Raw genomic sequence first — 51962 nt, forward strand, 5'->3', positions numbered from 1 at the left:
TGAAAAAATGCGCGGCGTACTTCGCCAAGGATCATCGGTGAGCGACACGTTCGAGTTCATCGATGCGGAGTACGCCGGCCGTACCACCACCACTGCGAACACCACCGGCGCGACACCGTCCATCATCCAGATGTGCGCATGGTTGGGCGTGTCCCGCTCGGGCTTCTACGAATGGCGCGACCGCTCCGTCTCCGCGACCGCGACCCGCCGTGGCGAGCTCGCCACCCTCGTCCACCAGTCGTTCACCGCCTCCGACGGCACCTACGGCTACCGGCGCGCGCACGCCGACCTGTGCGCCTGGGGACGCCCCTGCAGCCTCGAGCTCGTCCGCGCACTCATGCGGGAGCAGGGCCTGGAGCCGTGCCAGCCACGCCCCTGGCGGCACACCCTGACCGAGCGGGGCCAGGACCCCGCCTCGATCCCCGACCTGCTGCACCGCGACTTCACCGCCGACGCCCCGGGCACGAAGATGGTCGGTGACATTACCTATGTTCCGACCTGGGAAGGCTGGCTCTTCCTCACGACCGTCATCGACTGCCACACCAAAGCCGTCATCGGCTGGGCCATGGACGACAACTACAGGACCGGGCTCATCGACACCGCCATCAGCATGGCCGCCCGTAACCACCAGCTCGCCGACGGAGCGATTTTTCATTCGGACCGCGGAAGTAACTACACATCAGCCCGCTTCGCTGCTACCTTGACAAGGCTCGGGATCCGTCAGTCCGTCGGCCGGACCGGGATCTGTTACGACAATTCGATGGCCGAATCGTTCTTCGCGACTCTGAAGAACGAACGTGTTCACCGTACCGTCTACCCCACCCGCGAACACGCCCGGCGCGACATTGCCCGATACATCGAAATCCGTTACAATACGACACGCCGCCACTCGGCACTCGACTACCGAACCCCACAGCAAGTCCACGATGATTACTTGAAAAGACAGTCCGCTGCGTAGATCAGCTTAATAACGCCTGTCCGGAATCAACGGGGCACACCAACCCAGGGCTTGACGGTCAGGCCTAGCTGGCCGGTTGGTCGTCGCGTAGCTGCTGGTTGATCTTGTTGGCTTCGGCGAGTTGGTCTTCGAGGATGACGATGCGGCAGGCGGCGTCGATGGCGGTGCCGTTGTCGACGAGTTCCCGCACGCGGCCGGCGATGCGTAGCTGGTAGCGGGAGTAGCGGCGGTGGCCGCCCTCCGAACGCAGGGGGGTGATCACACGGGCTTCGCCGAGGGCCCGCAGGAAGGCCGGGGTGGTGCCGAGCAGGTCGGCCGCGCGGCCCACGGTGTAGGCGGGGTAGTCGTCGTCGTCAAGGCTGTCGGACAATCTGCGGGTCGTTCCAGGAGACATTGCACCTCTCGGGACACGTTGAAAGGGGGCCCTGGTGCCATCTGGCACCAGGGCCCCGAGGGTTCAACACCATCTACCGGCGAGAAGCGCCGGATTCGGGGTTCCGCGCCGCCACCACAGGGGGCGGGTGCGCGGAGATCGCATAGGCGTGACCGGGGACCACCTTCCAAACCTGGGTCTGCGGTAACCGGGCGAGAAAACCCATCGCCCGGGCGATCCTGATGGCGTCTACTCCTCTCTGTCTGCCTACTCGCTGCCGAACCTGCACGGTGCTGCTCGGCGGCCCGACTGGCCGCCGCCCCGCTCGCGGCAGTTCGTGTCTGCCGCGACCATGGACTCCGTTGGCTACGAGAGCAAAGCTACCCCACGTCGAGCCCGATGTCTACTGTGACGGGAACAGATTTTTCGGCTCCTCGCGGCCAGGTTAGCTGCTGTGGCCGAGTGCGGCCGGCGTCGACGCCGCCGCACCGCCAATGTCTGCCGTGCCGGCAGGGTGCCTGGCAGGTGACCTGATCCCTACCGCGGCCAGGCTCAGCGGCGCCGGGCGAACCAGACCTCCTCGGCCGGCCAACGCTGGACCCACTCGGGCGGAAACTCCGCGAATTCGCTGTTGGTCGCATCCGGCGGCACCTCGACCTCGACCAGGTCCTCCACGACAAGGCCGCAGCCCGTCATGAGCCGGATCCATTCCCCGTGCGGCAGCGTGAACTGCCGGTACGCCAGGCCCGACCCGCCGCGCCTGGCCAGCCGGTGCAGCCCGAACAGGTCCTGGACCAGTCGATTGGTGACCGGCCCCTGCTCGGGCATGCACAGGCGCGCCAGGACCGAGTAGGTCAGGAACACCAGCCGGCCGCCGGGCCGCAGCAGGCGGGCCGCCTGCGGAATCCAGCGGTACGGGTCGCACCAGACCGCGGCACCGAACTCGTTGATCACCAGGTCGGCGCATGCGTCGGCCAGTGGCACCCGCTCGGCGTCCCCGTGGACCAGCGGGAAGCGCACGCCGAACTCCTCCTGCATGCGGCGTGCGAAAGCCAGCTGCCGGGCCGAGACATCGACGCCGACCGGCCGCGCGCCGCGGCGGGCCAGCCACGCCGAGACATAGGCGCTGCCGCAGCCCAGCTCAACCGCCACCCCACCAGCCAGGTCCGCAGGCGCGACCGGTAGCCGGGACTGGGGGACGCCCCACATGCCCCAGTACGGTTCGTCCGCGGCCCACCGAGGACGCGCATACCGCTCAAACCAGGCGGCGGGGTACTCGTCCCACTGCCGCCGAGTCACCGGTACATGAGCGCCCGCCTTCTCCGCCATAGCGAAAGCGTAGGACAGCCGAACATCGGTTGATCTTTGGCGATCTGGTTCTGGCTCTCAGGCACGATCCGCGCAATGCGGCCGCTGGCCGCGGACCCGGAGCCACTGTGGCTGTGGCTGTGGCTGTGGCTGGCGACGGTGAGCCTGCACGGACGACTGTTGCCGGGGTGCCCGCGGGTCGGCGGCTGTCTGGCGCCATAGTGTCGGCTGTGCTCGACTGGTCTCACAACGCCTTCTACCAACGGCTGCTCTTGCGCGCCCTGCCGCGGCCCTGCCGGCGGGTGCTCGATGTCGGCTGTGGCGCCGGAGGGTTCGCGGCCCGCCTCGCCGAGCGCGTCGAGCACGTCGACGCCGTCGACCGCAGTGCGCGGATGATCGAGGACGCGCGGCGCCACACCCCCGGCAACGTCACCTGCGTTCTCGCCGACGTGCTGGTCGACCCGCTGCCGGGCAAGGACTACGACGCGATCGTCTCGATCACCGCGCTGCACCACATGCCGCTGGCGGACGCGCTCGAGGTGCTTGCGGCCGCGCTGCGACCCGGCGGGGTCCTCGCCGCCGTCGTCCTACCCCGCGTGGACCTGCGCCGGGAGTGGCCCGTCGAGATCGTCGCGATGGTCGGACATCGCCTGCTTGGCGTCGCCTTCCTCGTGAACAGGTTGCTGCGCGGCGCCCCTACGTTCGCGAAGGAGCACCACACCCGCACGAGCATGCCCGTGGTCCTGGACCCGCCGCTGACCACACGCGAGGCCGCCCGCGTGGCCGCCGCGGTGCTGCCCGGCGCGCGCGTGCGACGGCTGCTGTTCTGGCGTTACCTCCTGATCTGGGAGAAACCGCTCCCCCGCGACGGCAACCCCGCCGCGGCGGGGCCCTCACCGAGGAGCACCTAGGGGTGGAGCCCGCGCGCAGGTGCACGCCGCGAACCCGCGTGGCCGACGATGTCGTCGCCGCGGTCTTCTCGCGGTCCAGCTCGGCGCCCCACCTGTTCGGCGAGGATCGCGGCGCGTTCGAGACGCGACTGCGGGAGCTCCTGCGCGACGCGAGTCCCGAGGGCACGTTCAGCGAGCAGACACGCGACATCGCCGTCGACCTCTGGCAGCCCCGTGATCGGGCGGACGCCCCGTGCGCCCTGTCGGTGACCCCACCGTCGGCCCACCGCCTGGGGAGGTCTTCACGTCGCGCTGAGGGTGGTGTGGGCAGGCGAGCGCGACCGTACGTCACCCACGGGCCGGCGGCCGGTGACCAACCGCCGCCGCAGCCCGGTCGAGGCGGTGCGGCTCCCGGGTGCGAGTGGACCGTGGGTGCGGCGGGCCTTCGCTCAGGCCGACGGCGAGGCCCAGGGCGACGACGGTGATGCCGACCCAGACGAGCGGGGCGGGCGCCGTCCCCGTGACCGGAACACTGATCGCCGCGGCGGCCGCGGGGGCGACGCCGGTGAGCAGTCCGGCGCGAGCGGCGCCGATCGTGCGTACGCAGCTGTACCAGAGGACGAACGCGACGGCGGTCACGGCGGTCGCGAGGTAGCCGATCGCGAGCAGGTCGGCGGCGTCGAGACGGCCCAGCGCCGGCCAGCTTCCGGTGGCGATGCCCAGGACCGTGAAGATCAGCGCCGCGAGCCAGGTGACATGGACAGACACGCCGTGGGCTCCGAGGCGGGGCAGCACGGGGACGGCGAGCAGGGTGAACGCGGCCTCGCACGCGAAGGTGACCAGCGCCCAGAGCAGGCCGGCGGTGTCGCTGCGTCCAACGCCCTCGACGAGCGCGGAGCCGGCGGTGACGACGAGTGCCGCGCAGAGCACCCGGGCCTGGGGCCGGCGGTGCTCGAGCAGCGGACCGCACGCGGCCATCACGACCGGGACGCAGGCCACGGCGACGCCGAGCACCGCGGGTTCGGCGTGGCGCGAGCCGCGCACGAGCGCGACGTTGAAGACGACCAGGCCGGTGACGGACACCCCGAGCAGCCACAGCCATTCGGTGCCGCGCGGGCGGTGCGGCACCCGTCCGCCGCAGCGGGCTAAGAGGAGCAGCAGGGCGCAGCCCAGGGTGTAGCGCAGCGCCTGGGCCGGGTAGAGCGCGGCGTCGGCGAGCACTCCGGAGACCGCGACGCCGGCACCGACGAACATCATCCCGGTCGCGCCGGCGAGCGAGGCACGGCGGGTCGCGCCGGCGAGCGGGGTACGGGGAGTGGACATCCGCCGATGCTCGCCGCCAGCATGGTTCGTGAACCAGTGCCAACGATGGGCAGGTTTCATGGACCAAACCGGGTGGGGAACCGACTTCCTGCAACTCGACCCGGCGGCGGCGCCGACCCGCGGGCTTCCCGGCTGGCTGGTCGACGTGCTGCGTGCCGCGATAGGCGACGGCCGGCTCCCGACGGGCAGCCGGCTGCCGGCGACCCGCACGTTCGCCGCGGAACTCGGCTGCTCCCGTGGTGTCGTCGTCGAGGCCTACCGGCGCCTCGCCGACGAGGGTCTCCTGCGCGCCCACCGCGGCGGCGGAACGACGGTGCTGGCCCCGCCGACGCCGTCGCCGCGGGCGGGCGAGCGCGCGGGGGCGTACCCGGACGGACCCGGCTGGCAGGGGCCGCTACCCCAGCCACGGCCGGCGGGCGGCGCGGTGATCGACCTGTCTCCGGGAGTCCCGGACCTCTCCGCGTTTCCCCGCGGCGCCTGGCTGCGCGCCGAACGCGCCGTGCTCACCGAGACCCATCCCGACGACCTGGGCTACGGCGACCCGCGCGGGCATCCCCGGCTGCGCGCCGCGCTCGCCCCGTGGCTGGCCCGCACCCGCGGGCTGCGCGTCACCGGCGAGGACATCCTGATCGTCGCCGGTGTCGCGCAGGCGATGGCGCTGCTCGCCCAGGCGCTGCGCCGTGAGGGCATCGACCGGATCGCCGTGGAGGACCCGGGTTCACGCGGCGCCCTGGACGAGTTCGACTACTGGGGGCTGCGCCCCGTCCCCGTCCCCGTCGACGACGAGGGCCAGCGCGTCGACGCGCTGGCCGCCAGCGCAACCCGCGTCGCGTTCCTCACCCCCGCGCACCAGTTCCCCACCGGGGTCGTCCTGGGCGCCGCGCGGCGCCGCGCGCTGCTGGCCTGGGCCGCCACCGACGCCGAACTGATCATCGAGGACGATTACGACGCCGAGTTCCGCTACGACCGCGCGCCGGTCCCCGCACTGCACCGCGGCGCCCCGGCCCGGATCGCCTACACCGGCAGCACGTCGAAGACCCTGGCGCCGGCGATGCGCCTGGGCTGGCTCGTCCCACCGCCGGCGCGTTACTCCGCCCTGGTCGCGGCGAAGCACGCCAGCGACCTCGGCAGCCCGACCGTCCCCCAGCTCGTCCTGGCCCGCCTGCTCGAAAGCGGCGCCTACGACCGGCACATCCGCCTCGTGCGGACCCGCCACCGCGCCCGTCGCGACGCGCTGCTCGATGCCCTGCGCGCCGGGCTGCCGGCCGTGACCGTGCGGGGCGTCGCCGCCGGCCTGCACCTGCTCGTCACCCTGCCCGACGAGCGGATGGACGACGCCGCGCTCGCCGAGCGGCTACACGCCGACGGCGTCCTCGTTCATCCCCTGTCCCGCCACCGCCGCCGCCCCGGACCACCCGGCCTCGTCCTCGGCTACGCCGCCCACCCACCCGACCGCCTGCGCGAGGCCGCCGCGACGATCGTCCGGGCCGTGCGCCCACAGAGCAGGTGATACCGAGGCCGGCGCACTGGTGCTCGCCACGACGAAGGGGCCCTCCACGATGCCGTGGAGGGCCCCTTGGCGCACAGGCGTGGATCTACTCGTCGAGCGCCTTGCCGATGCTGGCGCCCGCCACCGCACCCGCGGCGGCGCCACCGCCGGCGATGGCCATCGCGCCGTGCGGTCCGACCACCGGCAGCGCGGCCGCGCCCGCGTAGGCGCCGGCCGCGAATCCCGCGATGGTTCCGAGGACCGCCCCGACCTGACCCGCGGTGCTGTTCCCCGCGATCTCGTCCGCCTTCTCCATCCCGGCCTTTGCCGCGTGCACACCTGCTGACATATCCGCCTCCCCCGACGAAAAGAATTCCAGCCATCCGGCCTGGAAATCTATTTCCGCACAGGGCGCGGCGGACGTCAACGTATTTTCCCCCGCCTGGGAACGCGGCGTCGCGGATGTCGGACCGAGATCTCCGATGCCCCCTCGAAAGAATGGGGAAGCATGGGAGTCGGGTCTCTTCCGCGCACGCCACTGGACGCCGGAGCGGAGGGATCGAACCCGCTGGTTCTGAACCCGCCCGCTACCAGCGAACCGCACCGTGGCTCCAACCGCTTCGACGGCCGCCATCATGATCATGGAAGGGGTGCTGCCGCGACCCTCGATAAACAAGGGGTCCAGATTCCCGGGTCCGGACACCGAGGACCGCGAAGGTGGCGAGGCGCATGTGAGCGCCGCGGACACGGCCCGGCGGGAAGGTGCCGCGGTTGCCACGAGAATCGCCAGAAAACGTCTGGCCCGACGATTCGTGCCATGGCCACCTGGCCGGAAACCCTCGCACCCAATGCCGCCGCCACGGCGTTTCGACGGCGGGGGGGTGGTGGTGGACGTGTGCCCGGGCGACAGCGTCGGCCGCGTCCACGCCGGACAGGATGGCCCGCGATCCCGCTCCCGCGCCACGGCGACCACCTTGCCTGACGGCCCACCGCGCCGCGGACAGGGGCTGCCCGCGCCCGGCGATGGCGGCGGCGCGGCGCGGCGCGTGCTCAGGACTCCAGGAAGACGGTCTGCTCGGGTGGGACGGTCAGGGTAACCGTCTGGCCGGCGCCGGAGGGGTTGTCGGTGACGGTGACGAGGGTGTCCAGGGCGGTGGCCTGGCCGGTGGGGACGGTGAACAGTCGGTCGTCGAGGGTGGTGAGGAAGGCGGGGAAACCGGTGAGGTCGACGCCGCCGGTCTCGTCGAGGGAGAGGTACTCGGCGAGGCGGCGGAACAGTTTCGGCAGGATCACCAGGTCCTCGGTGAGGGCGTCGCGGGAGACGACGGTGAACCCGGCGGTGGTGGCGTCGAGTTTCCAGATGCCGGTCCCGGCGCGGCGCGCGGCGGCGGCGGTGGCGGCGAGGTCGGCGCGCAGGTCGACGTAGAGCTTGGAGTAGAAGGTCGGGTAGACCCAGCCGGCGGCGAGCAGCCGGTGGTTGACCGAGTGGTGCAGCCCGTCGACGTCGAGGAACAGCGGTCCGCCGTCGCGGGTGCCGGCGGGCGGGTCGGCGGCGAAGACCATGGCGACGGCGCGGCCGTAGGTGTCGGCGAAACGGGTCAGGATGTAGCCGTCGACAGTGGTGGGGGTGGCGGCGGTGACGGTTCCGGCGGTGTTGCGGGTGACGTCGGTGAAGCCGAGTTCGCGCAGCAGGGCGCCCGCGGCGCCGGCGCCGAACTCGGGGCGCTGGTGCCAGGAGTGCGATGTGTGCGGCGGGGTGTAGTGGGTTTCCAGGGCGTCGATGGCGTCGAGGCGTAGCTGCACGCCGCCGGAGGCGTTGGCCTTCACCGCGATGCGCGCGTGGGCGAACGCCTGGCGGTCGTGCGGGTAGAAGCGGACGGAGTCGCCGTCGGGGGAGGCACCGACGATCCGGAAGGTTCCTGCGATCAGTGTCAGGGGCACGCAGCGAATCTGCCCGGTCACCAAGGCCGCAGTCGGGCGGGTCGGTGAACGTCGGGTGAAACCGTGATCATGACCCGGTGGACGGGTGCGGGCGGGTCTGTGCCGCCGGGGCGGGCCGTGGGGTGACCCCACTGTCGGCGGGTCTGCCCGCACGGTCACATCGGGCCGCGTCGGTGCCCGCGGGTGCGGGTATCACCGCAGTTCAGGGCACTGCGGCGGGGTCGGGTGGGGGTCGCCGCGGACCAGATGATGATCGTTCGCGCGGACGCCGGGGGTGTGCGGCGCCTACCATGGAGATCATCGACGGACGAAGGGTGAACATCACCGTGACCACCTTCGAGGACGCCGCCGCTCTCGGCCGCGCCGAGAGCGGGCTTGCCGTGATCTCCACGGCGCGTGCTGACGGCGGGATCCAGGCGTCGGTCGTCAACGTCGCCTTCATGGACCATCCGCTCAGCGGGGTGCCCGCCGTGGGGTTCGTGACCTATGGCGGGGTGAAACTGGCGCATCTGCGGGCCCGGCCGGGCGCGGCCGCGACCGTGCGGTCGGGTTGGCGGTGGGCGACGGTCGAGGGCGCGGCGCAGCTGCTCGGCCCGGACGATCCGCATCCCGACCTCGACGCCGAACGGCTCCGGCTGCTGCTGCGGGAGGTCTTCACCGCGGCCGGTGGCACCCATGACGACTGGCCCACCTATGACCGGGTGATGCGCAAGCAGCGCCGCACGGTGGTGTTTGTGACCCCCAGCCGCGTCTACGGTCCCTGATCCGCCGCGCCGCGCCGCGGCGTGCCTGTCGCGGCGCGGCGGGTTGTCGGTCCTCCACAACTGCCGGTGCCTGTTTCCGGTGGTGCCGGTGCTGGGCGAACGCGGCGCCGGGCTGCGATGGTGAACCCGAGGTAACGCGCGTGGGGTGTCCCGGCATCGGTCCGCCCCGCCGGGCGCGTGCGAGGCAACGGTGGAGGGACAGGAGACCGGATGGTACGGGACAGGATCGTGGTCACCGGAATCGGCGCGATGACCCCGCTCGGCGGTGACCTCGCGACCAGCTGGGAGGGGTTGCTGGCCGGCGCGTCGGGCGTCGTGATCGTCGAGGACGAGTGGGCGCGGGAGCTGCCCGTGCGTCTCGCCGGGCGGCTGCCCGTCGACCCCGGCGTGTCACTGCCCCGCAAGGACGCCCGCAAGCTGGACCGCTGCGAGCAGATGGCGATGGTCACCGCCCGCGAGGCGTGGGCGGACGCGGGGCGTCCCGAGGTCGACCCGCAGCGCCTGGCCGTGGTCATCGGCACCGGGTACGGCGGGGTCCAGTCGACGCTGGGCCAGCATCGGATCGTGGAGGCGGGCAACGCCCGGCGGATGTCCCCGCACGCGATCATCATGCTGATGGCGAACGGCCCGGCGGCGTGGGTCAGCATCGACCTGGGCGCGCGGGCGGGGGCGCGCACGCCGATCAGCGCGTGCGCGTCGGGCGCGGAGGCGATCTCCATCGCGATGGAGATGATCCAGCTCGACCTCGCCGACGTCGTGGTCGCCGGCGGGGTGGAGGCGCCGGTGGACAACCTGCCGCTGGCCGCGTTCGCGCAGATGCGGGCGCTGTCGACCCGTCACGACGATCCGGCGGCGGCGTCGCGGCCGTTCGACGTCGACCGGGACGGGTTCGTCCTCGGTGAGGGCGCGGCGGTCGTGGTGCTGGAGCGGGAGGGTTTCGCCGCGGCCCGCGGGGCGCGGGTGCACGCGGTCGCCGCGGGCGCGTCGGTGAACTCCGACGCCGCCGACATCACCACCGCCGATCCCGTGAACCAGGCACGGGCGATCAGCACGGCGCTGCGGCGCGCCGGGGTCCTGCCGACCGACATCGGGCTGGTCCACGCCCATGCCACCTCCACGCCGGTCGGTGACCCGTTGGAGGCCGAGGCGATCGCGGCGGCGATCGGCACCCATCCGGCGGTGACCGCGACGAAGTCGATGACCGGGCACACCCTGGGCGCGGCCGGGGCGATCGGCGCGGTGGCGACGATCTGCGCGTTGCGCGACGGGCTGATCCCGCCGGTGCGTAACCTCGACCGGCTCGACCCGGAGATCAAACTCGACGTGGTGACCGGGGTGGCGCGCCGGGAGCGGGTGCATGCCGCGGTCGCGAACGCCTTCGGTTTCGGCGGCCACAACGCCACCCTGGTCTTCACCGCCGTCTGAGCTGTCCCCGTCACGCGGCACCCGCGGGCAGGGGGCGCGGCGGCGGGGCCGTGTGGCCGCGGGTGGGCCGATTCCCCGCGGTGGCAGTGCGGCGTCGGCCCGACAAGCCTCACCGACGCGATGCGGATCATCAAGGAGGACTTCGGGCACCCGGCGTTCCTGCCCCGCGCCGGTGACCCCGCCGAGATCGGCCCGGTCATCGCCTTCGTCGGGTCCCGCGTCACCAGCTACCTGACCGGCGCGAACATCAACGTCGACGGCGGCAGCGACTTCCAGGACGTCTCCTGGCGCGTGACGTCGGTCGGTCGCCTCGAGGCGACCGGCTCTGTCGGCGCAGGTGGGCACCTCAGCGACGTCCAGGCCGCCCCGCCGGCCGCGCGGCGCGCAGGATGACGACGCCCAGGGCAGGGGCACGCAGCGCGATCAGCGTGCCGCCGGCCGCGCGGTCGACGAGGACCGTCAGGCGGTGCTGGGCGCAACGGGCACGCAGCAGTTCGACCCGGGTGTCCTCGGACAGGATGTCGCGGTGGGCACGGCCGAAGGCCAGGCCGTCGGCCCGGGCTCCGGCGGGAGGCCGGCCGGCGGCCCAGGACAGGAACCGGGCGGCGAAACCGGGCTCGGCCGCGAGTGCCGGCCAGTGGCGCGCGACGCTGTCGCGGCGTTTGGCGAGCAGCACCTGGCGGGTCGCGTCCAAGGCCGTCGGGTCGAATCCCGGCGGGTCGGCCACGCCGGCGACCAACGCCGTGAGCAGCGCGGACTGCCCGACCGCCAGCCGTGCCCGCACAACATCAAGATCATATTGTTCGGTGACGCCACACCCGGTGCCGGCCCGCTCAGCCGCCGCATCCACCGCCACATCCACCACCCCCATCGCCGCCACCGCATCCCCCACCACCGTGGTCACCGCCATGACCACCGTGGTGACCACCGCCGTCGCGGCCATCGGACCCGCCGAACAGGCCGTACCCGCCGAGGAACTCCCCGCCGCTGCCGTCGGCGCGCCCGCCGTGCGCGGCGCGTCGGGAGCTGCGGCGGTCGGGCTCACGCCACCGGCCGACGTAGGCACGGTCACGTATCCACACGACCAGGCGATACGCCGCCACCAGGAGCAGCCCCAGGATGATCAGCAGCACGACGTCCTTCACCATGACCTCCACCGCGTTCGTGAGGACAGCGGACGGTGCACGCCGGCCGCGGCGGTGCGGACCAGGTCGCACTCGGCGTAGAACGTCGCGGGCGGGGGATAGCGGCCGTCCCGTTCGAGCAGGTAGGCGGCACGCCCGGGCGGGAACCGCCCGACGGCGTCGGCGAGCAGCGTCAGCTGCGGCGCCCCGACCGGGTGCAGATGGGTGTCGTGATAGCGACCCTGGCGCATCACGCCCCCCGCGACATGCAGGTAGGCAACCCGTTCCCAGGGCAGCCGGTCGAACGCCTCGACCGGGTCATGACCATGGTTGATCATGTCGCCGTGGAGGTTCGCGACGTCGACGAGCAGCAGCGCGCCGCTGCGTTCGGCCAGCTCGGTCAGGAAGTCGGCGGGTGCCAGCTCGTCATCGGGCCAGTGCAGCAACGCGGCCGTGTTCTCCAGCGCCAGCGGCGCCGGCAGCTCCGCGCAGGCGATCCGGACGTTCGCGACCAGCACGTCGAGCGCGTCGCGGGTGTAGGGAACCGGCAGCAGATGGCCCGCGTCGTAGCCGCCCGCCCGCACGAACGCGACATGCTCGCTGACCAGCGGGGCGCCGAACGCCTCGGCGACGGCGGCGAGGCGGCGAAGCCTCGCCGGGTCGGGTCGCTCGGCCCCGCCGAGAGACAGGCCGATGCCGTGCACCACGACCGGCACGCCCAGCTCCCCCGGCGACGGCCCCGCGGGCGCCGACGCGTGGCCGCCACCGAGCGCGACGTTCTCCGCGATCACCTCGACGAACCGCAGCCCGGCACACCCGCCGAGCATCCCGGCCAGCTCCGGCCGCCAGCCGACTCCGAACCCCGCCACCGCCGACACTCCACGATCGTCGCAGAACACCGGCCGGTCGGTCCTCCCCTGTCCCCCTCCTGACTGCCGGCCTGATCACCGTGCTGGTTCGCCGTTCCCGCGCGGGTCGCCGCGGCCCGTCGCACCGCACCCGCACCGGGACGTCCCGGTGGATGTCCCGCCGATGTCCGGTCCTCGCACCAGTTCTCGGGACGTTCCTCCCTGATCGGTACGAACGTGAGACGGTGCGGGACCCCGGCGTGCGCGGCGGCGGGTTCCCCGCTGGTGCAGGACTTCGGGCCGGTGCAGGACTTCGGGTCGCCGGTCGCCCTCACCAGGAACGCCGCCTGGTGGGCCTTGAGCGAGGCCAGGTCGACCCCGGTGAAGTACGGCGCGAGCAGCGGATCGGCGAGGACACGGTCGTAGAAGTCGGCCGCCACCGCGACGATGGAGCTTTCCCGACCCAGGGGCTCGTCCAGCGTTGTCATCGGCTCCGCCCGTCACAAGGATGAGGACCGTCGCATGGGATCAGCGCGGCGCGGTGCGGCGGCACCGCGCAGGCGTCGGCGCACGCCGCGGGACCCTGGGATGACCCCGCCGGGTGGCGAGGCCGCAGCCGGCGGGGACGGCACGCGGCGGCGCCTGGCCCGGGCCCGCGCCGCCACCATGATCGTCCTTTTCGTGCTCGCCGTGGTGCTGGGAAGCTGGGCGCCGCGCGTGGCGCAGGTCAAAGGCGAACTGGGCCTGGGTGACGGGCGCCTCGGCCTGGCGCTGCTCGGCGCGCCCAGCGGTGCCGTCGCGTCGCTGTGGCTGGCCGGAATCGCGGTGACCCGCTTCGGCAGCGTCGCCGTGGTCCGCGCCGCACTGCCCGCCTACTGCGGGGTCGGCGCGCTGCTGGTGCTGGTGCACGGCCAGTGGTCGCTGTTCGCGCTGCTCGCGTTGTGGGGCGCGACCAGCAGCGGCCTGGACATCGCCGCGAACGCCCAGGCCGTCGGGGTGCAGGCCGGCTACGGCCGGCCGATCATGGCGTCCGCGCATGCGGCGTGGACCGCCGGTGCGCTCAGCGGCGCGGGGATCGGCACCGCCGCCGCGGCCCTCGCGGTGCCGATGGGCGCCCAGTTCGCCGTCCTCGGCGCGATCTGCCTGCTCGTCGCCCTGCCGGTGACCCGCTGGATGCTGGCGGACCCGGTGCGGGTCGCGCGCGAGGACCCGCGGCCGTGCGACACCGGCGGCGCCGGGCCGGTGGCGGCAGGGGTCCACCCGGGCCGTGCCCGTCGCCTCCGCCGCCGTGCGGTGGGGCCGTTCGCCGCGCTGTGCGCCGTGTCGTTCGGGAGTTTCCTGTGCGAGGGGGTGGCCGCCGACTGGAGCGGGGTGTACCTCACGGAGGTCACCGGGGCGGCCGCCTCAGGCGCGGGGGCGGGGTTCGTGGCGTTCACGGTGTGCATGCTCGCGGTGCGCCTCGTCGGGGACCGGGCACTGGGCCGGTTCGGCCCGACGCGGACGGTGCGCGCCCTGGCCGGCGCCGCGATCGTCGGTTTCGCCACGGCGCTCGCCCTCGCCGCCTCACCGGGCGGCGCCATCGCCGGCGTGCTCGGTTTCGGGACCATCGGCGCCGGCACCGCCTGCGTTGCCCCGGCGGTGTTCTCCCGCGCCGCCCAGCTCGGCGCGTCCGCGGGGCGGTCCATCGCCCTGGTCAGCACCGTCGGCTACGCCGGCTGGCTGGCCGGCCCACCGCTGGTCGGCGGCCTGGCCGAACTCGCCGGCCTGCACCGGGCGCTGACCGTCGTCCTGCTCCTGCTCGCCACGATCGCCGCGTTCGCCCCCGCCCTGAGCAGCCCCGGCATCGACCCCCGGCGCGCCGGATCACCGAAAAGAGTTGGCGGTGACGTCCGTCGTTCTGCCAGGGTTGACCGGTGATCGACGAGCTTCCCGATGGTCTGGTGTGGCGTCATCCCGACGTCGAGGACCATCTCCGCGTGCTGGCAGTGATGGACGACTGGTGGGCGGTTTTCGGCGGTGCCGACGGGTCACGCCAGCGCGCCCTGCTGCTGCCCCGGCTGTTCTTCCAGCACTTCACCGACAGCAGCTGGCTGGTCGAACACGGCGACGGCCGGATCGCGGCGTTCCTCATCGCCTTCGTCTCCCCGTCCCAGCCCGACACGGCCTATGTCCATTTCGTCGGGGTGGATCCCGCTCTGCGTCGCCGCGGTGTGGCCGTGGATCTCTACCGGCGGTTCTTCCGCCTGGCGGCCACCCGGGGCGCCACGCGGGTGCGGTGCATCACCAGTCCCGGCAACGCGGCGTCGCTGGCATTCCACACCGGCATCGGCTTTCGGGTGGATCCCGGCGACCTGACGATCGACGGCGTCGCCGTCCAGGGTGACTACGACGGGCCGGGGCTGCACCGCGTCGCCTTCACCCGAACACTCACCGATCCGGCGCCGACACCACCCGCGGCGATCAGGGACGTGCGGGTGTGCTTTGTCGGGGACTCCTTCGTCGCGGGTACAGGTGATCCCACCGGCCTGGGCTGGGTCGGCCGCCTGACCGCCCGCACCCGCACCCGCGGTCTGCACCTGACCGCCTACAACCTCGGGATCGGTGGGAACACCTCGACCCAGATCCTCGCCCGGTGGCGCCAGGAGTGCCTGCCGCGGCTGAGCGGGGCACCCGAACCCCGGCTGGTGCTCTCGTTCGGCGTCAACGACATGACCTCGGACGGCCACGGCGTACGGGTCGCCCCTGATCGGTCGGTGGCCAACCTGGCAGCCCTGCTCACCGACGCGCGGGCGATCCTGCCCGTGCTGATGGTCGGACCGGCACCGGCCGGGAACCCGGGCCGGGATGCTCGCGTCGCCGCCCTCGACGAGCGGTACGCCGACGTCTGCGCCGCCCATGGCGTTCCCTACGTCCCCGTGTTCGCCGCGCTGAGGGCACAGCCGTCCTGGCAGCACGAGATCGCCGCCGGCGATGGCGCCCACCCCGCGGCGGCCGGCTACGAGCAGCTCACCGGCCTCGTCGCCGCCACCTGGCAACGCTGGCTTGCACCTGCCTGACCTGCGCGTTGCTGACCTGGCCCGGCACGCGGCGCGGACGGTGGTCCCCGGCCGGGTCGCCACGCCGGGCGCGCGGCGGCGCCGCCGCGGCGGCGATCAGCGGGCGGAGGTGACCCCGGAGCGGCGGGGGCGCCGCCTGCTCGCCCGCTCGCCGGGGGTGCGTGGCGCCGGCGCGCCGGTCCCCGCCGGCGCATCGGGATGATCCCCGCGGCGGCTCTCGGCGTCCCGGGCGATGCCGCAGGGGTCGTTCTCACCGGGCGCGCACGGTTCGCATTCCGCTTCGATGGTGACGTGGGTGAGGCCGTGGCGGGCAGCGAGCATCGACTTGAGCTCGCCGGCGACGACGCGGGCCTGGGCCAGGCTGGGATGGCCGCCGTCGACGCCGTCGGCCGGGTCGAGGTGGCCGAGGGTGACGTGCACGGAGGCGGCGTGGACCCGGTCGGACAGGCTCCACACGTGCAGGTCGTGCACGTCGAGAACCCGGTCGTCGCGCAGGATGTCCGCGCGGACCGCGGCGACGTCGAGGCTTTCCGGGGTCTCCTCCAGCAGGACCCGCGACGCGCTGACGAGCAGCCGGGCGCCCTGCGCGGCGATCAGCAGCGAGATCACCAACGACACCACCGGGTCGAGCCAGTAGGCGCCACCGGTCAGCCAGATCACCGCGCCGCTGGCCGCGACCGCGACCGACACGACGGCGTCGCCGGCCAGGTGCAGCACCGCGGCACGGGTGTTCAGGTCGGCGTCGCGTTCGCGCACGACCAGCGCGCTCAGCCCGTTGACCAGCGCGGCGAACAGCGCCACCGCGACGACGACCGGGCCGTCGACCGTCCCGGACCCGCCCAGGCGGCGCAGCGCCTCCACGGCCAGCAGCGCGGTGACCACCAGGACGGTCGCGGCGTTGGCCTGCGCGGCGAGCACCGGCCAGCGCACCCCGCCGAAGGTGCGCCGCGCCGACGGTGGCCGGCGTGACAGGCTGATCGCGACGAGGGCGAGCGCGACGCCGGCGGTGTCGGTGAGGTTGTGCCCGGCGTCGGCGAGCAGGCCGACGGAACCCGCCGCGACCCCGGCGACCGTCTGGCCGACGACAATCGCGAGGTTCAGCCACGTCGCCAGCCACAGCCGGCGGCGCTGCGACGCCGTCGTGCGCCCGGACGGCACCCCGTGATGATGCCCATGCCCCGCAGCACCATGCCCATGCCCGGCTCCCGAGCCGTGATCGGCGCCGTGATCGTGCGCGGTGGGCCCCTCGGCGTGGTCGTCATGGAGGTCGGCGGGCGGCCCGGTGCCGTTCGGGGCCGTCATGACCCGCTCACCGCCACTCCCGCAAGGTCGGGATCGGGTGCCTCGCCCGCGGCCGGCTCGCCGGTGTGGACGTGGTCGGTGTCGACGGCGAGGACGACGTCGAGCAGGTCACCGAGGGCGTGGCGCAGCTTGTCGTCGGCGAGTTCGTAGCGCTGCCGGCGGCCCTCCGGGGTGGCGACGACCAGGCCGCAGCCGCGCAGGCAGGCGAGATGGTTCGACAGGTTCGTGCGGCCCACGCCGAGGATCTCGGCGAGGTCCGACGGGTAGGCCGCGCCGGAACGCAGCACGAGCAGCAGCCGGGCGCGGGTCGGATCGGACAGCGCGTGCCCGAAGCGAGCCAGCACCTCCGCCGACGACGCGATCGTCACCATGCCCCGATAGTACAGCCGATGCTGACGTCAGCGCATCCTGAAGTGCCAGGTGAGCGGGCGGGCTCAGGCGTCGAACAGGGCGCTGACGGACTCGCCGTTGTGGATGCGGCGGATCGCCTCGGCCAGCGGCGGCGCCACCGTGAGGACCGTGAGCTGCGGGACCCGCTCGGCCTCGGGCACCGGCACCGTGTTCGTGCAGACGATCTCGACGACCTCCGGCTGGTCGGAGATGCGCTTGAGCGCACCAGCCGAGAACAGCCCGTGGGTGCACGCCACCCGCACCGAGCGCACGTCGAGCTCGCGCAGCCGCTCCAGCAGCTCCAGCACCGTGCTGCCCTTGGCAATCTCGTCATCGAGAACGATCACGTCCCGCCCGGCGACGTCACCGATCACCGTGGAGATACTCACCCGGTCATCGGCGAACCGCTGCTTGGCCCCGGCGGCGACCCCGACCCCGAGGATCCGCGCGAACGCCGCCGCCTCCTTGGCATTACCGAGATCCGGGGACACCACAGTGGTGTTCGACAGGTCCAGGCGACGGAAGTGCACCGCGAGTTCACGCAGCGCGTGCAGATGGTCCACCGGGACGCTGAAGAAACCGTGGACCTGCGGCGAGTGCAACGTCATCGCCAGCACCCGGTTCGCCCCCGCGGCGACCAGCAGGTCCGCGACGAGCCGCCCGCCAATGGAGATCCGCGGCGCGTCCTTCTTGTCCGACCGGGCGTAGGCGTAGTGCGGCAGCACGACCGTGGTGCGCGCCGCCGACGCGCCGCGCGCCGCGTCCAGCATCAGCAGCAGCTCGACGAGGTTCTCCTGCACCGGCGTGACCAGCGGCTGGATGAGGAACACGTCGCGCTCGCGGCAGTTCGCCGGAAGCTGGACCTCCAGGCAGTCGTTCGCGAAACGCTGCACCCGCACCCGGTGCAGCGGCACGCTCAGGTGCGTGCAGATCTCCTCCGCGAGGATGGGATGGGCACTGCCGCTGAAAACGGCGATGTCACGCACGAGGGCTCCCTGTTCTCCGCTGCCCGGCCCGGGCAGCGGACCGCGGCACGCCGCCCGGGCCACAAGCCGGCCCCGGCGAACGTCCGATTGACACCGGATGCTATCCAGACGACGCCGCCTCAGGTCGCGCGCAACGCGTCGCGGATCGACACCCGCGTCCCCGACCGCTTCACCGCGTTGCCGTAGACCCGGCCGGTCAGCCACACCAGCACCGCGATCAGCGCGAGGGTCAGCCCGAAGGCGACGAGCACCTGCCACACCGCCACGCTGCCGATACCGATGAGCATCGGCATCAGCACCGGCGCGAACAGCGGAATCATCGCCATGATCAGAACGAGGCTGGAATCCGGCGACGCCGGCAGCACCGAGATCCCCACCACATAGGGGATGAGGATCGCGGCGATCATCGGGGTGGTGACCCCGGCGGCGTCCTCCTGCCGGCTCACCAGCGCCCCGGCCGCCGCGAACAGCAGCGCGTACATCGAGAACCCGACCAGGAACCACAGCAGCGCCGACGCGACCTTCCCGACGGCGATCCCGGCGGGCAGGTCCAGCTCCCCGGTGCCCAGCCCCAACCCGACGCCGACCACCCCGATCAGCAGCAACTGGCCGAGCGCGACCACGCCGATCCCGACGACCTTGCCGGCCATCAGCTGCCAGGGCCGCACGACGGCCAGCAGCAGCTCCACCACCCGGCTGCTCTTCTCCTCGATCACACCCTGGGCGACCTGCGGGCCGAAGGTGAGCAGCGCGATGTAGATCAGGCCACCGGAGAGCAGGCCGAGCAGCAGCCGGGTGCCGTCGCGGTGAGCCCTGGGATGCAAGGCGTCAACGTCGACGCCGGCCGTCGCGACCGCTCGACCCACCATCGCCGGATCGCCGCCGAGCGCGGAGATCTGCCCCTCCAGCGCCGCCTGCCGAGCCGCGACGGTCAGCACGGACGCCAGCGAGTCCGGCAGATCCTCCTTGACCGTCACCTGGTAGCCCCCGCCCGCCGCGGTGACACGCACGAGCGCGTCGGCGTCGCCGTCGAGCACCGCCGCCCGGCCCGCGGCCGCGTCGGTGACGGTCCGGATCCGCACGTCGGTGTCGAGGGAACGCGCGGCCGCCACGATCGAGGCCGCCTGCCGGCCGTCCGCCGCCGTGACCGCCACCGTCCGCGTCGACGACGACCCGCCGACGGCGTCGAGGATCAGCGTGGTCGCGGCGATCGCGAGCACGAACAGCACCGTCGTCACCTGGAACGCCCGCGAGCGCAGCCGCACCGTGATCTCGCGCCGGGCCACCAGCGTCAGAATCCGCCGGGCGTCACCGGAACCGCCGACGCCCGTGTCCGCACCGGCCCGCGGGTCGCCGTCCGCCATGTCCGCCGTCACCCCGTCCGCCGTCACCCCGTCCGCCCTGGCCGGTTCGACCGTCACACCGTCTGCCGTCGCGGGGACTGCCGGCGTGGCGTCCGGCGTTGGTTGCGCCATCGCAGCGTCCGTCTCCTGGGTCATGACGTGCCGCCGGTGGGGGTGACCGTCGACTCGGGGGGTGCGGCGGGCGCCGGCACGCTGGCGCCCGGGGTCGCGGCGGCAGCGGGCGGGGGATCGACGGCGCTGACGACGTTGCGGAACAGTTCCGCCAGGGATGGCCGACGGTGGCGGAACTCCCGCACCGGGCCCGTTGCCAGTGCCGCACGCAGCACCGCCTGGTCGTCGACACCGTCGGCGAGCTCGAGCAGGGCCGCCGTGCCCTCCCGGCCGCGTACGCGCACGCCGTCGAGGCCGTCGGCCCAGTCCGCGCCGGCCTGGGGCACGTCCACCACGAGCAGCCCGCGGCCGCCGTCACGCAGCTCCTCGACCGGGCCGCAGGCGACCATCCGGCCGGCGCGCACGATCCCCACCCGATCACACAGCCGCTCCACGAGGTCCAACTGGTGACTGGAGAACACCACCGGCACCCCGGCGGCGCGCCGCTCACGCAGCACCTCGCTCATCACGTCCACCGCGACCGGGTCCAACCCGGAGAAGGGTTCGTCGAGGACCAGCACCGCCGGGTCGTGCACCAGCGCCGCGGCGAGCTGCACCCGCTGCTGGTTGCCCAGGCTCAGTTTCTGCACCTCGTCGTCGCGGCGCTCGGCGACCCCAAGCCGCTCGGTCCAGCTCTGCACGGCCCGGCGTGCCGCCGCCGGGCCGAACCCGTGCAACTGTGCGAGATAGCCAAGCTGCTCGGCGACCTTCATCCGCGGGTACAGGCCACGTTCCTCGGGCATGTAGCCGATCCGCCGGCGCATCGCCAGGTCCAGCGGCGCACCGTCGTAGCGGACCTCACCGGCGTCCGCGGCGAGGACGCCGAGGACGATCCGCATCGTCGTGGTCTTCCCGGCGCCGTTGCTGCCCACGAACCCGAACAGCTCACCGGCCCGAACATCGAACGACATCGCGTCCAACGCCACCACGTCGCCGTACCGCTTGGACACCTCGTCTATCACCAGCCGGCCGTCGCCCATGCCACCGCCTTCCCACCGCCACGCCCCATGCCCGGTACCGCACGATCCGATCCTCCGTGTCCGGGTTGTTCGGATTATCTTCCTCGGGCTCGGGAGTGTGCTGTGCGCTCAGCCGGGTGGAGCTGTTGTTTTCCATTTTTTGGGTGGGCGAGGGGCTGACGTCAACACCGTTGATTATCTTGATGATGTCGATCCGCCGGCAGGATTCGCCGACGTCGTCCGACTCCCTTCAGGGTTGGCGGGGCCGTCCTCCCCCATGCCCACCCTGGGCCGTGACCGGATCGGGGCGCGCTCCCCCGCCGCGCGCCCCTGTGCATCCCACGCTGCGGACGCCCTACCCCGCCGCGACAGAAATGTGTCGACCATGCTCCCCCAGGCGGCTCTGCCCGCGACAGGACCTCCGGCGTTGGGCGTGCCGCGCGATCAGGCGGTGGGAAGGTCCCGGCGACGCAGGCCGACGAGACCCGCGGCGGCGAGGGTTGCGGCGAGCAGGCCCAGGACCACCAGCGGGGTCGCGGCGACGGAGCCGCCGGGCGGCCGGGTGGTGTGCGTGAAGGGCGACACGTCGACCAGCCAGTGACTGAGATTCAGGCCGGAGCCGACGACGCCGAGGAGCAGGCAGCCGGCCAGCGCCCCCCAGCTGACCGGCCACAGCCGCGGAGCCAGACCGAACAGGGCGAGCGCGAGCGCCGCGAGCACCGCGACGGCGGGCAGCTCGACCGCCGCGGCGCCCACCGCGTGGGTTGTCTCGCGGCCGACACGGCCGGCGGCCGCGCCGTGGACGAGGCCGGTGACGGTCCCGGCGAGCAGCATCGCGACCGTCGGGCCGAGCGCCGCGAAGACGAGATGGCTGGCGGCCCAGCGAGACCGGCCGACAGCGGAGGCCAGGACAGCCTCGGCCCGGCCGCTGACCTCCTCGGCACGCAGGCGTAGCACCGCCTGGATGGCGTAGCCGGCGACGATCATCCCGAGCAGGGACATGACGGTGGCCAGGTAGGCGTCGACCAGTCCCTGACGACCGCCGAGGCGGGCGAAGGTCTCACGCAGGCCCGGGTTGTCGCCGACCAGATCCGTCACGCCGTTGGCGACGGAACCGAAGACCAGGCCGAGCAGCGCGAACCCGACGACCCAGGCGGCGAGCAGGCCCCGGTGCAGCCGCCAGGCCAGCGCCCACGGCGACCGGAAGGCCGACGACGCCGCTGGGGGTCCGAGCCGGTCCCCCAGCAGCCCGGCGCCGAGGTCACGCCGCGCCGACAGCGCGGCGGCCACGGCGACGAGGGCGACGGCGACGCCCGCGGCCACGCCGAACACCCACCAGACGCGGGCTCCGGACGGTCCGGCGTACGGGTGGACGCGCTGGACCAGCCCGATCGGCGAGACCCACGACAGCCACTCCAGCGCGCCGCCTGGACCGCCGGGTGTGACCGAACCGCCACGATCCCCCACGATCCGCGCGGCCCAGGACGCGGCGAGGACGCCGACCGCGATCCCACGCGCAGCCCCGGCGGCCGCCGTGAGCTGGGCGGCCACGGCCCCGACGGCGGCGAAGATCCAGCCCGCGGCCGCCCCTTCCAGGCCGACCGCGACGGACCCGGCCACCGGCAGGCCGCGCAGACTCAGCACCACCGCGGTCACCAGCGCGGTGCCCAGGTTCGCGCCGAACGCGACCACGAGCGCCGCCGCCAGCCCCGCCTGCCGACCGACGGCCGTCGACCCGATCAGCTCCCGCCGGCCGGCCTCCTCCTCGGCCCGGGTGTGCCGGATGACGACGAGCAGGCTGAGCAGGCCGGAGACGATCGGGAGGAACCCACCGCGCCAGGCGACCAGCTCACCGAGACTGGAACCGGAAAGCCGACCGTAGAGCGCGGTGAACGTGCCGTTGCGCGCACTGGTCGCCGCGAAACCCGTCCGGTCGGCGGCGGTCGGGTACAGGTGGGCGAACGACACCGCCAGGCTGACCGGGATGATGCCGACCGTGTAGATCCAGATCGGCAGCAGCACCCGGTCGCGCCGCAGCGCCAGCCGCGTCAGCGCGCCGGTTCCCCGCAAGCTGGTCATCGCGGTGCCCACGCGGGTGCGTCGCCGCCGCGGTCGTACCGTCCGAGGAACAGCTCCTCCAACGTCGGCGGCCGGCTCACCAGGCCACGCACGCCGGCCGCAGCCAGCCGGGCCAGCGCGGGGGTGAGCGCGCCCGCGTCCACCTCGAAGGTGATCCGGTCGCCGTCGGCCGACAGCGCGTGGACGCCGGACAGGCCCGCCAGGCCCGCGGCGGTCGCCGCCGTATCGGCCGTCGCGGTGAGGTCGGCCGTCACGGAGGTCCGGGTGAGGTGACGCATCTCGTCCAGTGAGCCCGCTTCGACCGTCCGGCCGCCGCGGATGATCGTCACTCGCGCGCACAGCGCCTCGACCTCGGCGAGGATGTGGCTGGAGAGCAGCACGGTACGCCCGTCCCGGCGCTGTTCCTCGCGGATCACCTCCCGGAACTGCTCCTCCATCAGCGGGTCGAGGCCGCTCGTCGGTTCGTCGAGCATCAGCAGCTCGACGTTCGACGCGAGCGCGGCCACCAGCGCGACCTTCTGCCGGTTGCCCTTCGAGTAGGACCGGGCCTTTCTGCGCGGGTCCAGGTCGAACCGGTCCAGCAGCTCCGCCCGCCGGCGCGGGTCCAGCCCGCCGCGCAGCCGGCCGAGGAGATCGATCGCCTCGCCCCCGGACAGGTTCGGCCAGAGCGTGACGTCGCCGGGCACGTAGGCGAGCCGGCGGTGCAGCGCGGTCGCGTCCCGCCAGGCCTCCCCGCCCAGCACGGTCGCCCTCCCCGCGTCCGCCCGCATCAGCCCGAGCAGGATGCGCAGCGTCGTGCTCTTGCCGGCTCCGTTGGGCCCGAGGAAACCGTGCACCTCACCGACGCGCACGGTCAGGTCCAGCCCGTCGAGCGCCCGGGTGGCCCCGAACGTCTTGACCAGCCCGTCCGCCCGGATTGCGTCACTCATCGTGCGCCTTGGCCGTCAGATCCTTGTCCGCTCCTTGTCCGCCCGCTGCCCATGCACCTCGACCGCCCTTCCCGACCGAGACCATACGCGGCGACAGCCCACTGCACATTCGTGTTGGCCGGACGCCGTCAACAGCGTTGATTATCTAGGTCAGGTTGGTGACCGGGGACGTCGGGACACGACGGTGGAGAGTTCCGGGCGCGTGTCTGCGCAAGCCTGGCGCCGGCCAGGTCCGTCCAGGACACACCCGGCCGGGCAGGCAGGCAGGCAGGAACGGCCCAGGACGGTCTCCCGGTCAGCCGCGCGCGGCGAGGACCGGGTCGAATCCGGCGAGCGGATCCTCCTGGCAGGCGCTCACCGGCGGCCGTGCCGGCGCCAGAGTGCTGGGGGCCGGGCCGATCGTCACCGGGACCGGACCGCTCCCGCGGCGGCCGGAACGTCCCGGCCGGGAGTGGTCGACGGACGGGCGCGGCGGGGCGACGTCGCCGCGGGCGAGCAGCGCGTCGACGCCGTGGCCGACGACGCATTCGGGGTCGGGGCCGTCCAGTGGCAGGCCGGTGAAGAACTTCGCCGCCATACAGCCGCCGCGACACGAGTCGAAGTGCCCGCAGGACGCGCACGCCCCGGCGGACTGCGGTTCGCGCAGCGCCGCGAACAGCTCCGAGGTCCGCCACACCGAGGTGAACCCGCCGGTGTCGCGCACGTTGCCGGCGAGGAACTCCTCGTGGATGGCGAACGGGCAGGCGTAGACGTCCCCGACCGGGTCGATCAGGCACACCACCCGGCCGGCGCCGCACAGGTTCAGCCCGGGCAGGGCCTCGCCGTAGGCGGACAGGTGGAAGAACGAGTCGCCGGTGAGCACCTGCTCCCCCGAGGCGACCAGCCAGTCGTAGAGCTCACGCTGCTGGTCGGCGGTGGGGTGCAGCTCGTCCCAGACGTCGGCGCCGCGCCCCGAGGGGCGCAGCCGGGTCAGGCGCAGCTGGGCGCCGTAGCGCGCGGCGATCGCGGCGAAGCCGTCGAGCTGGCCGATGTTGTGCCGGGTCGCGACGACGGACAGCTTGAACCCGCGGAACCCGGCGGCGGCGAGGTTCTCCATCGCCCGGATCGCGGTGTCATACGAGCCGGGGCCGCGCACGGCGTCGTTGACGTCGGCGGTGGCGCCGTCGAGGGAGATCTGGACGTCGACGTAGTCGCTGGCGGCCAGGCGCGCGGCGATCTCGGGGGTGATGCGCACGCCGTTGGTGGAGAACTTCACCCCGACGTGGTGGGCGGTGGCGTAGTCGACGAGTTCCCAGAAGTCCGGGCGGATCGTCGGTTCGCCGCCACCGATGTTGACGTAGAACACCTGGAGCCGTTCGAGCTCGTCGATGACGGCCTTGCACTCCTCCGTCGACAGCTCCCGGGGGTCGCGGCGCCCGGAGCTGGACAGGCAGTGCCGGCAGGCGAGGTTGCAGGCGTAGGTGAGTTCCCAGGTCAGGCAGATCGGCGCGGCCAGGCCGCGGGCGAAGTGGTCGACGAGACGCGCCGGGGCTGCGGTGCTCACGCTGGTTTCCCCTCGACGATCATGTGGGACGCGGCGAGGGTCGCCAGCGCCCGCTGGTAGCGGTCGAGCTGGGCTGCGGGCAGGCCCGCCGCGGCGGCCGCGGCGCGCGCGCTGGGATGCGCGGGCAACGCCTGGACCAGCGCGAGCAGACCCGGCTCCTTGAGGAACGACAACCGGCGGGTGCCGAAGTGGTAGAGCAGTGCGCCGAACGCCTCGGGCCGCACGGATACCTGCGGGTGCAGCTGCCACGCCCGGTCCAGATCGAACCCGGTGCCACCGGTGCCCGTGTCCCCGGAACCGGCCGCGGGATCCCCGGGCGCGGGCCCGCCGGCAGCCGGGCCGGCGGGCCGCTCGGGGGAAACGGCGCTCAGTAGACGCCGCACATGCCGTCGATGGAGACCTCCTCGACGAGGAGGTCGGCGACGATGGCGTCCGCGGCGTCGTCGGACGCGGCGGGCACCGCCTCGGTGACCTGGTCGACCTGCTCGAGCACGGACGGCTCCACGGCAACTCCCTGGATCTGCGCACGGCTGGGTGGCGGAGAACGGGCTGGCGTGCCTGCTCCCCGCTGGAAGACTGTAATGGCACCCAGTGCCAAAGAAAAGCTGTTTCTGGTCCACCAGGGAGGCGAACACGGTCGCCGACCGCCCTACCCTCACTCACCGTCACCGGGTTGCGTGGGAGGGGGCGCGTGTGGGTCCCTCTGGGCGACATTTCAGGCGGGAATCCGACCGCAGGGACCCACATTGCCGCCTTCCCCTGCGGACACCCCCGCCACGGTCACGCCCCGCGACCGATCCTCCGCCAGCGGACGGGACCAGCCCCGACCAGGCGAAGGCGCTCGATCTGGCCCCCAGGTGCGCGCGAGTGGCGTGCCCTCAGCTGCCGTGGCGGCGTTCGCGGGCGGCGAAGCTGCGCAGCGCCCGCAGGAAGTCGATCTCCCGGAACGCCGGCCAGTACGCCTCGCAGAAGTACAGCTCCGAATAGGCGCTCTGCCACAGCAGGAAGTTCGACATCCGCTGTTCGCCGGAGGTGCGGATGACCAGGTCCGGGTCGGGCTGGCCGGCGGTGTAGAGGTGGCGGGCGATGTCGTCCATGGTCAGCGAGGCGGCGGCGTCGGCGAGGGAGTCCCCCGCCTCGGCGCGTTCGTGCAGGTGCTCACGCAGCGCCTCGATGACTTCCTGGCGCCCGCCGTAGCCGACGGCGAGGGTGACGTGGAAGCCGGTGGCGCAGTCCCGGGTCGTCTCGACGGCGTCCTTGAGGACCCGGGCGGTCGAGTCGGGCAGCACGTCGAGCATCCCGGCGAGGTGGACCTGCCAGCGCGCGTCGGGCCGGGCGAGCCGGTCGGAGACGACCTGCTCGATGACGCCCATCAGGAACGCGACCTCGGTGTCGTCGCGGCGCTGGAGGTTCTCCGTCGAGCAGACGAACACGGTGACGTGGCGGATGCCGACCGCCTCGCACCACGACAGCACGTCCTCGGCGTGCTCGGCGCCGTAGCGGTGGCCGAGGCTGGGGTTGGCCATGCCCATCTCGCGGGCCCACCGGCGGTTGCCGTCCATGACGAGCCCGACGTGGGTCGGCAGCGGGCCGGTCATGACCGCGCGGCGCAGCCGCCGGGTGTAAAGCGCGTAGAGGGGGCCGCCGAGCGCCATGTGCACCTTCCCGCCGCCGGTCTCCACGGACCGCGGCGGACCAGCCACCGCGGTCGGCCACGACATGACCGTGATGGGTGACGATACCCGCAGTTGGCCGGGACCCGCGCGCCCACCGCCCGCGGCGGATCAGGTACCGGGCAGTGTCGTGGTCGCGGCGCTGCCATCGGTGAACGCGGTGGCCCGCCAGAGGTCCTCCCAGGCCGGCGGTGACGTTCACCGAGCCGTAGACGCGGCGACCACGGCGGGTAAGACCCGGTGCCCCTGGTCGCCACCTGGACCCGCTTGGCTGGTCGGGCGCCCACGCGCGGCGACGATCGCCGCCGGGCACGCTGGAGGAGCCGTGGACCGCCGCCAGGTACTCGCGGGCCTTGCCGTCGCACCGCTGACCGCCGCCCCGCTGGCCGTCGCCGGACCGGCCCTGGCCGCCGGTTCGGCGCCTCGGCGCACCACCCTGGTCATCGGTCATCGGGGTGCGGCCGGCTACCGCCCGGAACACACCCTGGCCTCCTACGAGCTCGGTGCCCGCCTCGGCGCGGACTTCATCGAACCCGATCTCGTCCCGACGAAGGACGGGGTGCTCGTCGCCCGGCACGAACCGGAGATCGGCGGGACGACGAACGTCGCCGACCATCCCGAGTTCGCCGCCCGCCGCAGGACCGTCTCCCTCGACGGCACGGCGACCACCGGCTGGTTCACCGAGGACTTCACCCTGGCAGAGCTGAAGACGCTGCGGGCCAGGGAGCGTCTGCCCGACGTCCGCCAGGAAAACTCCATGTACGACGGGCTGTTCGAGATCCCGACGTTCACCGAGGTCCTCGAGCTGCGGGCGCGGCTGTCCCGGGAACTCGGGCGGGAGATCGGCGTCTACCCGGAGACCAAGCACCCGACGTACTTCGCCAAGGCCGGTCTGCCACTGGAGCAGCGCCTGCTCGACACACTCGGCCGGTACGGGCTCAACCGCGCCGACGCGCCGGTGTTCGTGCAGTCCTTCGAGACGACGAACCTCGCCGAGCTGCGCACACTGGGCCTGCGCACCCGGGTCGTGCAGCTGCTGTCCGCCACCGGCGCGCCGTTCGACCTGGTCGCCGCCGGGGACAGGCGGACCTACGCGGACCTGGTCACCCCGGCCGGGCTGCGGGCCATCGCCGTGTACGCCACCGGCATCGGACCGGACAAGCTGCAGGTCATCCCGAAGAACCCCGACGGGACCCTCGGCCGGGCGACATCGCTGGTCACCGACGCGCACGCCGCCGGCCTGCTGCTGCACCCCTACACGTTCCGCGCGGAGAACAGCTTCCTGCCGAAGGACTACCAGCGCGGCACCGCGCCGAACGACTTCGGCCGCGCGATCGACGAGCAGGTCGCCTACCTGCAAGCCGGGATCGACGGGCTGTTCACCGACCAGGCGGACATCGGGGCGCTGGCCCGCGCCGTCGCCGCCGGGCAGTCGATCGCCGCCACCCCGCCGGGTCCGCACCCGGCCTCCTGAACCGCCGCCAGGTGAGGGCGGCGTGGTGTGGTGGGGGGGGGGGGGGGGGGCCGGCCCCGGGGGGGGCCCGGGGGGGGGGGGGGGGCGCCCCCCCCGGCGCGGCCGGAGGCCATCCCCTCCAGGCCGGCGATCGAGAAACTCTCGAACCGGCTGGGCACGACCACCACCCGGGCCTCCTCGTAGGCCTTGACCAGCTCCGGCCGGCTGAGGTGGCCGGTGAACCGGTAGGCGACGCCGAGCTCGACCGCCCGGCGTTCCAGCCAGGTACCGGTCGGGACGCCGTCGATGACGCCGGACGACTGGCCGGCGAACACGACGGTGGGCGACACCCCGCGTTCCTTGAGCAGCGCGGCGGCATCGAGGAGCACGTCCAGGCCCTTGCGCCACTCCAGCCGGCCGACGACGAGCATCGTCTGGTCGGTTCCCTGCGGCGGGACGACCTCCGCGTACGGCGTGCGGTCGAAGGGGTAGGGGATGACGTCGGCGTCGGTCGTCTTCTTCAGCCAGCCGAAGCCACGCAGCGTGGTGACGATCAGCTCGGACGGCGCGGTGCGGGCGTTGGCGCGCAGCGCGGAGAACCGGTCGATCCGGTCGGCCAGGGCGCCGCGGCCGTGCAGTTTCCCCTCCCGCAGACGGACATCCATCATCGTCGGCGTGTGCAGGTGGATCACCAACGGGCGGTCCCGCTTCATGGCGACCTGCAGGCCACGGGTCTCACCGTCCTGCGTCTCGATGACGTCCGGGTGCAGGTCCAGGCGGCGAAGCCAGAACGCGTAGGAGATCGCGAGGACGAACCGCAGGGCGAGGGAGTCACGGGGGTGGTTCGCCCCCTGCATCGGCCGGCCCAGCGGGCCGAGGAAGCGGCTGACCGGCAGGCGCAGCAGCGGCCGGCGGTGGACCTGGACGCCGTCGTGATCCTCGTCGGTGCGGCGGCGGCCCTGCGCGCAGACGATGTGCACCCGGTGCCCCAGGGCAACCAGGGCATGGGCGATGTCATGCGTGTACACCCCCGCCCCATCCCAGATGATCGGCGGGTACTGCTCGCACAAGAAGACGATCTCCATACCCATCCCCCACGGCGACTAACTCCGGCGGGCTCACCTTAGCGCCCGTCAATCGACCGACCACATGGGGTTTCCGCCACTGTGGCCGCCTCGGCGAGGTCTAACTCGCCTCCGCGGGGCGCACCCCAATCACCACCTGACCTGCACGTTTATTCCTACCTCAGGGTTTTCGCGGGCAGTCTGAGCCCCGCCGTCGACGATCCCTGGGGGGCGTCGGGCGGACACCGAGCCCACATTTCCGTCGCGGAGCGCGACAATTGTCATCTTACCGTGGTAGCGCAGCGCTCAGGCGGCGCCGGCGGGCCGCCCGACGCCCTCACCGGCGGGCTTCGAAGCGAGGCGTTGCGCACCGTCGCCCACGCTCGGGGCGGGACCGGAGCCCCCCGACAGCGGTTCGGCCTGGTCCGCGGGCGCAGGAGAACCAGCGCTACCGGCCAGGGGGTCGCCGCCGGACGGGGTCGAGTGACCCACGGACGGGGGGAAAAGTCGGTAACGAGGGTCTCGGGTGTCCGGACCGAACCTGGCCGCCACGCCGATCACGGCCGCGAACAGCCCCAGCAGCAGGAGCTCAGGCATCGTTCGGCCCGCCCGGGCGGACGAGGTCAGTGGCGGGTAGCGGCACATCACCCGGAATGAAAGCGCTATTATCATTCTTCATGGTCAACGATAGCAGTATCGACCGGGTGGTCAATGAGCTTCGTCGACTCGCGGAAATCGGAGCCGTCGGGGAGAAACTGCCGAGCACCCGGGCCCTGCAGCAACGGCTCGGCGTGGGCCCGGTGACCGTGCAGCGGGCGCTGGGCCGGCTGGTCGCCGAGGGACGGCTGGTGACCAGGCCCGGAGCGGGCACCTTCATCTCCGCGCGGCCGGCGGTGCAGGTCGGCGACACCGACTGGCAGCAGGTCGCGCTCGGCCCGAGCCCCGTGCACTCCGCCGGCGTCGACACGATCTTCCAGGCCGCGGGCGCCACCGGCTTCCAGCTCGGCGCCGGCTATCTCGACGCGAGCCTGCGGGCGGACGGCCGGCTGTCCGTCGCCGTCAGCCGGGCCGCGCGCCGGCCGGATGCCTGGGCCAGCCCGCCCACCGCGGGGCTGGCGGAACTGCGCAGCTGGTTCGGCCGCCTGCTCGGCGCCGACCCGGAGAACGTCCTGGTCACCGCGGGCAGCCAGGGTGCGTTGTCGGCGGCGTTCCGGGCGATCCTGCCCGCCGGTCAGCCGGTGCTGTTCTCGACCCCCACCTACCCCGGCGCGCTCGCCGTCGCCCGCAGCGCGGGGCTGATACCGATCCCGGTGCCCGGCGACCACGACGGCATCCGGCCCGAACTCCTGCGGAGCGCGTTCGCCCGCAGCTCCGCCCGGCTCCTGGTGATCCAGCCGACCTACGCCAATCCGGACGGCAGCGTGCTCGCCGCGTCGCGGCGCGCGGAGGTACTGGAGATCTGTCGGGCCGCCGGGGCGTTCGTCATCGAGGACGACTACGCCCGCTGGCTCGGCTTCGCCCGCACCCCGCCGCCCCCGCCGTTGTCGCAGGACGACGACCGGGGTCAGGTCATCACGATCGTGTCGCTGACCAAGATTCTCGCGCCGAGCCTGCGAGTCGGCGCGGTGATCGCCCGCGGCCCGGTGATGAGTCGGATCGCGGCGATGCGGATCGTCGATGACTTCTTCGTCTCCCGCCCGTTGCAGCACACCGCGATCGAGCTGGTCAGCGGGCCCGCGTGGGCGGCGCAACTGCGGTCGGTCGGGACCGCCCTGCAACAGCGGGCGGCAGCGCTCGTCGGCGCGCTCACCCAGCACCTGCCCGAGTGTTCGTTCACCGCGCCGCGCGGCGGAGTGAACATCTTCCTGCGGCTGCCCACCGGCGTTGACGACCTCGTGGTCGCCCGCGAGGCGGGTCGCCTCGGCGTGGCCGTGCTGCCGGGCCGCTACTTCACCATCGGCGAGCAGGCTGGCGCCCACCTGCGGCTGTCCTACGCCGGAATCCGCGCCGAGGAGATCCCCGCGGCGGTCCGGCTGCTCGCCGAGGCGCTGCGGACAGCCGCCGGGAGCGGGGGCTGACGTCCGGACCGGCTACCGCCGGTGTCACGGTCCGGTCGCCGCGTCCCCGTCCGGCAGGATCTGACCCACGAGGGTCGAGCGAACGGGTATCGACCGTTCGGTCCCCGCGACCGCGCGCCACAGCACGGGCGCGAGCAGGGCGCAGACCAACAGCGAGGCCGCGGCCAGGACGAACGGCAGCCGGTGGTCGAGCGCGAACAGCGCCCCTGACGCCAGCGACGCGACCACCGTCGCGGCGGTCTGCGTCGTCGCGAACAGCCCCTGGCCGCGCCCCGCCACGCTGGCGGCGGCACTCTCCTGGGCGAGCAGCGACTGCGCCGCCGGCCGGCTGACGGAGAGCAGTACGCCCTCAAGGCAGCCGACCAGCAGGACGACGGACAGCAGCGGCAGGAACGGGTAACTGGCGACCGCCGCGGCGCGCGACACCACGCTCGCCACGATCAGCACCCGCCGGTCCCGGTGGTCGGCGAGCCAGCCCGCCGGCCAGGCGAACAGCAGGTAGGGCAGCCCGAACAGGGTGAAGGTCAGGCCGATCACGGCCGTCGAGACCCCCTCCCGCCGCATCAGCAGGCTCCAGCACGTCTCGTACACGCCACTGGTGAGCCCGTCACTGGCCGCGATGAGAAGCAGGCCCGCCAGACCCCGGGTGATCAGCCGGCCGGCTCTCGCGGGCGCCGCGGTGGACGCGGGCCCGGCGGCCGGCACGGGTGTAGCTGTGAACGCGGGTCCGGCTGTGGACGCGGGTCCGCCAGCCGCGGCGGTGGCCGGTAGCAGCCACAGGACCGGCAGCGAGGCCAGCACGCCGGCGGCTCCGCTGGCGAGGAACAGCGCGTCCAGGTGCTGTTCGCCGGCGAGCCCGCCGAACAGTGGGCCGATCGTGACACCGAGGAGCTGCCCGGTGTAGACGGCGCTGAAGGCCCTGCCCCGCAGGCGCGGGGCGACCGCGGTGGCGACCGCCGTCAGGGTGGCGACCTCGAAGGCTCCCGCGCCGGCGCCCTGCAGCACCCGGGCGGCCGACGCCGCCTCGACCCCGGCCGACAGGTACAGGCCGAGGCACCCGGCGGCGTAGCCGGCCAGGCCGACGAGCAGCACCACGCGGTGACCGTGGATCGCGCTGGCCCGTCCCGCCAGGTACTGCGACAGCAGCGCGCCGAGGAAGAAGGCCGCCATCACCACGCCGATGCCGGCCGCGGGGATGTCCCGGCCCTCCAGGTACAGCGGCAGCAGCGGCGCGATCGCGAACGACCCCAGCCACTGCAGCAGCGTCGCGACGGTCAGGACGGTGAGCAACCGGCCGACGCCGCCGCGCGGCGTCCCGTCCGGTGCCGCGCCAGCCCGACTCACGAAAGGGTCCTATCTCTCCCAGAGGCGGCCCGCAACCTGGCGCCGCCGCGCGGGCTGGCCTCGTACCACCGCGGGAAGGATCATTCGGTGGGCCCCGCGGGGGCCCGCGAGGTGCGGGTCGAGAAGGAGGGGATCAGATGTCTGTCCACCCGAGGACGTCGCCGGCCGACCCGGCGCCCGGTGACACTCGGCCACCGGACCGGGCGGCGTCGTTCGCCACGAAGATGGCTTTCTACCGCTCGCAGCACACCAGCCGGGGCATCCGGCTGACCCATCTCGTCGGCATTCCCGGGGTGGCCTTCTCGCTGCCACTGGTGGCGGCCAGGCCACGGGTGGGCGTGGCGATGTTCGCCGCGAGCTGGGCCCTGCAGGTTGCCGGCCACGCGCTGTTCGAGCACAACAGGCCGGCGCTGACCCGTGGCCCGCTGACCTACCAGCTGTGCGGGCTGGCCTTCTGGTGCGAGGAGGTCGCCGAGCTGGTCGCCGGGCGCGGGCTCGGCGCCGGGCCCGGCGACCACGGTTGACCGTTCAGCGGCGCGCCTTGCGCCCGGCGGGGACCTGGGGGGCCGCCGGGTGGGTGCCGGAGCCGCCGGGGCCCGTCTGCGCCGGGCCGGCGATCCGGGTCACCTTGGGCTCGATGCGCCGCAGCATGAGCGCGGTCAGGGCGAGCGCCACCACGCAGATCACGACGCCGAGCCCGACATCCGTCAGCCAGGTGCGCGCATTGTGGTCCCAGAGTGTGTCGGGCGGGTCGTTGCGCAGGGTCGGGTTGCCGAGCTTGGCGGTGACGTTGAGGTCGTCGGTGCTGGCCAGCGCGGCGAAACCCCAGCGGGACGGGACGAGGAAGCTGAGCTGCTCCAGCACGAGTCGGCCCGTCATGGACGTCAGGCCGCCGGAGAACACCAGTTGACCCATGGTGACCAGGACGAGGATCGGCATCGCCTTGTCGGCGTTGTCGATCAGCGAGGACACGAACAGGCCGATCATCATCGAGGCCAGCGCGCCGACGATCACTGCCACCAGGCATTCCAGCAGCGGTGAGCCGAGAACCACGGCCTCCGGCGGGGTCCGCCCGGTGATCGCGATCAGGGTGAACACGACGCACTGCGCGGTGGTGATCACCGACAGAAGTATGATCTTGGAACCGAGGTAGGCCGTCCGGGACAGCCCGATCGTCCGTTCTCGTCGGTAGATCGCCCGTTCCTTGACGATCTCGCGGACGGAGTTGGCCATCCCCATGAAGCAGGCACACAGCACCAGCACCACGAGGACCTTCGCCGCGCCGGCGTTCGGTCGGTCCGGCAGCGGGCCCAGGCCGTCCGGTGACTGCAGGATCCGCGGGACGATGCCGAGCAGGAACGGGTACGCGACGATCAGCCGCAGGTAGGAGCGGTCGGCGAGGACCACCCGCCAGTAGCGCCGGGTCAGCGTGCCGAGCTGCGCGAGCACCGGTTGCTGGCGGATGCTGGGCAGCTCCGGTGGCGCCTTGCGGACCGCCGGTGCCACCACGGCGGACGGCACGAAGAACTCCGACGCCCGGAAGCGGGCCGCCATCTGGTCGCCCGGGGTCGCCTCCAGCTCCCGGAAAACGGCGGCGAACTCACGGAAGTCCTGCTTGCCGAAGAAGCGCAGCGCGCCGTCCGCGGGCCCGAAGTAGGCGACGTGACCGCCGGGCGCGAGCACCAGGATGAAGTCGCACAGGTCCAGGAACAGCACGCTGTGGGTGACGACGATGACCGTCCGGCCGCTCTCGTCGGCGGAGCCGGCGCCGCCGCCCTTCGCCAGGCCCTGCAGCGTCTCCATCACCGACTGGTCGTTCGCCGGGTCGAGCCCGGAGGTCGGCTCGTCCAGGAACAGCAGCGAGGGCCGGGTCAGCAGCTCCAGCGCGACGCTGGTGCGCTTCTTCTGGCCGCCGGAGAGCTGCGACACCCGCGTGTCGGCGTGCGCGGTCAGCCCGAGCTGGCCGATGACCTCCTCGACCCGGGCGCGGCGCTCCTCGCCGGTGGTGTCGGCGGGGAAGCGCAGCTCCGAGCCGTAGAGCAGGGCCTCGCGGACGGTGAGCTGGTCGTGCAGCGGGTCGGCCTGGGGGACGTAGCCGATCCGGCGCCGCAGCTCGTCGTACTCGGCGTAGAGGTCACGGCCGGCGTAGCGGACCGCGCCGCCGTCGGCAGGCCGGAAGCCGGTGAGCGCGTTGAGCAACGTCGACTTGCCCGCGCCGCTGGGGCCGACCACCCCGAGCAGGGAGCGGCCGGGCAGCCGGAAGGTGAGGTCGTGCATGAGCTGCTTGCTCCCGGCAAACACCGACAGGTCCTGCACCTCGAAGGCGACGTCGCCGGAGTCGACGTACTCGACCAGCGAGCTGCCCTCGAGCTGGAACAGGTGATGCCCGATCGCGATGACGTCGCGCTGCCTGATCGACGCCCGGCCGACCCGGTGGCCGTTGACGAACGTGCCGTTCGCCGAGTCGAGGTCCACCAGCTCCACCACGCCGAGGGAGATGGTGAGCTCGGCGTGGTGGCGGGAGGCAAGCAGGTCGGCGACGGTCACCTCGTTGCTGCGGGAGCGGCCCAGCCGCATCCGCCCGGGCACCAGCGGGTGCACCCGACGGCGGGAGTGGACGAGTTCGCTCTGCGTCGTCGCCGGGTCTACCGGCCAGGAGCCGGACGGCGGACCCACCGGCTGGCCCGGCACCCCCACCCCGGCGGGCTTCCTGGCCGCGCCGGACGGCTCGGCCAGGGCGGTCACCGGCGTCGGCGGCACCTCGACGGGCGGGGCGCCCGACGCGAACGACGCCAGGTCCTCGATCGAGATCGGCGCCGAGTCCGGACCGCGGGTCGGCGCGGTCGGCGGGGCCGCCGGCCGGCCGGGCTGCAGGAGGACCTCCGGGCCGTCCGCGGCGCCCAGCCGCAGCCGCATCTCACCGACGATCTCCTGGTCGCCAACGCGGCGACCGTCCTGCCACAGACCGTTGGCGCTGACATCCTCGATGCGCCAGCCCGTCCCGACCGGCTGCAGCACCAGGTGTCGGCGCGACACCCGGCCATCATTGATCACGATGTCCGCCACCCGGGCTCGGCCGATCGCGACGCGCGCGTCACCGTCAAGCGTCACCTCGCCGGCCGGGGTGCTGACGTGAAGCGGGGTCCCAGGCACGCACACTCTCCCTCGATCGCCAGACGCACCATAGTGTGCCTGGACACGGGGGATTCGCCCGACTCCTGTCCGAAAGCCGTCGCGAAAGGTGCCGTGTGCCGCGCTCAGCGGAACTCGCGGCCCAGTCCTTCGCCCTCGGCGGCGTCGCCGGTGGTCATTCCGCCGTAGCCGGCCGGGCGGGCGCCACCCTCCGCCGCCGCCGTGCCACCGATGTCCCGGTCGCCGCCATCACGCGCCGGCGCGTCGGCGCCCCTGGCCGGGCCACCGGCCTCCCTGGCCGGGCCACCGGCCTCCCTGGCCGGGCCACCGGCCTCCCTGGCCGGGCCACCGGCGTCTCCGATGGTGATCTCGATGTGTCGCGGTTGGCTGCGGCTCGCCTTCGGCAGTGTCACCGTGAGGACGCCGTCCGACAGGCTCGCGGTGACGCCCTCGACGTCGACCTCGCCGGGAAGGGTGACGCGGTGTTCGAACCGGCCGAAGCGCCGCGTCCGGCGCCGTGCGATCCCGGCCTTCTCCCGTTCGCGGACCTCGCCGCTGACGTGCAGCTCGTTGTCTCGCAGGTCGATGGCGACGTCCTCGCGGCGCGCGCCGGGCAGTTCGAGCTCCACGACGAAGGCGTCGTCGGTCTCCTCGACGTCGACCGGCAGTGCCGCACCGGCCAGCACGCCGAGCGGGCGACCGGCACCGCCCGCGACGTCGCCGAGCAGGCTGCCCATCCGACTCCAGGCCTCCTCGATCTCGCGGAACGGGTCCCAGCGGCCCGCGAGGGCCACGCCCTCGGGACCGTTGCGCGTGGGAAGCGCCATGACTCCACCTCCGTCGTCAGCTCGCAACGTCATCGTCGTGATCGGCCCTTGTCGCGACGCGCGGGCGTCACGTGCCGCCACCACGACCGTTGTCATCACAATTAGTTAGATTGCAATTACCTTCCGACCCCTACCCGGGTGCGGCCCGCCGGCAAACCGGGCCATCGCACGCCGGCGCCCGGCGCCGGGCCTGCTCCCGGGCCGGCCGGATGCGGGGCTGACCTGGCCAGGCGGGCAACGCCCTACGCTGGACAGGTGTCCAGCGCGCCGGGCGAGCAGGCCCTCGAACGGGTCATCGCCGCCCGCGTCCGGGAGTACCGGCTCGCCGCCGCGCTGTCCGTGGCCGAGCTGGCCCGGCGCACGGAGATGTCCAAGGCCATGCTCTCGAAGATCGAGAACGCCCAGACCTCGTGCAGCCTGTCCACCCTCAGCCGGCTCGCGACCGGCCTCGGGGTGCCGGTGACCGCGCTGTTCCGGGGCGTCGACGACGAGCGGGAGGCGGTGTTCGTGCCCGCCGGGCACGGTGCACGGATCGTCCGGCGCGGCAGCCGGGTGGGCCACCTCTACGAGCTGCTCGGCACGCTGCGGGGCGGCCCCCGGCGAATGGAGCCGCTGCTGGTCACCCTCAGTGAGGCCAGCGAGGTGTTCCCGCTGTTCCAGCACGAGGGCACCGAGTTCCTCTACGTCCTCGACGGGGTGCTGGAGTACGGCCACGGCGAGGCCCGCTACGTGCTGACTCCCGGCGACGCGCTGATGTTCGACGGCCAGGGCCCGCACGGCCCGGTGCGGCTGCTGGAGCTGCCGATCCGCTTCCTGTCCGTCACCGCCTACGGGACGCACGACACCTCCTGACCGGCCGCCAGCCGGCTCCGTCCCGCGCGGGGCGCTCAGCGCATCTGCCCGGCCCCCACGTAGGGATGCGGGCTGACCAGGGGCGCGTTCTCCGCGAACCGGGACAGCCGGAAGTCCGCCGCGGGGATGAGCGGGTGGCCGGAGTCCCCGTCGACCACAAGATCGGCGACGAGCTCCCCGACGGCGACCGAGATCTTGAAACCGTGCCCGCTGAACCCCGCCGCGACGATCAGACCCTCGACCGGGGTGGTCGAGATGATCGGGTTGTAGTCGGGAGTGACGTCGTAGCACCCGGCGTAGGACGACGCCAACGCCACGTCCGGCAGGCCGGGGAAGCGGTGGGCGAAGCGGCTCACGGCCGTCTCGACATAGGCGGGATCGGCGCCGGACCGGTAGTCGTCGGGGTCGACCCACTGTGGTCGGCTGTGGTCGCTGTTCCCGACGAGAAGTGCGCCGGACCGCTCGGGCCGCAGGTACTGCAACCCGACCAGGTCGGACAGCACAGGTCGGCCGGCGACCGGCGCGCCCGGGGTGACCAGCAGGATCTGCTCGCGCTGGGCCCGCAGCGGCAGGCCCACCCCCACCTGCGCGGCCAGTGCCGCGGACCACACCCCGGCGGCGAGCACGACGGTGCCCGCCGCGATCCGGCTGCCGTCGGCCAGCTCCACGCCGACCGCCCGGTCGCCGTCGGTGAGGATGCGGACCACCGTTGCCCCCTGACGCACCCGCACGCCGCCGCGCCGCGCCGCCGCCAGGTAGGCGTGACAGGTCCGGTAGGCGTCGCCGTAGCCGCCGTGCGGCTCGTAGGCGAAGGCGGCGAAGTCGCCGAGTTCCACCTCGGGCCACAGCGCCGCGACCTCGGCCGGGTCGGCGAGCCGGGTGTCGACGCCGGCCTCGGCCACGGCCGCCACGTTCGCCGCGAGCGCCGCGGCGTCCCGGGGCCCGACGCCGACCAGGTAGCCGACCTGTTCGAAACCGACTCCGCCGGGCACGCCGAGGATCTCGGCGGCGTGGGTGAACAGCCGCACCCCGCACCAGGCCATCACCGCCAGCGACCGCACCCCGTAGTGGCAGCGGACGATGCCACTGGAACGGCCGGTGCCGCCCGAGCCGACCGTCGACCGTTCCAGGACGACCACGTCGCACACGCCCCTGCTGGTCAGCGCCCAGGCGGTCGCCGCGCCCTCGATGCCGCCGCCGACGATGACGACCTCGGCGCTCGCCGGGCCGCTCACCGGCCCGGGATCCAGTCGGTGCCCGCCAACGGGACCCGGGCCATCGCCGCCGCCTCGACGGTGAGCGCGACGAGGTCCTCCGGTTCGAGCCGGTGCACGTCACTCTTGCCGCAGGCGCGGGCGAGCATCGTCGTCTCCATCGCCAGCGCCCGCAGGTAGTTCGCCACCCGCCGCGCGCCGAGCGCCGGGTCGAGCCGGGCGGCAAGCGCGTCGTCCTGGGTGGTGATGCCGACCGGGCAGGCCCCGGTGTGGCAGTGGGTACAGTGGCCCGGCGCGGTGCCGAGCGCGGTGTACTCCGCGCTCACGTCGACCTCGATCCCGGCCCCGGCCCCGGCCGGTTCGCCGGCGGCGGGCAGCCGGTAGGTCGGGGCGTTGCAGCCCAGCGCGATGAGCGGGGCGACGCCGAGGGACACCGCGTCCGCGCCGAGGGCGAGCGCCTTGGCGACGTCCGCGCCGGTCCGGACGCCGCCGGAGATGATCAGCCCGACGTCGCCGGTGAGACCGAGGTCGGCCAGCGCGTCGGCGGCGAGACGCACGGCGGCGAGGGTGGGGATGCCGGTGTGCTCGATGAACGCGTCCTGGGTCGCGCCGGTGCCGCCCTGCATGCCGTCCACGACGACCACGTCGGCGCCGGCGGCCACCGCGAGGCGGACGTCATGGTCGACCCGGGTGGCCCCGATCTTCACGTAGACGGGGACCTGCCAGTCGGTGGCCTCCCGGATCTCCTCGATCTTGATCTTCAGGTCGTCCGGGCCGGTCCAGTCCGGGTGCCGGCTCGCCGAGCGCTGGTCGACCCCCTCGGGCAGGGTGCGCATCCCGGCCACCCGGGCGCCGACCTTCTGGCCGAGCAGCATCCCGCCGCCGCCGGGCTTCGCGCCCTGGCCCAGCACGATCTCCACCGCGTCGGCGGCCCGCAGGTCGACCGGGTTGAACCCGTACCGCGACGGCAGGCACTGGTAGACCAGCGTGCGCGACGCCGAGCGCTCCTCCGGCGTCATCCCGCCGTCCCCGGTCGTCGTCGACGTCCCCACCTGCGACGCGGCGCGGCCCAGTGCCTCCTTCGCATTCGCCGACAGCGAGCCGAACGACATCCCGGCGATCGTGATCGGAATGTCCAGGACGACCGGCCGGGCCGCGCGCCGCGCGCCCAGGACGGTCCGGGTGTCGCAGCGCTCCCGGTAGCCCTCCAGCGGATACCGGGAGGCGCTGGCGGTCAGCAGGAGCAGGTCGTCGAAGTCCGGCACGGCCCGGCGGGCCCCCCAGCCGCGGATCGGGTAGCGGCCGAGTTCGGCGCGCTCCCGGATCCCGGCGATCACCGGCGGGCCGAAGGTGTGGTGCACCGGGCTGCCGTCGATCGCGTCGTCGCGGGACATCATCTCGTACCGGGACATCATCTCGTACCGGGACATCATCTCGTACCGGGACATCATCTCGTACCGGGACATCGTCGACTCCCGTCAGTAGGCGGCGTGCTGGGCGGTGTCGAAGTGGTAGAGCGAGCGGGCCGAGGCGACCCGGGTGACGTTCTGCGGGTCGACGTGGTCGAAGCCGGCGTCGGCGGCCAGCGCCCGCACCGCGGCGACGTCCGCGTCGGTGAGGTCCTCGACGCGGGCGTCGGTGCCGAGGCCGCGGACCCGGCCGGCGACGTAGATGACCGCCTCGTAGAGCGAGTCGCCGAGCGCCTCCCCGGCGTCGCCGCCGACGAGGATCGTTCCCGCCTGGGCGAGGAACGCGCAGTACCGCCCGACGTCCCCGGCCACCGCGAGCCGGCCGCCCTTGAGCGAGATGCCGGCGCGCAGCGACGCGTCGCCCTCGACGACGACCAGGCCGCCGTGCGCGCTGGCCGCGGCGCTCTGGCTGGCCGCACCGCGCACCCGGACCGTGCCGGACATCAGGTTCTCCCCCACCCCCCAGCCGGCCGGCCCGTCGACGTCGACGTCGGCCGCGGCGCCGAGGCCACCGACGTAGTAGCCAGCCGGGCCCGCGATCCGCACCCGGATCGCCCGGCTCAGCCCGACGGCGAGGTTGTGCCGGCCGGCGGGATTCACCACCTGGGCCCGCGCACCGGCCGGCAGCGCCCGCAGCGCCGCGTTCACGTGCCGCGTCGACATCACCGCGAGGTCGAACACGACCTCGTCGGCGCTGTCGGCGCTGTCGGCGCTGTCCGGGTCGTGCACCGCCGTGGTCAGCTCGCCCACAGGTAGACCTCCTCCGGCTCCGGTTCGAACACGGTCGCGTCGGCCAGGCCGGGCAGGCCGAGCAGCGCCCGGTACTCCGAGACCATCGCCACCCACTGGTCGGTCTCGGCGATGATCGCCGGCTTGCAGCCGATCGGGTCCCGCACGACGGCGAAGCTGTCCGCCGTGGTCACGGCGAGGGTGAAGAAGCCGTCGAAGGTCGCGGTGAGTCGGCGCAGCGCGGCGGCGAGGTCGTCGCCGGCCCCCAGGCGGGCCGCCAGGTAGCGCGCGGCGACCTCCGAGTCGTTGTCCGTCTCGGTGGTGACCCCGGCCGCGGCCAGTCGGCGGCGGATCGTCGCGTGGTTGGCGAACGACCCGTTGTGGACGAGGCAGAGCTCTGTACCGTCCAACGGCATACCGCCCGGCGGCGCGGGGCTTCCGTCCGCCGCCGGGGCGGTGCCGGCCACGAACGGATGACAGTGGGCCGCGGTGACCGCGGACTCGGTCGCCATCCGGGTGTGCGCGAGCGCGCGCAGCCCCGTCTGGCCGGCCAGGTCAATGCGGTCGGCGAAGGCCAGCGGGTCGCCGACGTCCTTGCGCACCCGCAGGCCGCCCGGGTCGTGGATGGCGACGCCCGCCGAGTCCGGGCCGCGTTCGGCGACGCCGCGCAGCATGCCGGTCACCATGGAGCCGAGCCGCTCCCGCAGGGCGTGGTCCTTCAGGTGCAGGCCCGCGATGCCACACATGGCGCCTCCCCGGCTGATCGGTCCGCGGCGTCGGGTCAGAACGCCGTGAGGTAGCGGTCGACCTCCCACGCGCCGACCTGGCTGTGCCACTCCAGGAACTCGGCGCGCCGGCGGGCGGCGTAGTAGGCCGGGACGTCCCCGCCGCCGCCGGCCACGGCCAGGGCCCCGGTCAGCACCGGGTCGACGGTGAAGGCCTCGACGGCGTGCAGCAGGGTCGGCGGCAGCTCGGCGGCGCGGGCGGGCAGCCCGCCGACTCCGCCGGGGTCGCCGACCGGGCCCGGATCAAGTCCCGTGTCGATGCCGTCGAGCCCGGCCGCGATCAGCCCGGAGATCGCGAGATAGGGGTTGGCCGCGCCGTCCACCACGCGGATCTCCACCCGGTCGCCGTCAGGCACCCGGATGAGATGGGTCCGGTCGTTGCCGCCGTAGGTGGCCCGGGTCGGCGTCCAGGTGGCGCCGGAGTTCGTCGCCGGCGCGCCGGTCCGCTTGAACGAGTTCACCGTCGGGGTGAGCAGGGCGAGCAGGGCCGGGGCGTGGCTGAGCACGCCCGCGACGAACGAGTACGCCAGCTTGGACAGGCCGAGCCCGCGGGGATCGCCGGCGTCGGGGAACAGCGGCTCCGACCCCGCCCACAGCGACATGTGCAGGTGCATGCCGCTGCCCGTCAGCCCGCCGAACGGCTTGGGCATGAAGGTGGCGGTCATCCCGCGGCGCTCGGCGATCATCCGGACCAGGTAGCGGAAGGCGATGACCCGGTCGGCGGTGGTCAGCGCGTCGGCGTGGGCGAAGTTCTGCTCGAACTGGCCGTTGCCGTCCTCGTGGTCGTTGGCGTAGTTGTCCCAGCCCAGGCCGTTGAGTGCCGCGGAGACCTCGGTGAGGTGGTCGTACATGCGGGTGAGGTCGCGGGCGTCGTAGCAGGGTTTCGCCGCCCGGTCATCGGCGTCGGCGGGCACGATCGAGCCGTCGGCGGACCGGCGGACGAGGAAGTACTCGCACTCCGCGCCGACCCGCAGGGACATCCCGGCGGCGGCGAGCCGCTCGGCCATCCGGCGCAGGATGATCCGCGGCGCGTACGGCCACGGCGCGCCGTCGACATGCGGGTCGCACTGCACCATGGCGAGGCCGGGCCGGACGAACGGCAGCGCCACGTACGAGGTCGGGTCGGGGATGGCGATGATGTCCGGGTCGCCGGGGACCTGGCCCGTGCCGCCGGCGGCGAAGCCCGCGAAGCCGACACCGTCGGCCTGCGCGCGGTCGAGCGCGGCGGCCGGGACGAGCTTCGCGCACGGCTTGCCGTCGAGGTCGACGAAGGTCGCGAGCACGAACGTCGTGCCGTCGGCGGCCGCCCGCTCGGCCAGCGACACCTGCGCCGCACCGGACTGCTCGGACACGGTCCACCACCCCCGCGACGTCTCCCCGCATGAATCACCGTCAACTGGCATTCGACGAGAGGTCGATGTCGCGAGAAGGACGCGGTCGTAACGATCCCGTAACGATCAGTTCTGGCCGGCTGGCTCCGGCTCGCCCCGCGCGCGGGCGCGGGTCATCGCGGCCCGGGCGTCGTACCGGACCAGCGCGGGCACCGCGGCCGTCGCCACCGCCAGCGCGCCGATGCACGCCAGCCCGCCGCTGACCACCGAGAACACCGGCGAGACCGCCGCCGCGATGCCGCCCGCCTCCAGGTCCCCGAGCCGCGGGCCGCCCGCGACCACGACGAGGAACACGCCCTGCAGCCGGCCGCGCATCTCGTCGGGGGTGGAGACGTTGAGGATCGCGTTGCGCAGGATCGCGCTGACCATGTCGGCGGCCCCGGCGACGGCGAGCAGCAGCACGCCGAGCGCGATGTCGTGGACGAGGCCGAACGCGGCGATCGCGCCTCCCCACAGCACGATCGAGACCACGACCGCGAGCCCCTGGCGCCGCAGACCGCCGAGCGGCCTGGACAGCCCGGCGGCCAGCAGGGAGCCGACGGCCACCGCCGAGTACATCGCGCCCGCGGTCACGCTCCCGCCGCCGAAGCGGGTCTCGGCAAGTTCCGGGAACAGTGCCCGCGGCATCCCGAAGACCATCGCGATGATGTCGACGACGAACGTCATCAGCAGCACCGGCTGGCCGCGGAGAAACCGCAGGCCCTCCACCACGCTCGCCACCCCGGCGACCCGCCCGCCGCCCAGCGGCGGCATCGCCGGCAGCCGCGCCAGCCCGTACATTGGCGCCGCGAACGTGGCCAGATCGACGGCGTAGGCGACGGAGAACCCGCCGAGGGTCAGCGCGAGGCTCGCGACCAGCGGACCGCAGACCGCGGCGGCCATGCTGCCGATCTGGGACAGCGCGGACGCGGCCGGCAGGCTCTCCACCGGCACCAGGTTGGGCGCCATCGCCCGGCGCGCCGGCTGGTCGACGGCCAGCAGCGCCGACTGGACGGCGACGAGGCAGAACAACGGCCAGGCCACGGTGTCGAGCGCGCCGCTGGCGCTCAGCAGCAGGAACAGCGCCGAGACGACCGCGAGCGCACTCGAGGTGATCAGGGCGAGCCGGCGGCGGTCGACGGCGTCGACGATCGCGCCCCCGAACAGACCCCCGGCGACCAGCGGCACCAGGCCGACGACGCCGACCAGCCCGACCTGGAACGACGACCGGGTGATGGCGAAGACCTGCAACAGCACCGCGGTCGCGGTGATCTGGGAGCCCAGGGCGGAGACGGTCTCCCCCAGCCAGAGCCGGCGGTAGGCCGGATGATCTCGCAACGGGGAGACGTCCGCGAGCAGGCCACCGCCCACCCGGCGGCGCCGAGCCGGCCCAGCGCCGACGGCGACAGGGCTGGCGACGGGGCCGGCGACGGGGCTGGCCTGGCCGTCGGCCACCGCGCTGACCTGACCTTCGGGCACCCTGTCGTCCTGGCCTTCGGGCACCCAGGCGCCTCCGCTTTCGGCGATCCCGACGGCCCCGACGGCCCCGGCGGCCCGTCGGTCCGCCGACGGCGCGGCGGGCAGACAGGACGCTACCCGGACATCGCACGCCGACCGTCCGAAACGGCGCCGACCGGGCTGAGGCTCACCAAGGCGCCCGCGGGGATCAGAGCTTGTGGTACCGGGCCTCGAAGAACGAGTACACGCCGAACAGCGCCAGGCCGACGGCGCACAGGGTGAGCAGCCACTGGCCGTACGCCTGGCCGGCGAGGGTCTTCAGCGTCCCGTCGAGGCCCTTGGCCTCCTTCGGATCGAACTCGATCGCCGCCTTGGTGACGAACACCCCGGCCAGCCCGAAGACCGCGCCGCGCACCACATACCCGACCATGCCGGCGGGCTTGGCGATCTTGCGGGCGAACGATCCCATCTCGCCGGTCCTGAGCTTCTCCTCGAACTTCCGCTTGGCGCCCCGGACGATCATGCCGATGCCGATCCCGACGACGACGAGCCCGACCAGACCCACCAGCACCCGGCCGGCGTCGTTGCGCATCACCCGGGCCGTCCACGGCGCCGGCTCGCCCGACCCGCCGCCACCACCGGAGACGAGGAAGCTGATCGTGCTGCCGGCGATCGCGACGTAGACCACGCCACGGCCGGCGGAGACCAGCCGCCTGACGGTCCGCTTCTTCGCGTCGCTTTCACCCTGCTCGCCGACGGCGGCGTCCAGCAGCCGCCAGAGTCCGTAGCCGAGGAAACCGATGACGAGGACGACGAGGACGACCGAGCCGAACGGCTTGTCCTTGATCTCGCCGAGGGCGCCGGCCCGGTTCGTCTGGGCGTTGCTCAGCCCGAACGCGACCTGTCCGGCGAGCACGCCGATGAGGACATAGACCAGTCCGCGACCAGCGAGTCCGACGCGGGCGGTGAGGTCGAGCAGGCGGCTGTGCCGCGCCGAGTGGGCCGCGTCCCGCGCCTCGTTCGTCGCCTGGCCGCCGCCGCGCGCGGCCTGCCGCAGTCGGCCGCCGGTCTGCACCGCCACTGTCACCACTCCCTCTCGCACCACCCGACCGGGCGGTCAGGCGGGACTGATTCCCGCCCGGGCAGTGACAAAACGGAACGCGGCCGTCAGCGTGACACGGGGACCAGATAGCGCAGGAGCACCGCGTCTTCGAGCTGGCGGACCTCGGCGAGCCGTAGCGGAGCGCCGACGCCGTGGGGGAAACGCCCCGGTCCCACGAAGGTCGGCGCGGCCGGATCCCCGACGAAGAACGGCGCGACGACCAGGTGCAGTTCGTCGACGAGTCCGGCGGTGAGGAAGGCCGTGTGCACCGACGTGCCGCCCTCGACCAGCAACCGGCGGACGCCGCGACCAGCGAGATCGGCGAGCACGTCCGCGACGTCCAGCCGTGGCCCGCCAGCCAGGACCACCGTGGTCAGCCCGCCGCCCGCGACGACCCGACCGCCCGCGCCGACCGGCCCGACATCGACCGGCCCAACACCGGACGGCCCAACACCGGACGGCCCAACACCAGCGGGACCAGCACCAGACGGCGCCGGCCGGTAGACGACGACCTCCCCGGGGCCGGCGAACACCCGCGCCGTGGGAGCGAGCTGGCCGCTCGCGGTCAGCACCACCTTGAGCGGGCTCGGCGGCAGGCCGGCCGCGACCCGCGCCGCCCGGCGCCCGGCGTCGCGCACCGCGAGGCGCGGATCGTCCCGGCGCACCGTCGCCGCGCCGACCAGGATCGCGTCGCAACCCGCCCGCACCTCGTCGACCCGGTCCAGGTCAGCGGGCCCGGACAGGATCAACCGGGCCGCGGCGGCGTCGTCGATCCGGCCGTCCAGCGACATGGCGCAGCTACCGATGACGTAGGGGCGGCGCGCCGCCGGGCGCCCGCCGCCCACGGCCCGCGGACCTGTCTCCACGCGGCCGATCATCGCACGCGGGTGGAGCGGTGCGCGGGCGCTACCGAGCGCGGTACTACCGTCATCACCTGTGCGGATCGCGACGTGGAACATCAACTCTGCAAAGGCCCGGCAGGCCCGGCTGATCGAGTGGCTGGACCGCGCCGAGCCGGACGTGGTGTGCCTGCAGGAGACGAAGCTGTCGGACGGGGCCTTTCTCGAACTGTTCGACGAGGATCTGTTCCGACGCGGCTACCGGTTCGCCCACCATGGTGACGGCCGCTGGAACGGCGTCGCGATCCTGTCGCGGGGCGGCCTCGACGACGTCGTCCGGGGCCTGCCCGGCGGCCCGGGCTTTCCCGACCCGGAACCACGGGCGATCGCCGCCACCTGCGACGGTGTCCGGGTGTGGTCGCTGTACGTGCCCAACGGGCGGACCGTGGACGACCCGCACTACACCTACAAGCTGGCCTGGCTCGCCGCGCTGCGCGATGTCGTCGTCGCGGAGAGCGCTCACGGACCGCTGATGACGCTCGGCGACTTCAACATCGCCCCGACCGACGCGGACGTCTGGGACATGGCGCAGTTCGAGGGCGCGACGCACGTGACTCCCGCGGAGCGGGACGCCCTCGCGAGGCTCACCGCCGCCGGCCTGACCGACGTCCTGCGCACCCGCTGGCCCGACGACGTCGTGTACACCTACTGGGACTACCGCCAGCTCTGCTTCCCGAAGAACTACGGGATGCGGATCGATCTCACCCTGGCGACGGCCGACGTGGCCGAGCGGGTCCGCGCCGTCTGGGTCGACCGGGCCGCGCGCAAGGGCACCGGCACGAGCGACCACGCACCCGTCGTCGTCGACCTCGACACCGCACCGGACGGGGACGTGGGGCCGATGGTGCCGCCGCCGTCCGCCCGCGGGTCCTCGGGGCGCTCGGGCACCCGAGCAACGGCGGACGGCGCGCCGCGCCGACGATGACGGCGCGTCGGGTCCGGACCGCGGACCGGCCCGGACCCGACGCCGCGACCTGACCAGGCCGCCCGCGACGCACGGTCCGCGAACGGCGCGGACCCACGAAGGACCGGACCCGACCGGCCGTCACGCTCCTGGCGCGGCCTCGACGCCGGCCTTCTCGTCCGCCGACCCGGCGACGTTCTCGACGCGCGCGCTCTCGACCTCGCCCGGCCGCGCCGCGGTGACGGCGATCCGGGTGGCCTTCGGCTCGACCGCCGCACCCGCGAGCCGGATGGTCAGCACACCGCGGTCGTAGCCGGCCGAGATCCGAGCCGCGTCCACCCGCTCCGGCAGGCGGAACTCCCGGCGAAAGCTGCCGCTCCACCGCTCGCGGTGGACCCGTCCACCGCGCTCCTGCTCCCGCCGGCCGCCCCGCTGACCGCGGACGACGAGCCGGCCGCGGTCGATCTCCACGGCGACGTCCCGCTCCACGTCCACACCCGGCACCTCGAGGCTGATCAGAACATCCTCTCCGTCGGTGACGACGTCGGCGGTCGGAACCGCGAACTCCGCCGGCCGGGTCCGACCACCGGCCGCCGAGCGGCGGGTACCCCACCCGCGCCGGACGATCTCGTCGAAGTCCCGGTCCAACCGACCCAGGGCGGCAAACGGCTCCCACACGTAGGTGCTCACAACTGACTCCCTTACCTGCTCTCGCACTTCGCGGACCGGCGGACGCACGCTCCCGCCCCGGCCGTGACAACCCGTCGGGCCCAGGCTGATCGCGCGTGCCGTTCATGTTTTGTGAGTCTAGTCGACTCAACCTTGGCCAGGCAAGCGAGCGCAGGAATCCGACCCTGGTGACGCCCCGCACGCCTGGGGGCGATCGCGTGGGTGCCTCTGCGCGAGCTGGCGAAGGGGGCGCCCAACCCGGCCCGCGTACCCAGATCGAACCGGCGGACGGACGCGCGCACCGACGCCGATCACCGTCGGCCGACGGGTCCACAGCCCGACCAGCGGGACACCCGGCGAGAACCGCACGGCGGCCCCAACCCGGCCTTCCGTGAGCAGTTTCCGGGCAATCGATCCAGCGCCGAGGGTGACTGGCGGGAGCCAGATCCGGAATAGTCGGCGACCGCGGATCATCGACCGGTCGATGGACCAACGCCCATTAACGCCAGGTAAACGCACACCTCCATCGCGTTACGAGGGAGTCGATAAAGGGTGTGGGTGCAATCGTGGTATAAATTCCGTCGCTACGCTGGACTGCGTACTGGGGGGCGGTTCGTGTACATCGAGCGAGCGGTTACGGGGACACGCGCCTGTTCCCGGCGGCTCCGCCCGGGCCGACCCATTCCCGCCCGGCGCCCGCCCGTCACCGCAACCGCTGGCCCACCGCCCGGATAGCGGCGGCCGGGATGCCTGCGGCGGGTCCCCGTCCGGTCGCGCGACCGAATCATCCGTCGCGGCCAGCGGTCCTGGCGACGGACGCCGGCAGCACAGGACGAAGGAGTGGCATTGAACGACAGCGATCGGCGCGCACCCCTCGCGGTCGCCGCGCCCGGGAGCGACGTCCGTCTCCCCACGCTGGACCTCCACGCGCTGCCGGACTCCGTGGTGGGGCGGTTCCGTGAGGTCGCGGGCCACCTGCCGGACACCCCCGCGCTGGTGTCCCCCGGAGTGACGATGACCTTCGCCGAGGCCGATCGGCGCACGGACGACATCGCGGTCGCCATCCTGGGCCGGCTGGACGCGACCGAGTTCGGCCCGGTGGCGACCCTTCTTCCGCACGGTGTCCCCGGCCTGCTCGGCCTGCTGGCCGCGATGAAGACCGGCCGGCCGGTCGTCCCGCTGGACCCGATGGTGCCCGCCGAACGGATGGCGCAGATCATCCGGCAGGCCGGCTGCGTCGCCCTGGTGACCGATCTTGGTGACACCTCCGTGGCCCGCTCCACGGTCGGCCTGCGGCCGGTCGGCGCGGCGGGTGCCGACCAGGCGGCCTCGACGGTCGATGCCGGACCCCTGCTCGGCCTGTTCACCGACGACGGTCCCCGGCTGGTGCTGGACCTGGCTGCGGCGGCCAGCGACGGCTCGGAGTGGATCGCGGCGAACGGGGCCGACGCGGTCTGGTGGCCCGAACCGCGCCTCGACGAGCCCGCCTGCGTCGTGTTCACCTCCGGCTCCACCGGCGCGCCCAAGGGCGTCGTGTGGACGCACGGCACGTTCCTCAGCGAGGCCTGTGCCGGCGCCGAGCGACTCGGCTTCGGCCCCGGCGACCGGCTGGCGCTGGTACTGCCCTACTCGTTCGCCGCCGGCATCACCGTCGTCGTGTTCGGCCTGCTCAACGGCGCCGGCCTGTACGCCTACGACCCGCGGTCGGCGGGTCTGCGCGGCCTGGCCGACTGGCTCGTCACGCAGAACCTGACCGCCCTGCTGACCACGCCGTCGCTGCTGCGGGCGCTGCTCGGCGTGCTCGACACCGGCGAGTCGCTGCCGGGCCTGCGGCTGGTGGCCACCGCCGGGGAGGCCGCCTACGGCCGGGACATCGCCGCGCTGCGCACGCACATCGCGGCGACCTGCACGTACGTCAACTGGTCGGGTGCGTCGGAGATCGCCTCCCTGGGGTTCCACGAGATCCCGCCGGGCGCCCCGGTGCCCGAGGGCACGATCCCCGGCGGCCGGCCCGCGCCCGGCAAGGAGGTGCGCCTGCGCCGGGAGGACGGCTCGTTCGCCGAGCTCGGCGAAGCCGGTGCCATCGAGGTGACCTCGGCGTACCTGTCCGCGGGTTACTGGCAGAACCCCGAGCTCTCAGCCGAGAAGTTCACCCCGTTGCCGGACGGTCGGATGACCTGCCGCGTCGGCGATCTGGGCCGGCTCGAGCCGGACGGCACCCTCGTGCTGCTCGGCCGCCGTGACGCGGCCGTGAAGATCCGCGGCTACCTGGTGGAACCCAGCGAGGTCGAGGCGGCGCTGCTGCGCTCACCGGAGATCGCCGAGGCCGTCGTCACCGCCGTGACCAGCGAGGACACGCCGAACCGCCTGGTCGCCTACATCGTGCCGGCGGTGCACGGCAACACGTTGTCGCCGGCGCGCGTCCGCCGCGCGCTGCGCGAGCGCCTCCCGGTCTGGATGGTGCCGACGACGATCGTGCCGCTGGCGGAGCTGCCCCGTAACGAGCGGGGCAAGATCGACCGCGGCGCGCTGCCGCCCCCGCCGGCGCCGCGGGTGTCCGCCCGGCCCCGCAGCCAGTGGGAGATCGTCGTCGCGGACATCTGGCTCCGGGTCCTGGACCTGGACGAGGTGTACGTCGGGGACGACTTCATGGAGCTCGGCGGCGACTCGCTGGCCGCGAACGAGCTGCTCACCCTCGTCACCGAGCGGCTCGGCGTCTCGCTGCCGTCCTCGACCCTGGTCGACACGCCCACGCTCGGGGCGTTCGCCCACGCGGTGTCGCTCGCCCAGCAGGCCGGACCGCGCCATCCCACCGTCGTGCCGCTGCGCACCGCCGGTACCCGCCCGCCGCTGTTCTGCTTCGCCGGGGCGGGCGCGCTCGCCCTGGGTTTCCACTCCCTGGCTCGCCGGCTCGGCGACGACCAGCCTGTCTACGCCTTCCAGGCACACGGTCTGGAGCGTCGCGGCTTCCCGGACTGGAGCGTCGAGAAGACCGCACGGCGCCACCTGGAGATCATCCGCGTTCTCGCGCCGCGGGGTCCCTACCTGCTCGCCGGGCACTCCCTCGGCGGACTGATCGCGATGGAGATCGCCCAGCAGCTCGCGGCGGCCGGCGAGGAGGTGGGGCTACTGTCGATCATGGACACGTACCTGCCGTCCTCCCTGCGGATCGACCCGGAGGACGAGGACCCGGCCGGCGGCGCGGGCGGCGGCGGCACGACAGGCGCGCAACCCGGCGCGCAGGAACACGCCCGTTCCCACCGTTCCCGGCTGGCCCGGTTCACCCAGCGGCTGATGCCGGAACAGCGGGCGAACTTCGCCAACATCGCGACTCTGAAGAAAATGGCGCAGATTCCGCTCACCGGCGTCGTGAACTTCGGTGGGCTGGAGCAGTTCGAGGTTTTCTTCAATCACGGCCGGCTGCTGGAACGTTTCTACAAGCCGCGCGCCTGGGCCGGGCGAGCGATTGTCTACCGGTCCGCCGAGAACCCGGACCCGGCCGACGCCTGGTCGGCCTACCTGACCGGCAGCCACGACATCCACTACGTGCCCTGCGAGCATTTCTATCTGCTCCGGGAGCCGCACGTCATCAAGATTTCGGAACATTTCCGTGCCGAAATCGACCGGGTGGTCGCCGAACACACTGCCGGCGCCTGACCGACCTGAGGCCCGACCGACCCACGAGGCGGTTCCGCCCGCGCCGGCGGGCGGGCGGCGCGCGGGCGGCCCCCCCCGCCGC

General features: G+C 73.5%; 45 protein-coding genes and 1 pseudogene. 14 read left to right on the top strand and 32 right to left on the bottom strand.

All coding sequences use genetic code 11. The features are described from left to right. The coding region (locus MXD60_RS10100; RefSeq protein ID WP_248818753.1) for an IS3 family transposase at positions 1 to 958 on the top strand (958 nt) is incomplete at its 5' end. Positions 959 to 1022: 64 nt separating this feature from the next. Here the strand turns inward: MXD60_RS10100 and MXD60_RS10105 are convergent. After that, entirely contained in the window at positions 1023 to 1352 is a 330-nt protein-coding gene (locus MXD60_RS10105; RefSeq protein ID WP_248818754.1) for a MerR family transcriptional regulator, read from the bottom strand. Between the two features lie 531 nt (positions 1353 to 1883). Next, positions 1884 to 2483, bottom strand: coding sequence for a class I SAM-dependent methyltransferase (locus tag MXD60_RS10110; RefSeq protein WP_248818755.1), 600 nt, complete (start codon positions 2481 to 2483; stop codon positions 1884 to 1886). A gap of 386 nt (positions 2484 to 2869) precedes the next feature. On the opposite strand from MXD60_RS10110, the gene MXD60_RS10115 reads away from it, so the two are divergent. After that, positions 2870 to 3550: a class I SAM-dependent methyltransferase gene (locus MXD60_RS10115; protein ID WP_248818756.1), complete on the top strand. Its 681-nt coding sequence runs from the start codon at positions 2870 to 2872 to the stop codon at positions 3548 to 3550. A 327-nt stretch (positions 3551 to 3877) separates the two neighbouring features. On the opposite strand, the gene MXD60_RS10120 is transcribed toward MXD60_RS10115, so the two are convergent. Further along, positions 3878 to 4852, bottom strand: a complete 975-nt coding sequence (locus MXD60_RS10120) for a DMT family transporter (protein ID WP_248818757.1) — start codon at positions 4850 to 4852, stop codon at positions 3878 to 3880. Positions 4853 to 4910: 58 nt separating this feature from the next. On the opposite strand from MXD60_RS10120, the gene pdxR reads away from it, so the two are divergent. Beyond that, on the top strand, positions 4911 to 6362 hold the full coding sequence (gene pdxR, locus MXD60_RS10125; RefSeq protein ID WP_248818758.1) for a MocR-like pyridoxine biosynthesis transcription factor PdxR: 1452 nt from the start codon (positions 4911 to 4913) through the stop codon (positions 6360 to 6362). Positions 6363 to 6447: 85 nt separating this feature from the next. Here the strand turns inward: pdxR and MXD60_RS10130 are convergent, their stop codons facing one another. Together MXD60_RS10130 and MXD60_RS10135 are read right to left on the bottom strand one after the other, a co-directional pair. Then, complete coding sequence (locus MXD60_RS10130) at positions 6448 to 6690, bottom strand: hypothetical protein (protein WP_248818759.1); 243 nt, start codon at positions 6688 to 6690, stop codon at positions 6448 to 6450. A gap of 701 nt (positions 6691 to 7391) precedes the next feature. Beyond that, positions 7392 to 8282, bottom strand: a complete 891-nt coding sequence (locus tag MXD60_RS10135) for a nuclease (RefSeq protein WP_248818760.1) — start codon at positions 8280 to 8282, stop codon at positions 7392 to 7394. A gap of 290 nt (positions 8283 to 8572) precedes the next feature. Here MXD60_RS10135 and MXD60_RS10140 point away from each other — a divergent pair, with 290 nt between their 5' ends. From MXD60_RS10140 to MXD60_RS30285, 3 genes are all read left to right on the top strand, one after another. Next, complete coding sequence (locus MXD60_RS10140; RefSeq protein WP_248818761.1) at positions 8573 to 9046, top strand: TIGR03618 family F420-dependent PPOX class oxidoreductase; 474 nt, start codon at positions 8573 to 8575, stop codon at positions 9044 to 9046. A 210-nt stretch (positions 9047 to 9256) separates the two neighbouring features. Then, positions 9257 to 10471, top strand: coding sequence for a beta-ketoacyl-[acyl-carrier-protein] synthase family protein (locus tag MXD60_RS10145; protein WP_248818762.1), 1215 nt, complete (start codon positions 9257 to 9259; stop codon positions 10469 to 10471). A 120-nt stretch (positions 10472 to 10591) separates the two neighbouring features. Continuing rightward, positions 10592 to 10864, top strand: a complete 273-nt coding sequence (locus MXD60_RS30285; RefSeq protein ID WP_248818763.1) for a Rossmann-fold NAD(P)-binding domain-containing protein — start codon at positions 10592 to 10594, stop codon at positions 10862 to 10864. On the opposite strand, the gene MXD60_RS10155 is transcribed toward MXD60_RS30285, so the two are convergent. The 3 genes from MXD60_RS10155 to MXD60_RS10165 all read right to left on the bottom strand — a co-directional run bounded on the left by MXD60_RS10155 (position 10818) and on the right by MXD60_RS10165 (position 12931). Beyond that, positions 10818 to 11537, bottom strand: coding sequence for an SCO6045 C-terminal-like domain-containing protein (locus MXD60_RS10155; protein ID WP_248818764.1), 720 nt, complete (start codon positions 11535 to 11537; stop codon positions 10818 to 10820). The two genes, MXD60_RS30285 and MXD60_RS10155, sit on opposite strands and share 47 nt — an antisense overlap. A 75-nt stretch (positions 11538 to 11612) precedes the next feature. Further along, positions 11613 to 12464: an MbnB/TglH/ChrH family RiPP precursor modification enzyme gene (locus MXD60_RS10160; protein ID WP_248818765.1), complete on the bottom strand. Its 852-nt coding sequence runs from the start codon at positions 12462 to 12464 to the stop codon at positions 11613 to 11615. Then, entirely contained in the window at positions 12383 to 12931 is a 549-nt protein-coding gene (locus MXD60_RS10165) for a truncated hemoglobin (protein ID WP_248818766.1), read from the bottom strand. Before MXD60_RS10165 ends, MXD60_RS10160 begins: the two co-directional genes overlap by 82 nt. Positions 12932 to 13031: 100 nt before the next feature. On the opposite strand from MXD60_RS10165, the gene MXD60_RS10170 reads away from it, so the two are divergent. Continuing rightward, entirely contained in the window at positions 13032 to 14360 is a 1329-nt protein-coding gene (locus MXD60_RS10170) for an MFS transporter (RefSeq protein ID WP_248818767.1), read from the top strand. After that, positions 14357 to 15499: a GNAT family N-acetyltransferase gene (locus MXD60_RS10175; protein WP_248818768.1), complete on the top strand. Its 1143-nt coding sequence runs from the start codon at positions 14357 to 14359 to the stop codon at positions 15497 to 15499. The genes MXD60_RS10170 and MXD60_RS10175 overlap by 4 nt, the downstream gene beginning before the upstream one ends. Positions 15500 to 15595: 96 nt before the next feature. Here MXD60_RS10175 and MXD60_RS10180 read toward each other — a convergent pair whose 3' ends face one another. The 11 genes from MXD60_RS10180 to uppS form a co-directional block, all read right to left on the bottom strand. Continuing rightward, positions 15596 to 16801, bottom strand: a complete 1206-nt coding sequence (locus tag MXD60_RS10180) for a cation diffusion facilitator family transporter (RefSeq protein WP_248818769.1) — start codon at positions 16799 to 16801, stop codon at positions 15596 to 15598. Continuing rightward, the gene (locus MXD60_RS10185) at positions 16798 to 17172 is read right to left on the bottom strand and encodes an ArsR/SmtB family transcription factor (protein ID WP_248818770.1); all 375 of its coding nucleotides are present in this window, start codon (positions 17170 to 17172) and stop codon (positions 16798 to 16800) included. Before MXD60_RS10185 ends, MXD60_RS10180 begins: the two co-directional genes overlap by 4 nt. A 63-nt stretch (positions 17173 to 17235) precedes the next feature. Further along, entirely contained in the window at positions 17236 to 18177 is a 942-nt protein-coding gene (locus MXD60_RS10190) for a ribose-phosphate diphosphokinase (protein WP_248818771.1), read from the bottom strand. A gap of 119 nt (positions 18178 to 18296) precedes the next feature. Then, positions 18297 to 19652 (bottom strand): ABC transporter permease, encoded by a 1356-nt coding sequence (locus MXD60_RS10195; RefSeq protein ID WP_248818772.1) that lies wholly within the window; start codon positions 19650 to 19652, stop codon positions 18297 to 18299. Positions 19653 to 19672: 20 nt separating this feature from the next. Then, on the bottom strand, positions 19673 to 20671 hold the full coding sequence (locus tag MXD60_RS10200; protein WP_248818773.1) for an ABC transporter ATP-binding protein: 999 nt from the start codon (positions 20669 to 20671) through the stop codon (positions 19673 to 19675). Between the two features lie 423 nt (positions 20672 to 21094). Beyond that, the gene (locus tag MXD60_RS10205) at positions 21095 to 22729 is read right to left on the bottom strand and encodes an ABC transporter permease (protein WP_248818774.1); all 1635 of its coding nucleotides are present in this window, start codon (positions 22727 to 22729) and stop codon (positions 21095 to 21097) included. Beyond that, positions 22726 to 23658 (bottom strand): ABC transporter ATP-binding protein, encoded by a 933-nt coding sequence (locus MXD60_RS10210; RefSeq protein ID WP_248818775.1) that lies wholly within the window; start codon positions 23656 to 23658, stop codon positions 22726 to 22728. Before MXD60_RS10210 ends, MXD60_RS10205 begins: the two co-directional genes overlap by 4 nt. Positions 23659 to 23953: 295 nt before the next feature. Then, positions 23954 to 25201, bottom strand: coding sequence for a mycofactocin radical SAM maturase (gene mftC / locus MXD60_RS10215; protein WP_248818776.1), 1248 nt, complete (start codon positions 25199 to 25201; stop codon positions 23954 to 23956). Then, positions 25198 to 25584, bottom strand: coding sequence for a mycofactocin biosynthesis chaperone MftB (mftB, locus tag MXD60_RS10220; RefSeq protein WP_248818777.1), 387 nt, complete (start codon positions 25582 to 25584; stop codon positions 25198 to 25200). The genes mftC and mftB overlap by 4 nt, the downstream gene beginning before the upstream one ends. Continuing rightward, positions 25569 to 25706 carry a mycofactocin precursor MftA gene (gene mftA / locus MXD60_RS29355; protein WP_248818778.1) on the bottom strand — a complete coding sequence of 46 codons (138 nt, stop codon included), beginning with the start codon at positions 25704 to 25706 and terminating at the stop codon, positions 25569 to 25571. Before mftA ends, mftB begins: the two co-directional genes overlap by 16 nt. Before the next feature lie 373 nt (positions 25707 to 26079). Next, positions 26080 to 26856 (bottom strand): polyprenyl diphosphate synthase, encoded by a 777-nt coding sequence (gene uppS / locus MXD60_RS10230; RefSeq protein ID WP_248818812.1) that lies wholly within the window; start codon positions 26854 to 26856, stop codon positions 26080 to 26082. Positions 26857 to 27199: 343 nt separating this feature from the next. On the opposite strand from uppS, the pseudogene MXD60_RS10235 reads away from it, so the two are divergent. Next, a pseudogene (locus MXD60_RS10235) lies at positions 27200 to 28342 on the top strand (glycerophosphodiester phosphodiesterase); the annotation flags it as partial. On the opposite strand, the gene MXD60_RS10240 reads toward MXD60_RS10235, so the two are convergent. Further along, the gene (locus MXD60_RS10240; protein WP_248818779.1) at positions 28225 to 29412 is read right to left on the bottom strand and encodes a glycosyltransferase family 4 protein; all 1188 of its coding nucleotides are present in this window, start codon (positions 29410 to 29412) and stop codon (positions 28225 to 28227) included. The pseudogene MXD60_RS10235 and the gene MXD60_RS10240 sit on opposite strands and share 118 nt — an antisense overlap. Before the next feature lie 656 nt (positions 29413 to 30068). Here MXD60_RS10240 and MXD60_RS10245 point away from each other — a divergent pair. Then, positions 30069 to 31469: an aminotransferase-like domain-containing protein gene (locus tag MXD60_RS10245; RefSeq protein ID WP_248818780.1), complete on the top strand. Its 1401-nt coding sequence runs from the start codon at positions 30069 to 30071 to the stop codon at positions 31467 to 31469. Between the two features lie 24 nt (positions 31470 to 31493). Here MXD60_RS10245 and MXD60_RS10250 read toward each other — a convergent pair whose 3' ends face one another. Further along, positions 31494 to 32813 carry an MFS transporter gene (locus tag MXD60_RS10250; RefSeq protein WP_248818781.1) on the bottom strand — a complete coding sequence of 440 codons (1320 nt, stop codon included), beginning with the start codon at positions 32811 to 32813 and terminating at the stop codon, positions 31494 to 31496. 137 nt (positions 32814 to 32950) lie between these two features. On the opposite strand from MXD60_RS10250, the gene MXD60_RS10255 reads away from it, so the two are divergent. Next, complete coding sequence (locus tag MXD60_RS10255) at positions 32951 to 33337, top strand: DUF962 domain-containing protein (RefSeq protein WP_248818782.1); 387 nt, start codon at positions 32951 to 32953, stop codon at positions 33335 to 33337. A 4-nt stretch (positions 33338 to 33341) separates the two neighbouring features. Here MXD60_RS10255 and MXD60_RS10260 read toward each other — a convergent pair whose 3' ends face one another. Both MXD60_RS10260 and MXD60_RS10265 read right to left on the bottom strand, forming a co-directional pair. Then, complete coding sequence (locus MXD60_RS10260) at positions 33342 to 35966, bottom strand: ATP-binding cassette domain-containing protein (protein WP_248818783.1); 2625 nt, start codon at positions 35964 to 35966, stop codon at positions 33342 to 33344. Between the two features lie 104 nt (positions 35967 to 36070). After that, positions 36071 to 36772 (bottom strand): Hsp20/alpha crystallin family protein, encoded by a 702-nt coding sequence (locus tag MXD60_RS10265; protein WP_248818784.1) that lies wholly within the window; start codon positions 36770 to 36772, stop codon positions 36071 to 36073. A 255-nt stretch (positions 36773 to 37027) separates the two neighbouring features. Between MXD60_RS10265 and relB the strand changes: the two genes are divergently transcribed. After that, positions 37028 to 37624: a type II toxin-antitoxin system RelB family anti-toxin gene (gene relB / locus MXD60_RS10270; RefSeq protein WP_248818785.1), complete on the top strand. Its 597-nt coding sequence runs from the start codon at positions 37028 to 37030 to the stop codon at positions 37622 to 37624. 35 nt (positions 37625 to 37659) lie between these two features. On the opposite strand, the gene MXD60_RS10275 is transcribed toward relB, so the two are convergent. From MXD60_RS10275 to MXD60_RS10310, 8 genes are all read right to left on the bottom strand, one after another. Next, a complete protein-coding gene (locus MXD60_RS10275; protein ID WP_248818786.1) occupies positions 37660 to 38859 on the bottom strand; it encodes an NAD(P)/FAD-dependent oxidoreductase in 1200 nt (399 codons plus the stop codon). Then, positions 38856 to 40232 carry an FMN-binding glutamate synthase family protein gene (locus MXD60_RS10280; RefSeq protein WP_368861207.1) on the bottom strand — a complete coding sequence of 459 codons (1377 nt, stop codon included), beginning with the start codon at positions 40230 to 40232 and terminating at the stop codon, positions 38856 to 38858. The genes MXD60_RS10275 and MXD60_RS10280 overlap by 4 nt, the downstream gene beginning before the upstream one ends. A gap of 84 nt (positions 40233 to 40316) precedes the next feature. After that, positions 40317 to 41057 carry a glutamate synthase gene (locus tag MXD60_RS10285; RefSeq protein WP_248818788.1) on the bottom strand — a complete coding sequence of 247 codons (741 nt, stop codon included), beginning with the start codon at positions 41055 to 41057 and terminating at the stop codon, positions 40317 to 40319. Then, positions 41045 to 41782 carry a class II glutamine amidotransferase domain-containing protein gene (locus tag MXD60_RS10290; protein WP_248818789.1) on the bottom strand — a complete coding sequence of 246 codons (738 nt, stop codon included), beginning with the start codon at positions 41780 to 41782 and terminating at the stop codon, positions 41045 to 41047. Before MXD60_RS10290 ends, MXD60_RS10285 begins: the two co-directional genes overlap by 13 nt. Before the next feature lie 35 nt (positions 41783 to 41817). Then, positions 41818 to 43173, bottom strand: a complete 1356-nt coding sequence (gene glnT, locus MXD60_RS10295; protein ID WP_248818790.1) for a type III glutamate--ammonia ligase — start codon at positions 43171 to 43173, stop codon at positions 41818 to 41820. Positions 43174 to 43278: 105 nt separating this feature from the next. Then, entirely contained in the window at positions 43279 to 44670 is a 1392-nt protein-coding gene (locus MXD60_RS10300) for an MFS transporter (RefSeq protein WP_248818791.1), read from the bottom strand. A 187-nt stretch (positions 44671 to 44857) separates the two neighbouring features. After that, positions 44858 to 45730, bottom strand: a complete 873-nt coding sequence (locus MXD60_RS10305) for a DUF1206 domain-containing protein (RefSeq protein ID WP_248818813.1) — start codon at positions 45728 to 45730, stop codon at positions 44858 to 44860. An 86-nt stretch (positions 45731 to 45816) separates the two neighbouring features. Beyond that, complete coding sequence (locus MXD60_RS10310) at positions 45817 to 46629, bottom strand: RibD family protein (protein ID WP_248818792.1); 813 nt, start codon at positions 46627 to 46629, stop codon at positions 45817 to 45819. Positions 46630 to 46687: 58 nt separating this feature from the next. On the opposite strand from MXD60_RS10310, the gene MXD60_RS10315 reads away from it, so the two are divergent. After that, positions 46688 to 47575 (top strand): exodeoxyribonuclease III, encoded by an 888-nt coding sequence (locus tag MXD60_RS10315; protein ID WP_248818793.1) that lies wholly within the window; start codon positions 46688 to 46690, stop codon positions 47573 to 47575. A gap of 120 nt (positions 47576 to 47695) precedes the next feature. On the opposite strand, the gene MXD60_RS10320 is transcribed toward MXD60_RS10315, so the two are convergent. After that, positions 47696 to 48244, bottom strand: coding sequence for an Hsp20/alpha crystallin family protein (locus tag MXD60_RS10320; RefSeq protein WP_248818794.1), 549 nt, complete (start codon positions 48242 to 48244; stop codon positions 47696 to 47698). A gap of 819 nt (positions 48245 to 49063) precedes the next feature. Between MXD60_RS10320 and MXD60_RS10325 the strand changes: the two genes are divergently transcribed. Then, positions 49064 to 51880, top strand: a complete 2817-nt coding sequence (locus tag MXD60_RS10325; RefSeq protein ID WP_248818795.1) for an alpha/beta fold hydrolase — start codon at positions 49064 to 49066, stop codon at positions 51878 to 51880. Positions 51881 to 51962: the final 82 nt, after the last annotated feature.

The organism is Frankia sp. AgB32 (genome assembly GCF_023243045.1).
Classification (GTDB): Bacteria; Actinomycetota; Actinomycetes; order Frankiales; family Frankiaceae; genus Frankia.

Bases quoted from the DNA above. Each gene is read 5' to 3' on its own strand.
- MXD60_RS10105 (WP_248818754.1), bottom strand. From the start codon at position 1,352: ATGTCTCCTGGAACGACCCGCAGATTGTCCGACAGCCTTGACGACGAC.
- MXD60_RS10120 (WP_248818757.1), bottom strand. From the start codon at position 4,852: ATGTCCACTCCCCGTACCCCGCTCGCCGGCGCGACCCGCCGTGCCTCG.
- pdxR (WP_248818758.1), top strand. From the start codon at position 4,911: ATGGACCAAACCGGGTGGGGAACCGACTTCCTGCAACTCGACCCGGCG.
- MXD60_RS10130 (WP_248818759.1), bottom strand. From the start codon at position 6,690: ATGTCAGCAGGTGTGCACGCGGCAAAGGCCGGGATGGAGAAGGCGGAC.
- MXD60_RS10140 (WP_248818761.1), top strand. From the start codon at position 8,573: ATGGAGATCATCGACGGACGAAGGGTGAACATCACCGTGACCACCTTC.
- MXD60_RS10145 (WP_248818762.1), top strand. From the start codon at position 9,257: ATGGTACGGGACAGGATCGTGGTCACCGGAATCGGCGCGATGACCCCG.
- MXD60_RS30285 (WP_248818763.1), top strand. From the start codon at position 10,592: ATGCGGATCATCAAGGAGGACTTCGGGCACCCGGCGTTCCTGCCCCGC.
- MXD60_RS10165 (WP_248818766.1), bottom strand. From the start codon at position 12,931: ATGACAACGCTGGACGAGCCCCTGGGTCGGGAAAGCTCCATCGTCGCG.
- MXD60_RS10170 (WP_248818767.1), top strand. From the start codon at position 13,032: ATGACCCCGCCGGGTGGCGAGGCCGCAGCCGGCGGGGACGGCACGCGG.
- MXD60_RS10180 (WP_248818769.1), bottom strand. From the start codon at position 16,801: ATGACGGCCCCGAACGGCACCGGGCCGCCCGCCGACCTCCATGACGAC.
- MXD60_RS10185 (WP_248818770.1), bottom strand. From the start codon at position 17,172: ATGGTGACGATCGCGTCGTCGGCGGAGGTGCTGGCTCGCTTCGGGCAC.
- MXD60_RS10195 (WP_248818772.1), bottom strand. From the start codon at position 19,652: ATGGCGCAACCAACGCCGGACGCCACGCCGGCAGTCCCCGCGACGGCA.
- MXD60_RS10200 (WP_248818773.1), bottom strand. From the start codon at position 20,671: ATGGGCGACGGCCGGCTGGTGATAGACGAGGTGTCCAAGCGGTACGGC.
- MXD60_RS10205 (WP_248818774.1), bottom strand. From the start codon at position 22,729: ATGACCAGCTTGCGGGGAACCGGCGCGCTGACGCGGCTGGCGCTGCGG.
- MXD60_RS10210 (WP_248818775.1), bottom strand. From the start codon at position 23,658: ATGAGTGACGCAATCCGGGCGGACGGGCTGGTCAAGACGTTCGGGGCC.
- uppS (WP_248818812.1), bottom strand. From the start codon at position 26,856: ATGGCGCTCGGCGGCCCCCTCTACGCGCTTTACACCCGGCGGCTGCGC.
- MXD60_RS10240 (WP_248818779.1), bottom strand. From the start codon at position 29,412: ATGGAGATCGTCTTCTTGTGCGAGCAGTACCCGCCGATCATCTGGGAT.
- MXD60_RS10245 (WP_248818780.1), top strand. From the start codon at position 30,069: ATGGTCAACGATAGCAGTATCGACCGGGTGGTCAATGAGCTTCGTCGA.
- MXD60_RS10255 (WP_248818782.1), top strand. From the start codon at position 32,951: ATGTCTGTCCACCCGAGGACGTCGCCGGCCGACCCGGCGCCCGGTGAC.
- MXD60_RS10265 (WP_248818784.1), bottom strand. From the start codon at position 36,772: ATGGCGCTTCCCACGCGCAACGGTCCCGAGGGCGTGGCCCTCGCGGGC.
- MXD60_RS10280 (WP_368861207.1), bottom strand. From the start codon at position 40,232: ATGTCCCGCGACGACGCGATCGACGGCAGCCCGGTGCACCACACCTTC.
- MXD60_RS10290 (WP_248818789.1), bottom strand. From the start codon at position 41,782: ATGTGTGGCATCGCGGGCCTGCACCTGAAGGACCACGCCCTGCGGGAG.
- MXD60_RS10310 (WP_248818792.1), bottom strand. From the start codon at position 46,629: ATGATCGGCCGCGTGGAGACAGGTCCGCGGGCCGTGGGCGGCGGGCGC.